Annotated in this window: 59 protein-coding genes (2 of these 59 only partly in view); 32 read left to right on the top strand and 27 right to left on the bottom strand. The window is 70.7% G+C overall.

From position 1 onward, the window contains the following. A protein-coding gene (locus tag QMO76_RS17185) for an AraC family transcriptional regulator (RefSeq protein ID WP_306362307.1) crosses the window boundary here: on the bottom strand, positions 1-282 show its beginning. It extends 531 nt beyond the left edge of the window; only the first 282 of its 813 coding nucleotides appear in the window; it begins with the start codon at positions 280-282; the stop codon falls past the left edge of the window. Between the two features lie 229 nt (positions 283-511). Here QMO76_RS17185 and QMO76_RS17180 point away from each other — a divergent pair, with 229 nt between their 5' ends. Next, positions 512-1138 (top strand): DUF5753 domain-containing protein, encoded by a 627-nt coding sequence (locus QMO76_RS17180; protein WP_306362306.1) that lies wholly within the window; start codon positions 512-514, stop codon positions 1136-1138. Between the two features lie 67 nt (positions 1139-1205). On the opposite strand, the gene QMO76_RS17175 is transcribed toward QMO76_RS17180, so the two are convergent. From QMO76_RS17175 to QMO76_RS17155, 5 genes are all read right to left on the bottom strand, one after another. Further along, positions 1206-1451 carry a hypothetical protein gene (locus tag QMO76_RS17175; RefSeq protein WP_306362305.1) on the bottom strand — a complete coding sequence of 82 codons (246 nt, stop codon included), beginning with the start codon at positions 1449-1451 and terminating at the stop codon, positions 1206-1208. A gap of 145 nt (positions 1452-1596) precedes the next feature. Further along, on the bottom strand, positions 1597-2466 hold the full coding sequence (locus QMO76_RS17170) for a short-chain dehydrogenase/reductase (protein ID WP_306362304.1): 870 nt from the start codon (positions 2464-2466) through the stop codon (positions 1597-1599). Then, a complete protein-coding gene (locus QMO76_RS17165; RefSeq protein WP_306362303.1) occupies positions 2466-3926 on the bottom strand; it encodes an NAD(P)/FAD-dependent oxidoreductase in 1461 nt (486 codons plus the stop codon). Before QMO76_RS17165 ends, QMO76_RS17170 begins: the two co-directional genes overlap by 1 nt. Before the next feature lie 21 nt (positions 3927-3947). Beyond that, a complete protein-coding gene (locus QMO76_RS17160; protein ID WP_306362302.1) occupies positions 3948-4979 on the bottom strand; it encodes a PDR/VanB family oxidoreductase in 1032 nt (343 codons plus the stop codon). Beyond that, positions 4976-5857, bottom strand: coding sequence for a metal-dependent hydrolase (locus QMO76_RS17155; protein ID WP_306362301.1), 882 nt, complete (start codon positions 5855-5857; stop codon positions 4976-4978). The genes QMO76_RS17160 and QMO76_RS17155 overlap by 4 nt, the downstream gene beginning before the upstream one ends. A gap of 97 nt (positions 5858-5954) precedes the next feature. Here QMO76_RS17155 and QMO76_RS17150 point away from each other — a divergent pair, with 97 nt between their 5' ends. Then, positions 5955-6560 carry a TetR/AcrR family transcriptional regulator gene (locus tag QMO76_RS17150; protein ID WP_306362300.1) on the top strand — a complete coding sequence of 202 codons (606 nt, stop codon included), beginning with the start codon at positions 5955-5957 and terminating at the stop codon, positions 6558-6560. Between the two features lie 7 nt (positions 6561-6567). On the opposite strand, the gene QMO76_RS17145 is transcribed toward QMO76_RS17150, so the two are convergent. Both QMO76_RS17145 and QMO76_RS17140 read right to left on the bottom strand, forming a co-directional pair. Further along, the gene (locus QMO76_RS17145) at positions 6568-7035 is read right to left on the bottom strand and encodes a GNAT family N-acetyltransferase (protein ID WP_306362299.1); all 468 of its coding nucleotides are present in this window, start codon (positions 7033-7035) and stop codon (positions 6568-6570) included. Between the two features lie 40 nt (positions 7036-7075). Next, on the bottom strand, positions 7076-7663 hold the full coding sequence (locus QMO76_RS17140) for a hypothetical protein (RefSeq protein WP_306362298.1): 588 nt from the start codon (positions 7661-7663) through the stop codon (positions 7076-7078). 36 nt (positions 7664-7699) lie between these two features. Here QMO76_RS17140 and QMO76_RS17135 point away from each other — a divergent pair, with 36 nt between their 5' ends. Beyond that, the gene (locus tag QMO76_RS17135) at positions 7700-8221 is read left to right on the top strand and encodes a PadR family transcriptional regulator (RefSeq protein WP_306362297.1); all 522 of its coding nucleotides are present in this window, start codon (positions 7700-7702) and stop codon (positions 8219-8221) included. Between the two features lie 172 nt (positions 8222-8393). Here QMO76_RS17135 and QMO76_RS17130 read toward each other — a convergent pair whose 3' ends face one another. Both QMO76_RS17130 and QMO76_RS17125 read right to left on the bottom strand, forming a co-directional pair. Further along, positions 8394-9053 (bottom strand): hypothetical protein, encoded by a 660-nt coding sequence (locus QMO76_RS17130; protein WP_306362296.1) that lies wholly within the window; start codon positions 9051-9053, stop codon positions 8394-8396. 235 nt (positions 9054-9288) lie between these two features. Then, entirely contained in the window at positions 9289-10749 is a 1461-nt protein-coding gene (locus QMO76_RS17125) for a dihydroorotase family protein (RefSeq protein WP_306362295.1), read from the bottom strand. 136 nt (positions 10750-10885) lie between these two features. On the opposite strand from QMO76_RS17125, the gene QMO76_RS17120 reads away from it, so the two are divergent. From QMO76_RS17120 to QMO76_RS17110, 3 genes are all read left to right on the top strand, one after another. After that, the gene (locus tag QMO76_RS17120) at positions 10886-12073 is read left to right on the top strand and encodes a CaiB/BaiF CoA-transferase family protein (RefSeq protein ID WP_306362294.1); all 1188 of its coding nucleotides are present in this window, start codon (positions 10886-10888) and stop codon (positions 12071-12073) included. Next, on the top strand, positions 12070-12915 hold the full coding sequence (locus QMO76_RS17115; protein ID WP_306362293.1) for a cyclase family protein: 846 nt from the start codon (positions 12070-12072) through the stop codon (positions 12913-12915). The genes QMO76_RS17120 and QMO76_RS17115 overlap by 4 nt, the downstream gene beginning before the upstream one ends. Positions 12916-13034: 119 nt before the next feature. Further along, a complete protein-coding gene (locus tag QMO76_RS17110; RefSeq protein WP_306362372.1) occupies positions 13035-14432 on the top strand; it encodes an MmgE/PrpD family protein in 1398 nt (465 codons plus the stop codon). A gap of 222 nt (positions 14433-14654) precedes the next feature. Here QMO76_RS17110 and QMO76_RS17105 read toward each other — a convergent pair whose 3' ends face one another. Further along, a complete protein-coding gene (locus QMO76_RS17105; RefSeq protein ID WP_306362292.1) occupies positions 14655-15587 on the bottom strand; it encodes a hydroxymethylglutaryl-CoA lyase in 933 nt (310 codons plus the stop codon). Positions 15588-15657: 70 nt separating this feature from the next. Between QMO76_RS17105 and QMO76_RS17100 the strand changes: the two genes are divergently transcribed. The 3 genes from QMO76_RS17100 (at position 15658) to QMO76_RS17090 (ending at position 18446) form a co-directional block, all read left to right on the top strand. Further along, a complete protein-coding gene (locus QMO76_RS17100; RefSeq protein ID WP_306362291.1) occupies positions 15658-16872 on the top strand; it encodes a CaiB/BaiF CoA-transferase family protein in 1215 nt (404 codons plus the stop codon). A gap of 11 nt (positions 16873-16883) precedes the next feature. Beyond that, the gene (locus tag QMO76_RS17095; protein ID WP_306362290.1) at positions 16884-17501 is read left to right on the top strand and encodes an isochorismatase family protein; all 618 of its coding nucleotides are present in this window, start codon (positions 16884-16886) and stop codon (positions 17499-17501) included. Between the two features lie 102 nt (positions 17502-17603). Then, positions 17604-18446 carry a MerR family transcriptional regulator gene (locus tag QMO76_RS17090; RefSeq protein WP_306362289.1) on the top strand — a complete coding sequence of 281 codons (843 nt, stop codon included), beginning with the start codon at positions 17604-17606 and terminating at the stop codon, positions 18444-18446. Here the strand turns inward: QMO76_RS17090 and QMO76_RS17085 are convergent. The 6 genes from QMO76_RS17085 to QMO76_RS17060 form a co-directional block, all read right to left on the bottom strand. Beyond that, positions 18418-19275, bottom strand: coding sequence for a MerR family transcriptional regulator (locus tag QMO76_RS17085; protein ID WP_306362288.1), 858 nt, complete (start codon positions 19273-19275; stop codon positions 18418-18420). The two genes, QMO76_RS17090 and QMO76_RS17085, sit on opposite strands and share 29 nt — an antisense overlap. A gap of 206 nt (positions 19276-19481) precedes the next feature. Beyond that, positions 19482-19886: a hypothetical protein gene (locus QMO76_RS17080; protein WP_306362287.1), complete on the bottom strand. Its 405-nt coding sequence runs from the start codon at positions 19884-19886 to the stop codon at positions 19482-19484. Further along, positions 19883-21169, bottom strand: coding sequence for a class I SAM-dependent methyltransferase (locus tag QMO76_RS17075; protein WP_372341992.1), 1287 nt, complete (start codon positions 21167-21169; stop codon positions 19883-19885). Before QMO76_RS17075 ends, QMO76_RS17080 begins: the two co-directional genes overlap by 4 nt. A 294-nt stretch (positions 21170-21463) precedes the next feature. Further along, positions 21464-22168, bottom strand: coding sequence for a DUF1365 domain-containing protein (locus tag QMO76_RS17070; RefSeq protein WP_306362286.1), 705 nt, complete (start codon positions 22166-22168; stop codon positions 21464-21466). After that, positions 22165-23496, bottom strand: a complete 1332-nt coding sequence (locus QMO76_RS17065) for an NAD(P)/FAD-dependent oxidoreductase (protein ID WP_306362370.1) — start codon at positions 23494-23496, stop codon at positions 22165-22167. Before QMO76_RS17065 ends, QMO76_RS17070 begins: the two co-directional genes overlap by 4 nt. Beyond that, positions 23493-24101 (bottom strand): lipocalin family protein, encoded by a 609-nt coding sequence (locus QMO76_RS17060; protein ID WP_306362285.1) that lies wholly within the window; start codon positions 24099-24101, stop codon positions 23493-23495. The genes QMO76_RS17065 and QMO76_RS17060 overlap by 4 nt, the downstream gene beginning before the upstream one ends. Positions 24102-24229: 128 nt before the next feature. Between QMO76_RS17060 and QMO76_RS17055 the strand changes: the two genes are divergently transcribed. Continuing rightward, positions 24230-25201, top strand: a complete 972-nt coding sequence (locus QMO76_RS17055) for an SDR family NAD(P)-dependent oxidoreductase (protein WP_306362284.1) — start codon at positions 24230-24232, stop codon at positions 25199-25201. A gap of 29 nt (positions 25202-25230) precedes the next feature. On the opposite strand, the gene QMO76_RS17050 is transcribed toward QMO76_RS17055, so the two are convergent. Continuing rightward, complete coding sequence (locus tag QMO76_RS17050; RefSeq protein WP_306362283.1) at positions 25231-26553, bottom strand: deoxyribodipyrimidine photo-lyase; 1323 nt, start codon at positions 26551-26553, stop codon at positions 25231-25233. 147 nt (positions 26554-26700) lie between these two features. On the opposite strand from QMO76_RS17050, the gene QMO76_RS17045 reads away from it, so the two are divergent. After that, positions 26701-27408 (top strand): hypothetical protein, encoded by a 708-nt coding sequence (locus QMO76_RS17045; RefSeq protein ID WP_306362282.1) that lies wholly within the window; start codon positions 26701-26703, stop codon positions 27406-27408. Between the two features lie 11 nt (positions 27409-27419). On the opposite strand, the gene QMO76_RS17040 is transcribed toward QMO76_RS17045, so the two are convergent. After that, a complete protein-coding gene (locus QMO76_RS17040) occupies positions 27420-28205 on the bottom strand; it encodes an IclR family transcriptional regulator (RefSeq protein ID WP_306362281.1) in 786 nt (261 codons plus the stop codon). Between the two features lie 150 nt (positions 28206-28355). Between QMO76_RS17040 and QMO76_RS17035 the strand changes: the two genes are divergently transcribed. The 7 genes from QMO76_RS17035 (at position 28356) to QMO76_RS17005 (ending at position 35213) form a co-directional block, all read left to right on the top strand. Further along, positions 28356-28841: a flavin reductase family protein gene (locus QMO76_RS17035; RefSeq protein ID WP_306362280.1), complete on the top strand. Its 486-nt coding sequence runs from the start codon at positions 28356-28358 to the stop codon at positions 28839-28841. Between the two features lie 38 nt (positions 28842-28879). Further along, positions 28880-30124: an acyl-CoA dehydrogenase family protein gene (locus QMO76_RS17030; protein ID WP_306362279.1), complete on the top strand. Its 1245-nt coding sequence runs from the start codon at positions 28880-28882 to the stop codon at positions 30122-30124. Then, positions 30121-31509, top strand: a complete 1389-nt coding sequence (locus QMO76_RS17025; RefSeq protein ID WP_306362278.1) for an aldehyde dehydrogenase — start codon at positions 30121-30123, stop codon at positions 31507-31509. The genes QMO76_RS17030 and QMO76_RS17025 overlap by 4 nt, the downstream gene beginning before the upstream one ends. Continuing rightward, the gene (locus QMO76_RS17020; RefSeq protein WP_306362277.1) at positions 31506-32648 is read left to right on the top strand and encodes an NAD(P)/FAD-dependent oxidoreductase; all 1143 of its coding nucleotides are present in this window, start codon (positions 31506-31508) and stop codon (positions 32646-32648) included. Before QMO76_RS17025 ends, QMO76_RS17020 begins: the two co-directional genes overlap by 4 nt. 389 nt (positions 32649-33037) lie before the next feature. Beyond that, positions 33038-33169, top strand: coding sequence for a hypothetical protein (locus QMO76_RS17015; RefSeq protein WP_306362276.1), 132 nt, complete (start codon positions 33038-33040; stop codon positions 33167-33169). Next, positions 33166-34593, top strand: coding sequence for an aldehyde dehydrogenase family protein (locus QMO76_RS17010; RefSeq protein WP_306362275.1), 1428 nt, complete (start codon positions 33166-33168; stop codon positions 34591-34593). Before QMO76_RS17015 ends, QMO76_RS17010 begins: the two co-directional genes overlap by 4 nt. 221 nt (positions 34594-34814) lie before the next feature. Then, positions 34815-35213, top strand: coding sequence for a hypothetical protein (locus QMO76_RS17005; protein WP_306362274.1), 399 nt, complete (start codon positions 34815-34817; stop codon positions 35211-35213). 55 nt (positions 35214-35268) lie between these two features. Here the strand turns inward: QMO76_RS17005 and QMO76_RS17000 are convergent, their stop codons facing one another. The 4 genes from QMO76_RS17000 to QMO76_RS16985 are packed head-to-tail and all read right to left on the bottom strand — an operon-like array spanning position 35269 to position 38005. Then, positions 35269-35580 carry a Dabb family protein gene (locus tag QMO76_RS17000; RefSeq protein ID WP_306362273.1) on the bottom strand — a complete coding sequence of 104 codons (312 nt, stop codon included), beginning with the start codon at positions 35578-35580 and terminating at the stop codon, positions 35269-35271. After that, a complete protein-coding gene (locus QMO76_RS16995; RefSeq protein WP_306362272.1) occupies positions 35577-36161 on the bottom strand; it encodes a hypothetical protein in 585 nt (194 codons plus the stop codon). The genes QMO76_RS17000 and QMO76_RS16995 overlap by 4 nt, the downstream gene beginning before the upstream one ends. 18 nt (positions 36162-36179) lie before the next feature. Next, positions 36180-36755: a neocarzinostatin apoprotein domain-containing protein gene (locus tag QMO76_RS16990; RefSeq protein WP_306362271.1), complete on the bottom strand. Its 576-nt coding sequence runs from the start codon at positions 36753-36755 to the stop codon at positions 36180-36182. Next, entirely contained in the window at positions 36752-38005 is a 1254-nt protein-coding gene (locus QMO76_RS16985) for a hypothetical protein (RefSeq protein ID WP_306362270.1), read from the bottom strand. Before QMO76_RS16985 ends, QMO76_RS16990 begins: the two co-directional genes overlap by 4 nt. 307 nt (positions 38006-38312) lie before the next feature. Between QMO76_RS16985 and QMO76_RS16980 the strand changes: the two genes are divergently transcribed. From QMO76_RS16980 to QMO76_RS16945, 8 genes are all read left to right on the top strand, one after another. Continuing rightward, entirely contained in the window at positions 38313-39920 is a 1608-nt protein-coding gene (locus QMO76_RS16980) for a carbon-nitrogen hydrolase family protein (protein ID WP_306362269.1), read from the top strand. A gap of 94 nt (positions 39921-40014) precedes the next feature. After that, complete coding sequence (locus QMO76_RS16975) at positions 40015-40824, top strand: oxidoreductase (protein ID WP_306362268.1); 810 nt, start codon at positions 40015-40017, stop codon at positions 40822-40824. Next, on the top strand, positions 40821-41768 hold the full coding sequence (locus QMO76_RS16970) for a dienelactone hydrolase family protein (protein WP_306362267.1): 948 nt from the start codon (positions 40821-40823) through the stop codon (positions 41766-41768). The genes QMO76_RS16975 and QMO76_RS16970 overlap by 4 nt, the downstream gene beginning before the upstream one ends. 8 nt (positions 41769-41776) lie before the next feature. Continuing rightward, positions 41777-42898, top strand: a complete 1122-nt coding sequence (locus QMO76_RS16965; RefSeq protein WP_306362266.1) for an aromatic ring-hydroxylating dioxygenase subunit alpha — start codon at positions 41777-41779, stop codon at positions 42896-42898. Beyond that, positions 42895-43590 carry a hypothetical protein gene (locus QMO76_RS16960; RefSeq protein WP_306362265.1) on the top strand — a complete coding sequence of 232 codons (696 nt, stop codon included), beginning with the start codon at positions 42895-42897 and terminating at the stop codon, positions 43588-43590. The genes QMO76_RS16965 and QMO76_RS16960 overlap by 4 nt, the downstream gene beginning before the upstream one ends. Positions 43591-43648: 58 nt before the next feature. Next, on the top strand, positions 43649-44512 hold the full coding sequence (locus QMO76_RS16955; protein ID WP_306362264.1) for a hypothetical protein: 864 nt from the start codon (positions 43649-43651) through the stop codon (positions 44510-44512). Beyond that, a complete protein-coding gene (locus QMO76_RS16950; RefSeq protein ID WP_306362263.1) occupies positions 44509-45291 on the top strand; it encodes an SDR family oxidoreductase in 783 nt (260 codons plus the stop codon). The genes QMO76_RS16955 and QMO76_RS16950 overlap by 4 nt, the downstream gene beginning before the upstream one ends. Continuing rightward, positions 45288-46031: an arylmalonate decarboxylase gene (locus QMO76_RS16945; protein WP_306362262.1), complete on the top strand. Its 744-nt coding sequence runs from the start codon at positions 45288-45290 to the stop codon at positions 46029-46031. Before QMO76_RS16950 ends, QMO76_RS16945 begins: the two co-directional genes overlap by 4 nt. A gap of 257 nt (positions 46032-46288) precedes the next feature. Here QMO76_RS16945 and QMO76_RS16940 read toward each other — a convergent pair whose 3' ends face one another. Continuing rightward, positions 46289-47032, bottom strand: a complete 744-nt coding sequence (locus QMO76_RS16940) for an arylmalonate decarboxylase (RefSeq protein WP_306362261.1) — start codon at positions 47030-47032, stop codon at positions 46289-46291. 52 nt (positions 47033-47084) lie between these two features. Continuing rightward, a complete protein-coding gene (locus tag QMO76_RS16935; protein ID WP_306362260.1) occupies positions 47085-47645 on the bottom strand; it encodes a TetR/AcrR family transcriptional regulator C-terminal ligand-binding domain-containing protein in 561 nt (186 codons plus the stop codon). Between the two features lie 81 nt (positions 47646-47726). Between QMO76_RS16935 and QMO76_RS16930 the strand changes: the two genes are divergently transcribed. Beyond that, positions 47727-48620, top strand: a complete 894-nt coding sequence (locus QMO76_RS16930; RefSeq protein ID WP_306362259.1) for a DUF4437 domain-containing protein — start codon at positions 47727-47729, stop codon at positions 48618-48620. A 494-nt stretch (positions 48621-49114) separates the two neighbouring features. Here the strand turns inward: QMO76_RS16930 and QMO76_RS16925 are convergent, their stop codons facing one another. Next, the gene (locus QMO76_RS16925) at positions 49115-49942 is read right to left on the bottom strand and encodes a CoA ester lyase (protein WP_306362258.1); all 828 of its coding nucleotides are present in this window, start codon (positions 49940-49942) and stop codon (positions 49115-49117) included. A 217-nt stretch (positions 49943-50159) separates the two neighbouring features. On the opposite strand from QMO76_RS16925, the gene QMO76_RS16920 reads away from it, so the two are divergent. Continuing rightward, on the top strand, positions 50160-51113 hold the full coding sequence (locus QMO76_RS16920) for a hypothetical protein (protein ID WP_306362257.1): 954 nt from the start codon (positions 50160-50162) through the stop codon (positions 51111-51113). 71 nt (positions 51114-51184) lie between these two features. Next, complete coding sequence (locus QMO76_RS16915; RefSeq protein ID WP_306362256.1) at positions 51185-51886, top strand: hypothetical protein; 702 nt, start codon at positions 51185-51187, stop codon at positions 51884-51886. A gap of 288 nt (positions 51887-52174) precedes the next feature. Here the strand turns inward: QMO76_RS16915 and QMO76_RS16910 are convergent, their stop codons facing one another. Next, the gene (locus tag QMO76_RS16910; RefSeq protein ID WP_306362255.1) at positions 52175-53287 is read right to left on the bottom strand and encodes a class I SAM-dependent methyltransferase; all 1113 of its coding nucleotides are present in this window, start codon (positions 53285-53287) and stop codon (positions 52175-52177) included. Between the two features lie 264 nt (positions 53288-53551). Here QMO76_RS16910 and QMO76_RS16905 point away from each other — a divergent pair, with 264 nt between their 5' ends. The 3 genes from QMO76_RS16905 to QMO76_RS16895 form a co-directional block, all read left to right on the top strand. Then, positions 53552-53935, top strand: coding sequence for a PLD nuclease N-terminal domain-containing protein (locus QMO76_RS16905; protein ID WP_306362254.1), 384 nt, complete (start codon positions 53552-53554; stop codon positions 53933-53935). Between the two features lie 207 nt (positions 53936-54142). Further along, entirely contained in the window at positions 54143-55144 is a 1002-nt protein-coding gene (locus tag QMO76_RS16900; RefSeq protein ID WP_306362253.1) for a BtrH N-terminal domain-containing protein, read from the top strand. 260 nt (positions 55145-55404) lie between these two features. Next, positions 55405-55431, top strand: partial view of a SulP family inorganic anion transporter gene (locus QMO76_RS16895; RefSeq protein WP_306362252.1) — the 5' portion only. 1494 nt of this gene lie beyond the right edge of the window; 27 of the gene's 1521 nt are visible here — the first part of the coding sequence; it begins with the start codon at positions 55405-55407; the stop codon falls past the right edge of the window.

Here is a 55431-nt window from a genome sequence, read left to right as displayed (position 1 = left end):
ATCGGTGTCGAAATAGAACATCCGATAGCGCCAGCCGGATTCCACGGCGGCGAATCCGGTGTGCACCTGTCCGGGATTGATGATCACCAATTGTCCGGCGGGTATCACCACTTTCCCGCCCGCCATGTGCAAACCTTCCGCGCCCTGTTCGATGACGCCCACGGAAAGCTGTTCGTGACTGTGCCGGTCGAAGGCGAATGTCTCGAATCGCGCGGTGAGCAATTCCACCTGGGGGCTGGCCGCGGCGGTCCACAGCCGAGCGTGCTCACCTGCCGTTTTCACCCGGACAGCCTATCGCCGTCATCGCGGGGCGGAATGTCCTTACCCCCGGCCTTGCACGTGCAATTGCAGAATCGTCGACTCAGCAATCTTGAAATTCGTTGTGGCACAATCACCTACGCGATCCACCACATATCAGGAGGGAGTCGTCATCAACGCCGAGGCCGTGGGGGTTCACACCGTCGGGGGGAAAGGGCCGCAGGAGCGGCCAGCACTCGTACGCCGATTGGGGGTGAAGATCGGCCGCCCCGGGCTCGGACGCGCGGATTCGCACCTCGCCCTGGAGGAGGCGGCATCGGTGGTGCGCTCCTACGCGCCGGGCGTGGTGCCGGAGCTATTGCAGACCGCCGGATACGCCCATGCCGTCGCGGCCATCGCCCGCCCGGCGTCGACGGCGCAGGTCCAGCAGCAGGTGGAATTGCTCATGCGGCGCCAGCATCTGCTGGATAGTCCCGCCCCGCCCAAACTGTGGGCGGTGATCGAGGAGGCGGTGCTGCGGCGGCCCTTCGGCGGGACGGAGGTGTGGCGCGACCAACTGGACCATCTGGCCCGGATGGCGCGCCGGGACAATGTGACCGTGCAGATCGTGCCCGACCACGTGGGCGGCCCGGCCATCAGCACGGTCCCGTTCACCATCTACCGGTTCGAGCGCCCGGATGTGGGCGATATCGTGCACCTGCATCATGCGACCGGCGCCCAGTTCCTCGACGACCGCATCGATCTGGATGCCTACCACGTCATCTGGGACCGGTTCAGCGTGCACGCCATGCCGCCGGAGTACACCGGCGAACTCCTCACCGCGCTGACCGCGCGACGGCCCGCCACCGCACTGCCGTCCGCCCCGGTCCAACGGGTGTGAGCGGCGCCGACGGCCGCCCCCGTGGGGCGGCCGTCGGTCCGGGTCGCCCACGCGCGGCGGGCGCGGCCTATCCGATGGACGAGTCCGCCAGTCGCGACGCGAGCAGTTCCTTGCCCATCCGCGCGCCCTTGCGGCTCTCGTTCTGTGCCTTCCGGAAGAATTCGACGAGTTCGGTGTCGCCGTCGCGTTCGGCATCGCTGATGTAGGTCTCCAACCGCAGCGCGTTGTCCAGAGACGCCTCCACGAACCAGATCAGGTTGTAGTCCTTGTCCTTGGTGCCGGTGATGGTGCCCGTCTCTTCGGTCTTGCTCATGGCGATACTCCTCTGTCGCTGATACGTCCTACGCTCGCCCTACCCACGGTGCGCGGTGGGAAACAATGTCGGCGGGTCGGCTCGTATACCTGTTCTTCCGGGAGAACCATTCGGGGGTGTTCGCGACGGCGGTGCGCACGGGGCGTCAGCGGCGCTCGATGGCGCGAACGAGTTCGTGCACGGCCGAACTCGCGGCGAGTCGGCTGTCGAGCACGACATTCACCGCACCGCGCAGCAGCGCGTACGGCTCCCACCCGGCGGGCGCGATGGTGCGGGCGGCGCGGCGGGCGATGCCGTCGGCGATGGCGCGCGCGGCCCGTGCGGCGGTGATCCGCGCGCCCAGCGGCCACGGCAGCAGCTCGTCCAGTTCCCGGCCGAGTTCGTCGGCGTCGAGCATGTCGTGGGTCATGGCGGTCTCCACGATGCCGAAGTAGGCGACTCCGGCGCTGGCCCCGGATGCCGCGAGTTCGACGCGCAGCGCCCGCCCGAACTGTTCGACTCCGGCCTTGCTCACCATGTACGGCGAACCGCCCATGCCGGGCGCGAAGGCGGCACACGAGGACACCACCACGACATGGCCCCGCGCCCGCACGATGTGGTCCAGCGCGGGGTGCACGGTATTGAACACCCCGGTGAGATTGATGCTCAGCACCCGGTCGAAGTCGCGCGGATCCATGGTGCGGACGGTGGCGGGCACCGGTGTGACGCCCGCGTTGGCGACGACCACGTCGAGGCGGCCCAGCCGCTCGACCACCGTGGCCACCACCTGGTTCATCCGCGCGCGGTCGGCGACGTCGGCTCCGAGGGCGAGGGCGCGCGCGGACAGCGCGCAGGCCGCCTCGTGGGCGGCGGCCGCGTCGATATCCACCAGGACCACGATCGCGCCGCGCGCGTGCAGGATGCCGGCCAGTTCGCGTCCGATACCCCGTCCCGCACCGGTGACGAGCACGACCTTCCCGGCCACGTCGTACCGCGCCGCGTCCAACCGTCCGAACAGCCCGAGCATCCCGAACATCAGGCCACCTCGTAGGCGTCGGCATCGAAGCGCCGCGTGCGCCTGCGGTATTCGAAACTCCAACTGGGGTACAGGCCCGCGTTCCCGCCCTCGGGCGTGGTGTAGTAGCTCTGGCATCCGCCGGTCAGCCAGACCGTATCGCCGCTGCGCCTGCGCATTTCGTCGACGAAGGCGTCCTGCGCGTCGGCCCGCACCTCCACCCGGCGCGCGCCCCGGGCGCGCAGGGTGACCAGCGCGTCGACGATGTAGGCGAGCTGCGATTCGATCATGTAGATGGCGGATTGGTTGCCCGCGGCCCCGAACGGCCCCAGGGTGCAGAAGAAGTTCGGGAATCCCGCCACGGCCGCGCCGAGGTAGGTCCGCGGCTGCTGGTGATACAGCTGTGCGATGGACCGCCCGTCGCGCCCGGTGATCCGGTCGAACGCGGTGGGGATGGGTTCGAATCCGGTGCCGAAGACGATGGTGTCCACCTCGATCTCGGCCCCGGCCCGGGTCAGGATCGATCGCGGCCGGATCTCGGCGACCCCGTCGGTCACCACCTCCACGTTGTCGCGATCGAGCGCGGGGAGGTAGGCGTCGGAGAAGATGGCCCGCTTGCACCCGATCACATAGTCGGGCGTCACCCGCTCGCGCAGTTCGGGATCGCTGATCTGGCGGCGCAGTTGCAGCCGCCCCAGCAGTTCGTACGGGTGCCGGAAGCGATTGTCCACGAAGCCGACCAGACCGAAGCTCTCGATCAGTGTGTACCAGCTGCCGCGGACGGCCTTGCGCGCCAGCGGGAACTGCCGCAGCAGCAGTCGTTCCAGTCCGAGCGTCGGCCGATCCAGGCGCGGCACGATCCACGGCGCGGAGCGCTGGAAGACGGTCAGCGACCGCACCTTCGGCTGGATTTCGGGGATGAACTGCACCGCGGACGCCCCGGTGCCGATCACAGCGACCCGTTCACCGGTCAGATCGTGGTCGTGGTTCCAGTGCAGCGAGTGGAAGGCGGTGCCCTCGAAGCGCTCCAGCCCGGGAATCGAGGGATACTTGGCCTCGGCGAAAATGCCCGCCGCCGAGATGAAGTAGTCGGCCGTGAGCGGTCCCCGCGAGGTCTCGATACGCCACAGCGACTCCGTATCGTCCCAGCGGGCGTCGAGCAGTTCGGTGTTCAGCCGGATATAGCGCACCACATCGTGTCGTTCGGCGACGGAGCGCAGGTAGTCCAGGATCTCGCGCTGTCGTCCGTAGGTGCGCGACCAGTTCGGATTCGGCGCGAACGAATAGCTGTACAGGTGGGACGGCACATCGCAGGCGCAGCCGGGGTAGGTGTTCGCCTGCCAGGTCCCGCCCAGCTCGTCGGCGCGCTCGAGCAGTACGAGGTCGTCGAATCCGGCTTCGCGCAGCTTGATCGCGAGCCCGATGCCGCCGAAACCCGCGCCCAGCACGGCGATCTCCCGGTGTTCGGTGTGTGTGGTCATGAGACCGTATGCCTTTCGCGGTCAGAGGTCGAGAACGAGCCGCCCGCCGGTGGACCGGGAGACGCAGATCAGCATGTGCTCGGCCCGCTCCCCCGGGGTCAGTAGCCGGTCGCGGTGCTCGACCTCCCCGGCCAGCACCCGAGTGCGGCAGGTGCCGCAGAAGCCTTGGCGGCACGAGTACACGGCATCGGGCCGCACCCGCCGGATCGCCGCCAGCGCGGTCTCCCGGCTGCCGACCGTGACCCGGGTTCCGGTGCGCGCCAGGCGCAGCGGGAATTCGCGGCCGTCGGTGACCGGCAACGCCGAGAAGCGTTCGGTGTGCAGTGATCCCGTCGGATCGAGCGAGAAGAAGGTTCGCTGCGCCGCGGCGAGCACCGGCGGCGGCCCGCAGACGTACACGGCCGCACCGGGTTCGGCCGTGGCGAGGATGGCGGGCACGTCGGGTGGGCCGTACTCGTCGTCGGGCCGGATGTCGGCGTCGAGCGGCAGTTCGTCCAGGAACGGCATGGTGGCCCGCGAGCGCCCGGTGTACACCAGGTGTCCGCGCCCGCCGGCCGCCCGCACCATGGGCAGAATCGGCGTGATCCCGATTCCGGCGGCGAGGAACAGATACGACGGTGCGGTCTCGACGAAGGTGAACGCATTGCGCGGACCTCTGATCCGCAGGGAGTCTCCCGGCCGCAGGGTATGCATCTCCCACGACCCGCCGTCGCCGTCCGCGATGCGGCGCACGGCGATGCGGTAGCGGTCGCGGTCGCGCGGGTCGCCGCACAGCGAGTACTGCCGCTGTCGCCCCGAGGGGAGGAAGACGTCCAGATGCGATCCGGGACGCCAGGCGGGCAGCGGATCACCCCCGGCACGCACCAGTGTGAAGCTCTCCACGTCCACTGCTTCGATACACACCGACTCGACCACGACGTCGAGCTCGAACCCGCTGTGCCGCACCGGGTTCGGCGGCGAGATGGCGGGGGTGGTGAAGACCCGCTTGTAGACGTCCACGGCGAGCCCGAGCAGGCGCAGGCTCGGCGTGGCGATGGCACCGCCCCGGGTCATGTCCGGGCCGCCGGGGAATGCGCCAGGTAGCGCAGGGCGTTGTCCATCGACCCCAGCTGCGAGGGATGGAATCCCGGCCGCAGGTAGCGCGGCATCTCGGTGAAGAAGGTGGTGAAGCTGGGGATCACGCCCCGCACGGTCGCGCTCACGAACTGCCGCCCCCAGAATCCGCCCTTGTCCGGACTGGGATCCTTGCCGTACAGGTAGGCGGTGGAAATCACGAACAGCGGCAACAGGATTCCCGTCGCCAGCAGACCGGTGCGCGCCCGCCGCCCGTAACCGCCGTCGACGTGCATGTAGGCGTCGAACACCACGCTGCGGTGCTCGACCTCCTCCGCGCCGTGCCAGCGCACCAGATCCAGCATGGTCGGATGCATGCCCGCATCCTCGAGGGCCTTCGACTCGAGCAGCCATTCGCCGATCACGGCGGTGAAATGTTCCATCCCGGCGAAGATTCCGAGCCGTTCCTTGAGCCATTCCTCCTTGGCTCTGCCGCTCAGCCCCTGGTCGCCCAGGACTCGATCGACCAGCCAAGCCACCTTCGCCACGAAGGACTCCACATCGAGGCCGATGGACTGGAGATGGGTGCGCGCGCCCTCGTGGCTGCTGGCGTGCATGGATTCCTGGCCGATGAACCCGGCCACCTCCTCGCGCAACCGCTCGTCGTCGATTTGAGGCAGTGCTTCGGCCAGACAGGCGGCCATGGCCCGCTCCCCCTCGGGCAGCACCAGGTGCATGACATTGGTGACGTGGGTCGCCAGCACCTCGCCGGGGATGTAGTGCATGGGCACCGAGGAGAAATCGAAGTGGACGTCACGTGCGTGGATGGCGTGGGCTTCTTCCTGATAGGAGCGCCTCGTCGCACTGTCATCAGCCATGCGCCGACCGTACAGTGCAACATTCTCCATGGCAATGTTGCAGCCACAAATCGGCCGCGATTGTTGCAAACGAGCCGAACGCTGCTAGCGTCGTGCCATGCCCTCCGCCGCCGCCACCTCGGGAAACAAGGCTGATGCCATCGAAGAGCGCATCCTCGACGCCGCTCTCGTGCAGTTCGGTCGAGTCGGGGTGAAGAAGACGACGATCGAGGACATCGCCCGGCAGGCCGAGGTGGACCGCGTCACGGTGTACCGCCGCGTCGGCTCCCGCGACGACGTGGTCCGCGCGGTGACGGGCCGGGAGATCCAGCGCCTGCTCGACGAGCTGCACGACATCCCGGCGCGGCACGAGAAGATGGCCGATATCGTCGTCGACCTCTTCGTCACCGTGGTGACCCGCTGGCGGACCCATCCCCTGGTGGAGCGGCTGCTCACCGTCGAACCGGATCGGCTGCTGCCGCAGCTCACCACCGAGGGCGGTGCGTTCTTCACCATCTCCGTGGCCGCCACCACCGAGATACTCCGAAACGCGCTGCGGGACAGGGATCTACCCGAACCGCCGGATCTCACCACCCGGGTCGAGCTCGGCTGCCGCGTGGTGCACTCGCTCATCCTGCAACCGGTGGGCCCCACCGACCTCGACTCCGAACAAGACCTGTCGGCTTTCGCCCGCACCTACCTCACCCTGATCCTGCCGAGCTGACGCCCGCTCACCAGCGCAGCACGGCCTCGATCTCATCGTCGACCAACCGCCCCGTGGGCTCGAAGCCGAATGTCCGGTAGAACCCTTCCGGACTGCCCGGTCCGACCCCGTAACTGGTGTAGAACCTGGTGGTTCCGCGCGCCTTCAGCCCCTCGACCACGATCTCGAGCGCCCGGCGGCCGTACCCCTTGCCCTGGTGCGGTCCGGCGATCATGAAGCGCCACAGCGACACTCCCGGTTCGTCGATGCCCATCCCGAGGTCCAGCATCAGGAAGCCGACCGGCTCGTCCCCGACATAGACGCCACGGAACCACGCCGTGTCCGAGAAATGCGCCTCGGCGATCGAGATCCCGTTGTCCGCGACCATATTCCGCTGCTCCGCCGACAGCGTCTCACTCAGCTTGCAGACCTCGTACACCGTCTCCGCACACAATTTCCGCAGCTCGACCGCCGATCCGGCGTCAGTTTCCGTCACGCGATCTTCGTAGCCGATGGCGGTCCCCGGTTCAACGGATTCAGCCCCGGGAGACCGGTCGGGCGGCGAGTGCGCGCGCACGATCCCGGACACGCGCGACGTAGCGCACGGTGAACAGCATCGGGATGGCGAAGGTGAGCGCCTGCACCACCGTGCGCGGTGTCGGCGCGTGGGCGAGCGCCGCGAGCGCGACCGCGCCGAGGGCGAAACTCGCCGCCCATACCGAGGTGAGCACGTACGCGGTCCGAATGAACAGCGGCTGCTCCCAGAATTCGCGCGGCGCGGACTGTTTGGCGATGGACAGGGTGAACGGAACGCGCAACGCAAGCGATGCGCCCGCGACGACCGCGAGCACCGCATTGGCCAGTGCGGGGGTGTAGTCGTGCAGTCCGGTGCCCGGATCGGCGAAGGCGACCACGGTGATCACGGCGAAGAACACCGCCGACCCGATCTCGAGCACCAGCGCGTCCCAGTCGCGTCCGGCACGGCGCTGATGAGCGATGCCCGCGAGTGCGATCCCGGCGGCGAGCAGTGCGGACCACCGCCAGTACTGCGTCGGGAAGGCGGCGTAGACGATCCAGGGAGCGAAGGTGCGTAGGTAGGCCACCCGCTCAGCATGATATCCCACTTTTGACATGTCAATACTGGAATGTAGGGTAGGGACATGAGCCTCCGCTACGCCTTGCTCGGGCTGCTGGCCGAACGTCCGGCCAGTGGCTACGACCTGCTGGGCAGCTTCCGGGAATCCCTGGCCAATGTCTGGCCCGCGACGCAGAGCCAGATCTACACCGAACTCGCCAACCTGGCCGAGGCGGGCCTGATCGCCGTCTCCGACGAGGGACCGCGCGGACGCAAGGAGTACACCCTCACCGAGACCGGACGCGACGCGTTGCGCACCTGGCTCACCACCACCGCGCCCAAGCGCCGCGACCGCAACGAGATGCTGCTGCGCGTCTTCTTCCTCGGCATCGTGCCCGAGCATGCCCGCGACTATCTGACCGATATCGCGACCTCGGCCGCCGCGGCGCACGCCGACCTGGTGTCGGTGCGGGAGGCCACCGAGTGGGGCGACAGCGACCTCTCCCGCTACGGCCGCATCGCCATGGAGTGGGGCGAGCGCTTCCACACCATGAACCGGGAGTGGGCGCAGTGGGCGCTCACCCAACTCCCCGACCGGGACCGGTAGCGATTCCGGCACAGCACAGACCCGAGCGCGGGTTGCGGCTGTCCTATGGCAGCGAGGTGGCGGCGGATGCGATCGTCTGGTGCACCGGGTTCACGGCCAGCGAGTACCTCGCCCTCATCATCGAAATGACCGGGCGTGACGGCCGGAAACTTCACGCGGAGTGGACGTTCGGTCACACACCGGCGCGGGGATGACGTTCCAGACCCCGTCCCGCCCGACGGCCACGCCCCACCCCGGCCCGCTCGACGGACACCACGGCGGCGAACAGCACGGCCTCACCGGCATTGCCGAGCGGCGGCAGGTCGAAGGCCGCCGCAGACGCCGCCACCAGGATCACCGCCGCGATCAACAGGGCTGGCCGTTTCTCCCTACGCCACAGCACGATTGCCGCGGCCAGCAGCACGGCGATCACGACCAGCACCGGCCAGGGCGGGCCGTGCGGTGCCGCCGGGACGTAACGGAGCGTGTCGGCGAACGCACGGGGCACCAGCCGCAGCGCCACCACATCGCGCAGCACGCCCCAGCCCATCAGCGCCACGGCAAGCGTCCAGGCCCAGCGGCGACGCAGACCGAGGACGCGTTCGACCGCCCACACCAGCAGCAGCGGGGTCAGCACCGCGTGCCCGACATACCTGCCGACGCTCAGCGCGTGCAGTGCCGCGCCCTCGCCGAGTGCGGAGCCGAGTCCGAAGACCGCCGAGTCGTAGGCGAGTCCGAGACCCAGCAGGGTGAGCGGCCACCGCGACGCGGACGCTGCGCCGGACCCGGCCCACAGGGCCACGACGCAGCCCAGCTGTGCCACCGCCAGCAGCACCAGCGCGACGGAGACCACCGGCCAGCCACCCACTTCCCTCGAACGATCACAGTATCCGCGGCGGGGCATTCACGGTGTCCGCGGCTGGATATTCAGCGGTGTCCGCAGCGGGACCGTCACCACATCCGCGGCTGGACCGTCGCGATATCCGCTTGCTGCGCCCGGCGCGGTATCCGCCGTTGCGCCCGACGCGGTATCCGCCGTTGCGCCCCGCACGGTATCCGCCGCTGTGCCCGGCACGTGACCGCCCGGCTCAGGCCGGACTCCGGCGCAGGTAGGTCCCGTTCGGGTCGCCGTGCACCCGGCCGTCGCCGACGACCTGCCGACCGCGCAGGAAGACATCGGTGACGCGGGCGTTCATCTCGAACCCTTCGAAAGGCGTGTATTCCTGGGCGGATTCGGAGTCGGCGGCGCGCACGGTCCAGCGGGCGTCCGGATCGATCAGCACGATATCGGCGTCCTGGCCGCGCGCGATATCGCCCTTGCCGGACAGCCCGTAGCGCCGCGCCGGATTGCCCGAGGTCAGAGCGGCGATACGGGAGAGCGGCAGTCCCCGTTTCAGTCCCTCCCCCACCAGGCCGGGCAGCAGGTATTCCGCACCGCCGAACCCGGATTTGGCGGCGAAGACGTCGTCGCGGTCGTCGCCGAACTTCTGCTCGTCGCGGCAGCAGGCGTGATCGCTGACCACCCAGTCGATCTCACCGGCCAGCAGATGCCGCCACAGCGCCTCGACATCGTCGCGGTCGCGCAGCGGCGGATTCACCTTGCCGCCGATTCCGTGCGCGGTGTCCACGTCGGCCAGCAGGTGGCCGATGGTCACCTCACGGCGGAAGTCCACGCGCGGAAAGGCTCTCGCCATGGTGAGCGCGGCCTCGACGGCCTTGGCCGAGGACAGGTGCAGCAGGTTGATATTCGCCAGTCCGGTCTCGTGGGCGAGATAGGAGGCCATGGTGATGGCCAGCCCCTCGGAGTGCGGCGGGCGGGATGCGCTGTAGGCGCGCAGCCCGGTGAGGATGCCCTCGCGTGCCACCAGTTCGGTGTAGGCGGCCATGATCTCGGCCGTCTCGCAGTGCAGCGACAGCGAGATGTGCGGCCCCAGCTTCGCGCGCGCCCGCTGGACGGCGCGCATGACGAATTCGAAATGGGCCAGGTCGTAGCGCTCGTGCGGTCCCAGCATGAGGAAGTCGGCCTGATCGGACGAGCGGCCGTGCAGTCCGTGTCCGCCGTAGAACATGAAGATCTTGAACGAGGTGATGCCGAATTCGGCGACCAGCGCGGGGATCTCGGCAATGTGCTCGGCGCTCATGGGAGCCAGGTGCAGGGCGTGGTCCACGAAAGAGCGTCCCGACATCCGCTCCAGCACCTCTGGGACGAAATCGCGGTACGCGCCGCCCCGGTTCAGGTAGTAGCGGCCGGTGCGCATGTACGTCATCGAGGTGGTGACGCCGCCCTGCGCGCACGCGCGGCTCTCGGATTCGGTGTCCTGCGACAGTTCCCGGTAGATCCCCCAGTGCTGGTGGGCGTCCACCACGCCCGGGAAGGCCAGCAGGCCGTGGGCGTCCACCACCCGAGCCGCGTCGGTCACCGGCAGATTCGGCGCTACGGCGCTGACGATGCCGTCGCGCACGGCGATATCGACCGGTTCGGGATGGTCGGTGGACGGATCACCCGGTCGCACCACGCGGGCGTTCCGGATCAACAGGTCGGTCGCCACGACTGCTCCAGTTTCTCTGTGCGAAACATCTTTACCAACTCGGCGATCATCGCAGTAGTATGCGCTGACAGTCAACGTCACAACATCTCAAAGCGTTTCGTTCTGGGAAACACGAGTGGCGGGTGAGGAGTTTGTGATGGATGGACCACTGTCGGGAATCCGGGTGCTGGAGGTGGCGACACTGTTCGCCGGACCGCTGGCGGGCACCCTGCTGGCGGACTTCGGGGCCGAGGTGGTGAAGCTCGAGCATCCGAACGGCGATCCGGTGCGCGGCCACGGCGCGCAACGCGACGGCATCGGCCTCTGGTGGAAGATGCTGGGGCGCAACAAGAAATCGGTGACGCTGTATCTGGGCGCACCGCAAGGCCAGGAGATCTTCCGGCGCATGGTGGCCGACGCCGACGTGGTGATCGAGAACTTCCGACCCGGCACCCTGGAGAGCTGGGGTTTGGGCTATCCCGAACTGCGCGAGATCAACCCCGGGCTGGTGCTGGCCCGGGTGACCGGGTTCGGGCAGGTGGGGCCGTATGCCCGCCGACCCGGCTTCGGCACCCTCGCCGAGGCGATGAGCGGATTCGCCGCCGTCACCGGGGAACCGGACGGCCCGCCCACCCTGCCGCCCTTCGGGCTCGCCGACGGGATCGCCGCGCAGGCAACCGCTTTCGCCATCATGGCGGCGCTGCGCGCCCGGGACCGCGACGGGCACGGCCAGCAGATCGACCTCGCCATCATCGAACCCATTCTCACCCTGCTCGGACCACAGATCATCGCCTACGACCAACTGGGCGAACTCCAGCCACGCATGGGCAACCGCTCCTCGAACAACGCGCCGCGCAATGTCTATCGCACCGCCGACGGCGGGTGGGTGGCGGTGTCCACGAGTGCGCAGTCGGTGGCCGAACGGGTGATGCGACTGGTGGGGCGGCCCGACTTCATCGACGAACCCTGGTTCGCCTCCGGGGCCGAACGCGCCCGGCACGCCGACGAACTCGACGCCGCGGTCGGGGCCTGGATCGCCGACCGCGGCACCGACGAGGTGGTGCGCGCCTTCGAGAAGGCCGAGGCCGCCATCGCGCCGGTCTACACCGCCGCCGACGTCCTGACCGACCCGCAGTACCGGGCGCTGGGCACCATCGCCGAGGTGCCCGACGCCGAACTGGGCACGCTGCGCATGCAGAACGTGCTGTTCCGGCTCTCCGAGACGCCTGGCCGAATCCACTGGGCGGGACCGCCGTTGGGCGCGCACACCGCCGAGGTGCTGGGCGGGTACGGAGTCGACGGCGAGGCACTGGCGGCACTGCGCGACGCGGGGGTGGTCGCATGAGGTCCACGCCCGCCCCGCAGGCCCCGACCGGCCGCGACCCCCTGCTCGACGCGGTGCGCGGCGGGGTCCGGCTGATCGAACTCGGCCAGCCCTTCTTCACCGGGATGCCGTGCTCGCCCAACCATCCCGGCTTCCGGATGACCCTGGCGCGGCGGCACGGCGATCTGGTGCGGCCCGACGGCGGTTCGGCCGCCAATGAGGTCATCGTGACCGGCGGGCACGTCGGCACCCATATCGACGCGCTCAGCCACGTCAGCCACGACGGCCTGCTGCACGGCGGCATCGACGCCGCGACCGCCCAGCGGGGCGGGGCGTTCAGCGCCCACGGCGCGGAACTGCTGCCGGGCTTCCTGCGTCGCGGCCTCCTGTTCGATATCGCCCGCCGCCACGGCACGGAGACGCTGCCGGGCGGATACGAGGTGACGGTCGATGATCTCGAGGGCGCGGCGCGCGACGCCGGGCTCACACCGGAACCCGGTGACGTGCTGCTCATCCGCACCGGCTGGGCGCGGCACTTCGACGACCCGCAGACATATCTCGGTGGTAAGACCGGGGTCCCGGGCGTAGGGGTGGCCGCCGCTCACTGGCTGACCGCGCACGGGGTGGCCGCCACCGGGGCCGACACCACGGCCTACGAGTGCATCGCCCCGGGCGCGGGCCACAGCGTCCTGCCCGTGCACCGGGTGCTCCTGGTCGACTCCGGGATCTACATCCTCGAACACCTCGCCCTCGACCAACTCGCGGCGGCTGAACTCACCGAATTCGTCTTCGTGCTCGCCCCCCTGCGCATTGTCGGCGGCACCGGCTCCCCCGTGCGTCCGCTCGCGGCGGTGAGCCGATGACCGAGACAACCGGGACACCTGCGCCAACCGCGCCAGCTGAGACAACCACGCCACCCGGGGCAACCGGACAAACCACGCCAACCGGGCCCGCCGGGGCAGCAGGGACAACCGGGGCAACAATCATCCATCGACTGGCGGAGTTCGCCGTGGCTGCACGGGATACCGGGGTCGGCCGGGAGTTGCGGGGTGACGCCGCGCGGCGCGTGCTCGACGTGCTCGGCAACAGTTTTGCGGCGCAGCGAGTTCCGGCCGCGGCGACGGTGCGCGCTGTGCTGGCCGAGTGGGGCGGGGCCGCACGGGCCACCGCGCTGGGGTTGCCGGGCCGCTATCCGGAGGCCGCGGCGGCCCTGCTCGGCGGGACGCTGGCACATGCCCTGGATTTCGACGACACCCACCTGCCGTCGGTGCTGCACCCGTCGGCGGCGGTGGTGCCCACCGCGCTGGCCGTCGCCGAGGCCACCGGGGCCAGCGGGGCCGCGCTGCTGGACGCCGTCGCGGTCGGCATCGAGGTCACGGTGCGCACCGGCATGGCCGGATACGACGCGGCACTCGGCAATTCGGTGTTCTTCGAACGCGGCCTGCACGCCACCGCCATTTGCGGGACGCTCGGGGGCGCGGTGGCGGCGGCCATGCTGTACGGCCTGGACGCCTCCGGGATCGCCCATGCGCTCGGCATTGCCGCCAGCATGGGTTCGGGCCTGCTCGAGGCCAATCGCACGGGCGGCACGGTCAAGCGCGTGCACTGCGGCTGGGCCGCGCACGCCGCGGTGACCGCCGCCGGGCTGGCCCGGCACGGCCTCACCGGTCCGCCGACCGTGCTGGAGGGCAGATTCGGTCTGCTGCAAGCCTTCTGCGGCGATCGGGCGCATCCCGACCAGCTGCTGGACCGACTGGGCGAGCACTGGGAGCTGCCCGGGGTGTTCTTCAAACCCTATCCGTGCAATCACTTCACCCACTCCGGTATCGACGCCGCCCGCCGCCTGCGCGACCGGGGTGTCACCGCCGCCGAGATCGTCCGCCTCACCCTGGGCGCACCCGCTCCGGTGCTGCGCACCATCGGCGAACCGGCCGCCGTAAAACAGCGGCCCGAATCCGGCTACCATGCCGCCTTCTCCGGTCCGTACACCGTGGCCGCGGCCCTGCTCGGCGGTGGCGGACTCGGCGTCTTCCACGAGGACTTCACCGATGCGGCCGCCCGCGACCCGGCCCGCCTCGCCCTCGCCGCCAAGGTGGTCTGCGTCGCCGACCCGCGTTGCGACGAGATCTTCCCCCATCAGTTCCCGGCCACCCTGACCGCCGAACTCCGCGACGGCCGCACCCTCACCGAACACGTGGCGGTCAACCGCGGCGGTCCGGGCAACCCCCTGTCCCCTGACGAGCTGGCCACCAAGTTCCGCCTCAACACGGCCGCGGCACTGTCCCCCGCCCACGCCGACGCCATGACCGAAATCGTCTACGGCCTGGCCGATCTCGACGATCCAGGAAAGCTGGTAACCCTGCTACGCTCCCCCGCCTAGCCCTCACCCGCCTGCGCGAGCAGCCCGGCCGCCGGGCTGTTCTCGCACGTCCGCGGCCCGGCGGCAGCACCACCCTGCACAACGTTGCCGACCCCTTCGGCAAGGCCACCACGCCCTCCGACAAGGTGCGCAGCAGTCCGTGCCGCCCGTGCTGACATTCGGCGGGCGGCGAGGCGGTGCTCGAACAGCTGCCGCGAACCTCCCGGGCCTCCTGATCCGGAATCACCGCGATCCCGGCCGCGCCGGAGGGAAGCCTCCGGCGCGGCCGAGCAGCGCGGGGACGGGCTCGCCCAGTACCTCCCCCAGCCAGGTACCGGTCGCGCTCACCGCCTCCGCACGCACCCCGGTGCCGATATTCATGCGGTGCAGCAGATACAGCAGGTCCTCGGTGGCGATATTGCCGGTGGCGGCGGGCGCGAACGGGCAGCCGCCGACGCCGCCGGTGCTGGCGTCCAGGATGCGCGCACCCGCCTCGAGCGCGGCGACCGCATTGGCGTAGCCGGTGTTCCGGGTGTTGTGGAAATGGCAGCGCACGGGGATGCCCGGAGCCAGGGCGGCGACGCCCGCCACCAGGGTGCGCACCCGGTCGGGGGTGCCGACGCCGATGGTGTCGGCCAGCGCGATCTCATCGGGTTCGGCCGTCGCCACCCGGCGGACCAGTTCCAGTACCGCCGCCGACGACACCTCCCCCTCGAAGGGGCAGCCGAAGGCGGCGGCGATGGTCACGGTGCGGCGCAGTCCGTGCGCGGCGGCGCGGCGTGCCAGCGCCGACCAGCGCTCCACGCCCTCGGCGGTGGTGCAGTTCTGATTGCGTCGGCTGAACGTATCCGTCGCCACCACAACGACATTGATCTCGTCGACGTCGGTCGCCAGGGCGCGGTCCAAACCCCGGTCGTTGAACACCAGTCCGGCGTACGAGACGCCGGGGACCCTGGGTACGCCCGCCATCACCGCCTCGGCGTCCGCCATCTGCGGAACTCGTTGCGGATTCACGAAACTCACGGCTTCGATGCGGCGCAGCCCGGCCTCGACCGACCGTTCGATCAGGCGGATCTTGTCGGCTGTCGCGACCAGCGCGCGTTCGTTCTGCAATCCGTCGCGCGGGGCGACCTCCAGCACCGTGACTTCCACGCCCGTCCTCCCGCATTCGTTCATCTTGCCGCACTGTTTCTCTCAGGGATACAGTGTTACCACTTTCGCACACTCACCGGAATGGAGGCGACGCATGGCCGCCGCACCGAACCCGTCCCCCGGGCCGCTGTCCGATCTGCGCGTGATCGAGATGGGCCAACTGCTGGCCGGGCCGTTCTGCGGACAGCTGCTCGGCGACTTCGGAGCGGAGGTGATCAAACTGGAGGCGCCCGGCAGCGGAGATCCCATGCGCCAGTGGGGCCGGGAACAGTCCCAGGGCAAATCGCTGTGGTGGCCGGTGGTGGCGCGCAACAAGAAATCGGTCACCTGCGATCTGCGCCGGGAGGAGGGCCAGCGGCTGGCGCGCGAACTCATCGCCCGCGCCGATATCGTCATCGAGAACTTCCGGCCCGGCACCATGGAACGCTGGGGACTCGACTACGACCGCCTACGGGCCGACAATCCCGGCCTGATCATGGTGCGGGTCACCGGCTACGGCCAGACCGGGCCGTACGCGCCGCGCGCCGGCTACGGCTCCATCGGCGAGGCCATGGGCGGCATCCGCTACACCACCGGCGATCCCGACCACCCGCCCGCGCGCACCGGCATCTCCCTCGGCGACTCGCTCGCCGCCGTCTTCGCCACCATCGGCACCCTGACCGCGCTGCACCACCGGGAACGCACCGGGCAGGGACAGCTGGTGGACTCCGCCATCTACGAGGCGGTGCTGGCCATGATGGAATCGCTGCTGCCCGAATACGCCGTCACCGGCTATCAGCGCGAGCGCACCGGATCGGTGCTGCCGAATGTCGCGCCCAGCAATGTGTATCCCACCGCGGCGGGCGAGATGATCCTCATCGCGGCCAACCAGGACACCGTGTTCGCGCGGCTGGCCGAACTCATGGGCCGCCCCGAATTGGCCACTGACGAACGGTATTCCACGCATACCGGCCGGGGCGCGCGGATGGCCGAACTCGACGAGGTCATCGGCGCGTGGACCGCCACCGCCACCGCCGACGACCTGCTGGAGCGACTGCACCGGGCGGGTGTTCCGGCGGGCCGCATCTTCACCGCCCGGGATATGTTCGCCGATCCGCACTTCGCGGCCCGCGAGGCCATCGTGCGCATCGCGCATCCGGAATTCGGCGAACTGCCCATGCACAATGTGGTGCCCAAACTCAGCGCCACCCCGGGCACCATCCGGCACTGCGGACCGGAACTGGGCGAGCACAATGCCGAGGTGTACGGCGACGTCCTGGGCCTGCCCGCCGACCGCATGGCCGCCCTCGCCGACCACGGCGTGATCTGAGGGGCGTGCGTGTGAAGGATCTCGCCGAGGACGCGCGCAGCGCCGGGTACGGGCAGCGCCTCGGGCCCGGAGCGCGGCCCGCGGTGCTGGTGGTCGACATCTGCGCCGCCTATCTGACCGACGGCTCGCCGCTGCGCGCGCCGGTGGAGTCGGCGGTCGAAGCCGCCGCCGCCGTGGTGCACCGGGCCCGCGCGAGCGGGTACCCGGTGCTGTTCACCCGGGTCAGCTATCGACCGGGCACCGCGGAGGGCGGACTGTTCCGGCGCAAGGTGCCCACCCTGGCGGTCTTCGAGGAGGGCAATCCGCTTGCCGACTTCCTCGACGACCCCGCACCGCTGCGCGGCGAATGCGTGGTGGTCAAGCAGTACCCCAGCGCCTTCCACGGCACCGCCCTGGCCGCCAACCTGACGGCGGCCGGAATCGACACGCTGCTCATCACCGGCCTGACGACCAGCGGCTGTGTCCGCGCCACCGCCACCGACGCGCTGCAACACGGCTTCCGCCCCATGGTGGTCGCCGACGCGTGCGGCGACCGCGATCCGCGCCTGCACGACGCCAATCTCTACGATCTGGACGCGAAATACGCCGACGTCCTGAGCCTGGACGCGGCACTGCGCCTACTGCCCTGACCTCGCCCGCGCCCGTGCCGCCGAGTGCGGGGCGGGCACCCGGCGCGGACACTCGCGCCGGGCGTGATCGGATCGGTCGGACACGCCAGGCACAATCAGGACATGCCAGACGGTCCCAAGCCCACCTCCGAGCACGCCGGGTACTCCGTGCGCACGGTGGCCGAGCGGATCGGGGTGCCCACCGCCACCCTGCGCAGTTGGAACCGGCGCTACGGCATCGGACCGCAGCAGGACCGGCCGGGTCGGCACCGCCTGTACACCGAGGCCGACATCGCCGTGCTCACCCGGATGGTGGATCTCATCCGAGCGGGTGCGACCCCGGCCGGAGCCGCCGCGACCGCCCGCGGTCCCGCGCTGTCCCTCGGCGACAAGGCCGCGCTGCTCACCGCCGCGTTCGCCCTGGAGAGCCGGGCGGTATGCGCGCTGCTGGACACCCACCTGCGCGATTACGGGGTGATCGACACCTGGGATCGGCTGTGCCGCCCCGCCTTCGCCGATATCGTGGCGCGCCAGCTCGGCGGGGAGGGCTGCGTCGATGTGGAGCACCTGCTGTCCTGGTGCATCATCGCCACCCTGCACCGTGCCGCTCCCCCGCCCGACACACCGCCCGGATCGCCGGTGCTGGCCTGTACCAGCGGCGAAACCCACTCGCTACCACTGGAAGTGCTCCGCGCGGCGCTGGCCGAACGCGGCACGGGCGCGCATATGCTCGGCCCGGACGTGCCGACCGCCGCCCTGGCCGACACCCTGGCGCGGGTGCCGTCCCCGGCCACCGTGCTGTTGTGGTCGCAGCAGGAGTCCACCGCGCTCACCTCGGCGATCCGGGTGTGCGACGACGCCGACGCGACGGTCTACCTCGGCGGCCCCGGCTGGGACACCCTCATCCTGCCCGAGTCCGCCACCCGGCTGGACAGTCTCAGCGCGGCGGTCGATCGTCTCGGCTGAGTTCGTCCACCGCGGCCACGGCCGCCTCGAGCGAGTCGACGTGGCGGATACCGTGCGCGAATTCCTTTCCCGCCCAGCCCGGTCCGGCCAGCACCAGGTCGATGGCGGGATTGTCGGCGATCCGAATCGGTTCCGGGCGCGCCGTATCCGATGTCTTCGACCACAGCACCACGACGGCCGGACCGGCCCGGCGGGCGAGCGCGTCCAGCAGGGCGTCGGCGGGGACGGCCGCCCCGAGCATCAGGGTGGGCCGCCCCTGTTCGGCCAGCGCGGCCCGCAACACCTCGAGCGGCAGCACGTGATGCTCCTCGGCCGCGCAGGCCAGCACGACCGGCCGCTGCCGATCCTTGTCGGTCAGGGCGGGCACGGTGCGGTGCAGGCCGGTGGTCAGGGCCCACGACAGCACATGCTCCACATCGATATAGCCGTCACCGCGCCGCTGCCGCTCCACGATCGCGCCGAAGGCGGGGCGGCACAGCCGATTCCACGTCTCCACCACCCCGTGGTGCGCCAGGTGCGCGGTGACCAGTGCGAGCAGTCCGGAGACGTCCATACGTTCGGCGGCGGCCACCACCGGACCGACGTCGCCGAGCGGGGGCGCGGGTCCGAGCACGGTTTTCGCCGCCCGCGCCGCGCTGACCGGGCTGGCCCCGGCCCGCACCAGTTCCACCATGCGCGTCACCACGGCGAGATCCTCGGTGGTGTAGTGGCGGTGGCGGCCGGGCCGATGCCGTTGCGGGCCGAGACCGTAGCGCTGATTCCAGCTGCGCAGCGTCGCGACGGGAAGGCCGAGCAGCTTCGCCACCGAGCCGACCGTGTACTCGGTCACGACGGGCACCTCGGTCGACTCGGTCGCAACGGTCGACTCGGTCGACTCGGTCGCAACAGGCACCTCGGTCGGCCCGGTCGCAACAGGCACCTCGGTCGGCTCGGTAGGCTCGGTCGCAACGGGAGCCTCCGTCGGCTCGGTGGACCCGGTCGCAACGGGAGCCTCGGTCGGCTCGATGAGCTCGGTCCGCGCCGGATCGGTGCGCATCAGCGCACCACGTCGTTCCCGCCGGACGCGCGCCTACCCGCACCCCACCGCCCGTATCCGGCGCTCAGGGCACACAGCAGTGCCCAGCCGGACGTCACCAGCAGGGTCTTCGGCCGTTCGGGACGGCCGCGCAGCGCTCGGGCGAGCACGGCGGTGTCGGCGGTGTCGGACGCCACCCGGATCGCGGTGGCGGCCCGCCGCGCGCGCGGGTCGCTCGCTCCCGCCATGACCAGCCCGCAGGCCAGGTCCCGCAGCGCGATCAGGCGGGCCAGCGGCCGCAACTCCGGTTCCTCGTCGGTGCCCAATCCGGCCGGGTGCAGCATGATCTCGGGCCGGATGGCCACCGCGAGACCGTAGCCCGCCGTCGCGAGGCCCAGTAGCCGGGTCGGGGTAGCGGGGTTCATCGGGTCACCTCCGGATGTTCGAGGACGAGTTGCACCACATTCAGGTAGCCGGATCGGAAGCCCGCTTCCGAGTAGGCCAGGTAGAACCGCCACATCCTGCGGAAGGTGCGGTCGAAACCCTGTGCGGCCATCTGGTCGGTGGCGGCGGTGAACCGCTCCCGCCACAACCGCAGGGTGTGCGCGTAGTGTTGTCCGATCGCCTGCCGCTGGCGCACCCGCAGTCCGGTATGGTCCGAAAGCCGTTGGGTGAGCAGCGTTTCCGAGGGCAGGAAACCGCCGGGGAAGATGTATTTGTGCACCCAGGTGTAGGTGCGTCTACTGGCGAGCATCCGGTCGTGCGGCATGGTGATGGCCTGGACGGCGATCCGGCCACCGGGGGCCAGCACCCGTTCCAGGGTGGTCAGGTAGTCGGGCAGGTACTCGTAGCCGACCGCCTCGATCATCTCCACCGACACCACGGCGTCGTAGTGGCCGTCCACGGCGCGGTAGTCGAGCAGGTCGATGGTGACCCGGTCCGTCAGCCCGGCCGCGGCGACGCGTTCGCGGGCCAGTCGGCGCTGCTCCCGGGAGAGCGTGATGGATCGCACCGTGGCCCCGCGGGCCGCCGCCCGGATGGCCAATTCGCCCCAGCCGGTGCCGATTTCGAGTACCGAGGTGCCCGGTCCGACACCGGCGGCGTCCAGCAGTCGGTCGATCTTGCGGCGCTGGGCGGCGGCGAGGTCGTCCCATACCGGCGGCGGGTCCGGCCGGTCGAAGTCCGCCGCGGAGTAGGTCATGGTCTCGTCCAGCCACAGCGCGAAGAAGTCGTTGGACAGGTCGTAGTGGTGTGCCGCATTGCGCGCCGCGCCCGATTCGGTGGCGCGCATGCCGCGCGGCAGCGTCGGCAGGCACAGCGTCCGCAGGGTTTGCAGCAACGGCGGGACCAACCGGTCGATATGCGCGGCGAGGACGGTGAGCACACCGGGCAGATCCGGCGCGGACCACTCGCCGGCCATGTACGACTCGCCGAAGCCGATGAGGCCGCCGACCGCGATCCGGCCGGCGAGGCCGTCGGGGTCGTGGATGAGCATGCGGGGTGCCGCCGGGTCGTCGGCGCGGCCCAGGACGCGACCGTCCGGCAACTCGACCAACAGCGGCAACCGTCGCACGGCGTTGCGGAACAGTGCGGCCGCCACCGGCCGTCCCAGGGCGGCCCGCCAGCGGCGCGGCACCCGGTGCAGTTCGGCCCAGCGGTCGTCACGCGGTACTCGGTGCAGTTCGGCCCAGCGCTCGTCACGCGGCACTCGGTGCAGTTCAGCCCAGCGCTCGTCACGCGATTCGGCTTCACACGGCTCGGTTTCGCGCGGCCCGGCATCACGCGGGCCAGCTCCACGCGGGCCAGCTCCACGCGGCCCGGCATCACACGACCCGGCATCACGCGGGCCAGCTCCACGCGCCCCGGCTTCGCGCGACCCGGCATCACGCGACCCAGCATCACGCGGGCCAGCGTCACACGACCCGGCATCACGCGGCCCAGCGTCGCGGGGGTCGACCGGTGCGCTCGCGCGCGGGCAGTGGGATGTGGTCACGACAGCCTCCTACGAGATGTGTTGTGGTCGAGGCAGTACCGGCAGGCCGCGCGCCCACAGCCGCAGCCCCTGCCAGCGGATGCGCGCCGTCACCCGCCAGGTCTCCAGCGGGTGGGCGAGCAGCACGCGCAGCAGGGTGTGCGGGTCGGCGGGCAGTACGCGTCCGGACATGCTGGCGGCGAAGCAGGTTCGCCCGTCCGGCCGGTCCAGGACGATCGCCAGGCGCAGCCGGTCGGTCGGCACCGGGGTGCGCAGCCGGTAGCGTCCGGTCACCGAATTGAACGGCGAGACGTAGAACCGTTTGTCCACGGTCGATTCCGCGTGCGCGTCCGGTTCCACCACGTAGCGGTGCACGCCGCCGTAGGTGTTGTGCACCTCGGCGACCACGGCGCGCAGCGCTCCGGCGCGGTCGTGGCACCAGTACACGGTCAGCGGATTGAAGACGTAGCCGAGCACGCGAGCATTGGTGAGCATGAGGACGCGCCCACCGCCCGCGTCGATCCCGGCGTCGGCCAGGCAGCGGTCCACCACGGCCCGCGCGCCCACCGCGTCCCGGCTCTCGTCGAAGCGCGCGAACGGCCGCAGGTACCACGGCAGCGACGGCAGTTCGTCGAGGTCGACCAGCCAGCTGTAGCTGCGGTAGCTGAACCGGTGCCGGACCGGTTCGGTGCGGGTGTGCCGGATGACGGTCCGCACCAGCCGCGGCGCGGTCACGACTGCCCGCCTACGGCAACGGGAACCGCGGCAGGGCGCCGCGGCCACCGGCCGCCGATGCGTTCGGCGGCGCGCAGCCCTGACAGCGCACCGTCCTCGTGGAACCCCCACCCGTGGTACGCGCCCGCGAAAGCCACCGTGTGATCGCCGATTTCGGGCAGGCGGCGGCGCGCGGCCATGGAATTCGGGGTGTACTGCGGATGTTCGTAGGTCATGGTGGCGAGCACGGTCTCGGGCGCGACCCGGTCGCCGTCGCCCAGGGTGACCAGGAAGCGCCGGTCGGCGAGCCCGGTCAGCCGCTGCAATCGGGTGACGTCGTAGCTGACCAGCACGCGGTCGGGGGCGGCGGCGCAATCGGGCAGCCGGTAATTCCAGGAGGCCCGCGCGCCGCAGCGGCGCGGCAGCACCGATTCGTCGGTGTGCAGGATGGTGTGGTTCACCGAATACGGCAGCGCCCCCAGGATTTCGGACTCGGCCGTCGTCGGGGCTGCCAGCAGCCGCAGCGCCTGATCGGGATGGGTGGCGATGACGGCGGCGTCGAAGAAGTCCACCCGGTCGGCGTCGTCGCGCACCGCGACCGTTCGCGCGCCCCGGTGCACGGCCCGCACCGGGGTCCCGATCCGCACCGCGTGCATCCGGTCGGCGATGGCCCGCACATAGCCTGCCGATCCGCCGGTGACGGTGCGCCAGGGCGGCGACCCGAACACGGTGAGCATGCCGTGGTGGTCGAGGAAGGTCAGCAGGTACCGCGCCGGGTACTCCAGCGCCCGCCGCGGCGGGCACGACCACACCGCGGCGACCAGCGGCACCATGAAATGCGAGGTGAAATACGGCGAGAACCGGCCTGCCGCGAGGAATTCCCCGAGCGTGCGCCCGGCGTCGCCCCCGTGGTCGGCGAGTTCGTCGCGGGCGAGCCGGTGGAAGCGCAGGATCTCGCCGAGCATGCCCAGATACCGGCCGCGCCGCAGGGTGCCCGCTTCCGGGAACAGTCCGCGCGGACCCTTCGCGCCCGCGTACTCGAGGCCGCAGCCGTCGCAACGCACCGACATCGACATATCGGATTCCTGTGTGCGGACGCCCAATTCGCCGAACAGCCGCAGCAAGGTCGGGTAGGTGCGGTCGTTGTGCACCAGGAATCCCGAGTCGACGCCGAGGGCGTCGCCCGAACCGTCGCGGCGCGCCGCCACCCGGTGCGTGTGCGCGTGCCCGCCCAACCGGCCGTCGGCCTCGTACAGCACCACATCGGCGTCGCGGGCCAGCACCCAGGCGGCGGTCAGCCCCGACACGCCGCTGCCGATCACCGCCACCCGGCGGTTGGCTCCGGTCAACGCTCGCACAGCGGCACGATCCGCTCATCGCCGCCGGTGGTGGGCGAGGTCAGGAACAGGCAGGAGTTCATGCCCGCCGCGTCGATGGCGGCCCGGATGGCGGACCAGTCGTCCGCGCTGCGGGTCGGGGTGCGCGAGAGCACGAATCCGGAGGTGCGCTCCGGGTTCACGACCAGCGCCCAGGAGTAGTCCGGGTCGATCGCGGTGACCACGTAGTTGGTGGGCGGGTCGGGTTGGTTCCAGAAGGTGACGCCCAATTGCGCCTTGGTCACCGGGTCGTTCACCTCGGCCCTGCCGACGATCTCGTCGGTGGTGCCGAACCAGGTGGTGCAGCGGTTGCGGACCGTGATGTCGCCACCGGGCGCGAGGCCGTAGTCGGCGCGGGTGTCGCGGGCGCAGGCGAGGTTGAACGGCTGCGGAATGGCGGCCAGCTGCTGCCACGTGCCCAGGTACCGCTCGACGTCGAGCCGCGGCACCGGAGTCACGGGCGCGGAAGTCACGGGCGCCGCCGCCGCGGACGCCGGGAACAACAGGCCGCCGGTGAGCGCGGCCGCCGCCGCGAGCAGGACCGCCGACATTCTCCGGTGCCGTCGATGTGCCTTCATCGTTCTCCACTCCTTCGCGCGAGTCGCGGGATTCGGTCGACGTGCTGGTGTCCACAGCGTAGCGTAGAAACGATGCAAAAACGATGCAGCGCGAACGGAACGCATCGCCAGCAGGAAGGTGACCGACCATGCCCTCCCGGCCCGCCGATCGACTCGACGCCCTACTCGACCGAACCGTGGTGCTCGGTTACACCCGCCCCGGCTTCCACTGGCGACGGCGGTCCTGGGAGCCGATCCCCGCGCATGCGCTGCGCGGCCGCCGCGCGTTGGTCACCGGCGCGAACTCGGGCATCGGCAAGGCGACGGCGACCGGCCTGGCCCGGCTCGGCGCGCAGGTGACGCTGCTGGTGCGCGATACCGAGCGCGGCCGTCGCGCGGCCGACGACATCGCCGCCGCCGTTGCCGGCAGCGCACCGCGCGTGGACCGGTGCGACGTGGCGAACTCGGCGCACGTGCGGGCCTACGCCAGCGCCCGCGCCGACAGTGGCGAACCGCTCGACATCGTGGTCCACAATGCCGGGGTGCTGCCGCCCACCCGGACCGAGAGCCCGGACGGCCACGAACTCTCCCTGGCGACCCATGTGCTCGGCCCGCTGCTGATGACCGAACTGCTCGCACCCGCCCTCGCCCGGTCGGACTCGGCGCGGGTGATTCTCATGTCCTCGGGCGGCATGTACACCCAACCGCTGCCGGTGGCCGACCTCGAATACCGCACCGGCCGGTACCGGGGTGCGGTGGCGTACGCGCGCAGCAAACGCGTACAGGTGGCACTCACCCCGGTACTCGCCGAACGCTATGCCGCGCAGGGTATCTCGGTGCACGCCATGCATCCGGGCTGGGTGGACACCCCGGGCATCAGCTCGGCCCTCCCCGGCTTCCGGCGCTTGGTCCGGCCGCTGTTGCGCACCGCCGCGGAGGGCGCGGACACGGCGGTGTGGCTGGCCGCCGCCGACGTGCCGTCCGGGCAGTTCTGGCACGATCGGCGGCCGCGGCCAACGCATTGTTCGAACCGCACCCGCGACCTGCCCGGCGACCGCGAGCGCGTGTGGCGGTACTGCGCGGCGGCGGCCGGTATCGACCCGCACGGCCCACGCGACTGAAGCTCGGCTGGTCGATCGCCGAGATCCGGTCACATGCCCCGGAATTCGACGATGGGGGCCGGATACACCGTGGCGGGCACGTCCGCCCGCCACGGCCGGTGCACCGCACCGCCCGGCAGATCCGCGAGCTCCGGCAGCCAGCGGCGCACGTACTCCCCGTCGGGGTCGTAGCGTTCGGACTGCAACAGCGGGTTGAGCACCCGGCTGGACCGGGTGTCGGTACCGGTTCCGGCGGCCCACTGCCAGTTCAGGCGGTTGTTGGCGAGATCGGCGTCGACCAGCCAGCGCTCGAAGTGCGCGGCCCCCAGCCGCCAGTCCACGCGCAGCGTCTTGCTCAGGAAGCTGGCCGCGATCAGGCGGGCCCGCCCCGGCATCCAGCCCTGGGCGAGCAGCTGCCGCATGGCCGCGTCCACGACCGGGTAGCCGGTGCGCCCGGCCCGCCACGCTTCCAGGCCCGTGCGGTCGTCGACCCAGGTCCGGCTCTCGGACCGGTAGTCCGCGCGTGCGACCTCGGTGCGGTCGGCCAGCACCTGGTGGTGGAAGTCGCGCCAGGCCACCTGCCGCACGAAGGCGTGGCCGCCCGCGGTGGAGGCATCGGTGCGGCACACCACCTCCGCCGCCGACAGGCAGCCGAAGTGCAGATAGGGCGACAGGCCCGAGGTGCCCTCGACCGCCAGCAGATCCTTGCGGTCCGCGTACTGCTCCACCGGCCCGGACAACCAGTGCGCCAGCAGCTCACGCCCGGTGATCTCACCGCCGACCCGCAGGCCCGGCGAACCCGGCGCGCCACACAGCTCGGCCGGGTCGGGTATCGGATCGCCGGCGATCTCGGGCACGGTCATCGCATCGGGGGCGGGCAGCGGCCGCCGCACGGGCGTTTCCAGCCAGCGGCGGAAATAGGGCGTGAACACCGCGTAGTGGCCGCGGCCGGTATCGGGTTTCACCTCGGCGGGATCCACGGCGGTGATCGACGCCGGATGCGTGCGCAACCGGCGGCCACCGGCCGAGAGTCGCTCCCACAGGGCGTTCTCGCGGTGGCGGCTGTAGTGGCTCACGTCCTCGGCGATGTGCACGGTGCGCGCCCCGACCTCGGCCGCCACCCGTTCGACCTCGTCGACCACGCGCCCGTGCCGCACGATCAGCCGTCCGCCCCGGGACCGCAGCTCCGCGTCCAGTTCGGTGAGCGCGGCGCACAGGAAGCGCACCCGGTTCGGCGCGGCCGCTCTCGACAGGATGGCCTCGTCGACGACGAAGAGCGGCACCACCTCCGTCCCCTCGCGGTGGGCGGCGGCGAGCGCCGGATTGTCACGCATGCGTAGGTCGCGGGTGAACAGCGCGATGGAGGCAGCCATCTCGCCATCATAATCCGAATCGATGCATAACCGATTCACACCGGACGGTAGCGAACGCCCGCGTTTGTGGAAATGCCCTGTCGATGTGACACTATCGGCTGTATCCGCTTACGAAACGGTGTTTCGCACAAGAGAACAGAGGTACGTATGGGAGCGCATCCGAACGGCTGGTGGATCCTGCTGCACCTGGTGCTGTTCGTATTCTGGCTGGGCGGCGATCTGGGCGTGTACTACTCCAGCCGCTTCGTGATCGATCCGAAGCTCACCCCGGCCGCCCGGTCCTCCGCACTGGCCATCATGAGCGGACTCGATCTCGGCCCGAAGATCTGCCTGGTGCTGTTCCTGCCCAGCGGCGTCACCCTGATGGCCCTGGAGCCGCACGGCGCGTCGCTGTTCGGAATCGATTTCTTCCCTTGGTGGTTCGTCGTGGCGGTCTGGCTGTTCGCGGCGGTGTGGCTGACACTGGCCGTCATCGCGCACCGCACGCACGGACGCATCGCGGGCATCTATCGCGCCGACCTCGCCATCCGGGTGGCCGTCGTCGCGGGGGCGGTGCTCTCGGGCGGGTACGCGCTGGTGGCCGCCGAGCCGTTCGGCGTCAGCACCGATCCGCGCTGGCTCGGCGGCAAGATCGTGCTCTACGGCATCGCCATCGCGGCGGGGCTGGGCATCCGAATGACCTTGCGCCCCTTCGGCCCCGCCTTCGCGACCCTGATGTCCTCGGGCTCCAGCGAGTCGGTGGAGCGCACCCTGCGACGCAGCGTGGACGGCTGCCTGCCCTATGTGTGGGCGATCTGGGGCAGTGTGCTCGCGGCGGCGGCACTGGGCGTGCTCAAGCCCGGCGCGGACCTGTGAGGGCGGCGCGCTCAGCCCGAATAGCCCAGCTGTGCCGACACCGCGCCCGCCGCCTTCTGCAGCATCGGCACGTACTCCTGCAACCGCGGCTCGAAGCGCGACAGCGGTCCGCACACGCTGATCGCGGCCACCACGCCGCCGTCGTGGTCGAGCACCGGGGCCGCGACCGAGGCCGCGCCGATCTGCCGCTCCCCCAACGAGATCGCGTATCCGCGCTTGCGCACCTCGGCCAGTTCGGAGCGCAGCTTGCGCGGGGTGGTGATGGTGGCGTCGGTGAAGGGAGTCAGCTCGTGGCGGTCCAGATACTCGTCGATCTCCTCCTTGCGCAGGAAGGCCAGGATGGCCTTGGAGGAGCTGCCGGCGTGCAGCGGATACGGCACGCCGAGGGCGACTTCCATCCGAAGTTCCTGATCGGGCACCACCTGGTCCACGTACATGCGGGTATCACCGCGCCGAATGGACAGGGTGGCGGTCTCCCCGGTGAGCGTTGCCAGTCGGCGCAGCTCCGGGGCCGCCATGACGCGCAGATCGGTGCGCGCGAGATAGGCACGGCCCAGCGCGATGGCGGCGTGGCCGAGTGCGTAGCGGCGGGTGGTCGGCTCCAGGCTGATGAGTTCGCGATTGCGCAGCGCCGTCAGGATGCGATGCACCGCCGCTTTGGTCAGGCCCAGTTCGTTGGCGATCTCGGTGACGCCTAGATCGGGTCGCCCGGTTCGGCCGAACAGCAGCAATACATCCATGGCGCGCTCGACGGCGGCGATGGAACGACTTTGATTCTCGGCCTCGGTGTCCGACACGCCTACAGCTTAGGGCACGCCATTTCCCATTGGGAAACGCCCCGCCGAATCCCGCGAGTACTGGCCATTTTCGCCGCTCCGCTTGCACCACACTCCCGCGCAGCGTTACCTTGTGCGTAACAGCGTTTCCTCTATCGAAACGGAAAGCCCGTGAGTTCGACGAATCTCCGTGCGGTGCTGGCGCAGTGGGCCACCGGTGTCGTCGTGGTGACGACCATCCGCGACGACGGCGGGCGACACGGCATGACGGCCAGTTCCTTCACCAGTGTGGCCCTGGATCCGCCGCTGGTCTCCATCAGCCTGACGACGGCCAGCACCACCTGCCGACTCATCCGCCGCAGCGGAGTGTTCGCGATCAATGTGCTCGGCCACGACCACGAGGAGATCGGACGGCGCTTCGCCACCCCGAGCGGCGATCCCGCCGCCCGCTTCGCAGTCGGCGACTGGGACACCGCGCCCAGCGGAGCGGCGATCCTCACCGACGCGGTGGCCTGGCTGGACTGCGCGGTCGCCGCCTGCCACCCGGCCGGAGACCACACCATCGTGCTCGGCCTGGTCGAGGACGCCGCCCGGCCGCGGCCCGCACCCCCGCTGATCTACCACGACCGCACCTACCACGAGGGGATTGCCCGATGACCGCCGAACGACCGACCGGCCAACGGCTAGTCGAAGATATGACCGATGCGGAACGGCAGCGCGCCGAACGCGTCGACGCGGTGCTGCCCGCCCTGCGCGCCGCCGCCGAGGAGGCGGATCGCACCGCCACCTTCCCGGCCTCGCATCTCGGACTGCTGCGCGATGCCGGACTGCTGGGCCTGGTGGTGCCGGAGAAGTTCGGCGGCCTCGGCGGCACCCTGCGCGATCTGGCCGCCGCCACCTTCGCCATGGGCACGGCCTGCCCGTCCACGGCGCTGGCGTACTTCTTCCACAACACCAGCGCCTCGCGCGGGCTGCTGCCGCTGGAGGCGATCGACGCCGGACTCTTCGCCGCCGAGGAGATCCCGGTGGTGCGTGCCTTCGCCGAGAAGGTGCTGACCCGCATGGCCGACGGCGTGTGGCTGGCCAACTTCGCCTCCGAGTCGGTGAAGACCGCCAAGGCCAACATCACCATCGCCACCACCGCGCGAAAGGTGGAGGGCGGTTGGATGCTCCAGGGCGAGAAGTCCTTCGGCTGCGCGACCGGGGTGGCCGACTACTACCTGACCTCGGCCAAGCTGGAGGGCTACGAGACCGCCGAGGGGTTGGCGACCTTCTTCGTACCGCGCGACGCACCCGGGGTGAGCGTGCGCGCCCCCTGGGACGGACTCGGTATGCGGGCCACCGCCAACAACGGCATCCGGCTCGACGAGGTGTTCATCCCCGAGGACGAGGCCCTTGCGGTTCCGGGCGCGTTCACCAAGATGCTCACCATGAGCAGAGGCAGTTTCGTCGGCAATCAGCTCGCCATCGCGGCGGTGTACACCGGCTGCGCCCAGCGCGCCTACGACGAGACCCTGACCGCGACCACGCGCAAGACCTTCGCCGACACCGGGGAGCCCATCGCCTCCTCCCCCGTGCACCAGGTGCTGATCGGCGAGATGACCCGCCAGCTGCGCACCGCGTACCTGTGGCTGCGCTATCAGCTGAGCATCGAGACCGCGGAGCCGCCGATCAAGCCGAAGTCGGAGGTGTTCACCCAGTGGCGGCTCGGCAAGGGCGCGGTCACCGAGGCCTGCTTCCAGGTGGCGCTGGGCGCGCTCAAGGCGGGCGGCACCTCGGCGGCGTCCATGGGCGGTCCGGCCGGGCGCGCGCTGCGCGATCTCGCCATGGGGCTGGTCATGACGTTCCCGGCCGAGCGGGGCATGCTCGAGGTGGCGCGCATCGTCACCGACGCCGAGGCCAACGAGCTGTTCACCACCGCTCCGGGGGCGGCGCGATGAGCGCGGCGCTGCCCGAGATCGTCGACCTGATCGACGGCGAACGGGGCACGCCGACCGTGGATCTCGGTCCGGCATTGGAGGATCCGGCGACCGGCATGCCGGTGGCGCGGGCCGTCGCCACCGCCCCGGAGCGTGTCGAGCGCGCACTCGCGGTGGCGGACAACGCATCCGGAGCCGTCACCCCGGAGATCCTCGACGCCATCGCCGACGCCTTGGAGCCGCTGCTGCCCCGCATCACCGAACTCGACGCCCGCGCCACCGGCGTGCCGATCCGGCAGACCGAGCCGCTGGGCGCGATCGTCTCGGGTGCGTTCCGCCTTGCCGCCGAACAGCTTCGGGCGGGGGCGCTGCGGGCCGACCGGGAGGGGGTGCGGGTGCGGCGGCTGCCGCTGGGTCCGGCGCTGTGCCTGGTGCCGTGGAACGCACCCGCCCCGATGGCCGCGCACAAGGTCGCCAATGCGCTCGCGGCGGGCTGCCCGGTCATCCTGAAGGTCAGCGAATTCGCGCCCTACAGCGCGATTCCGCTGGCCGAGGTGATCGCCGAGCGGGTGCCCGCCGGGATGTTCCAGTTGGTGCAGGGCGGAGCTGCGACCGGTGCGCAGCTGGTCGCCGATCCGCGCGTCAAGGCCGTCTCCTTCACCGGCGGTCTGCCCGGGGGCCGCTCGATCGCCACCGTGTCGGCTCCGCTGCTGCGGCCGTGCCAGCTGGAACTGGGCGGCAACAATCCCCTCGTCGTGCTGCCCGACGCCGATCTCGATACCGCCGCGCGCATGGCGGCCGAACTGCTCACCACCCTCAACGGCCAGTGGTGCCGGGCGCTGGGCCGGTTGATCCTGCCCGCCGAGCGCGCCGCCGAGATTCTCGACGCCACCGGAAAACGGCTGGCCGCCTTGCGTATCGGGCCGCCGCTGGATCGGGAGACGGAATTCGGTCCGCTCATCCACTCCCGTCATGTCCACCGCGTGCGGGCGGCGCTGGCCGGACGCCGCTTCCATGCCTTCGGCACGCTGCCCGGCGGCGGGAACTATCTGGAACCCGCGCTGCTCGCCGGCGATCTCGCCGACGAGGTGTTCGGGCCGGTCGCCGGAACCGTCACCTACGACTCCGTCGAGGAGGCGGTGCGACTGGCCAATGCCGTGCCCTACGGGCTGGAGGGCTATGTGTGCGGCGGCGACGAGGAGCTGGCGCTCACGGTGGCGCACCGGATTCGCGCCGGTGAGGTCAAGGTCAACGGGTCGTCGATCATGAGCCTGCACCTCATGACGCCGCGCCCGGCCTGGGGGCTGTCCGGACTCGGCGAGGAGGGCACCACCGAAACCCTGCGCTTCTTCACCGGAGCCCGGGTGGTCGGCGTCGAGGGCCGCTTCGCCCTCCACACGCCGTGACCGCCGTCGTGGTGGTGGGCGCGGGCCCGGTCGGATTGACCGCCGCGCTCACCCTCGCCCGCCGCGGGGTCCCGGTCACCGTGCTCGAACAGGGCGGCGGCCTGGCCGCCGAATCGCGCGCCTCCACCTTCCATCCGCCGACGCTGGAGATGCTCGCGCAGCTCGGGGTGCTGAAACCGCTGCTGGCCCAGGGCATCATCGCGCCCACATTCCAATACCGGGAACGCGGCGGCGGCGCGATCGCCACGCTCGATCTGGGCGTGCTCGCCGACGACACCGACTATCCGTTCCGGGTGCAGTGCGAGCAGAGCAAACTCACGCCCATCCTGCTCGCCGCGCTGCCCGCGCACGCCCGGGTGTGCTTCGGCCACGAGGTGCGCGGTCTGTACGCCACCGACGACGGGGCCGTGCTGCACACGTCGCGGGGGCCGGTGCGCGCCGATTGGGTGATCGGCGCGGACGGCGCGCATTCGGCGGTCCGCTACGGCATCGGGGCCGGATTCGACGGCAGCACCTATCCGGAACGGTTCCTGGTCGCGTCGGTCGACGAGGATCTCGTGGCGGCGCTGCCCGGCCTCGCACCGATCAACTACGTATTCGACCCGGACGAATGGCTGGTGCTGCTGCGCACCCCAGAACACTGGCGGGTGCTGCTGCCCACCCCCGCCGACTCCGACGACGACCTCGAATGGTCGCGCCTGCCACAGCGTTTGGCGGCCGTCGCGGATCTGGGCCGCCCGTGGCGCATCCGGCACGCCTCGCTGTACCGGGTGCACCAGCGCGTCACGCCTTCCTTCCGCAACGGCCGCGTACTGCTGATGGGTGATGCCGCGCACGTGAACAATCCGCTCGGCGGAATGGGAATGAACAGCGGAATCCACGACGCCGTCCAGTTGGCCACCGCACTGGCCGATGTGCTCGGCGGCGGCCCGGAAGCGGCACTGGACGCGGTGGCCGCCCGGCGGCGCACGGTCGCCGTCGACTACGTGCAGCGCACCAGTCACGACAACTGGCGGCGGCTGCGCGACGAGGATCGGACCTTCCACGACCACCTGCGCGCACTGGCGGCCGACCCGATCGCCGCCCGCGCCCACCTGCGACGCGCCTGCCTGCTCGACTCACTGGAGATGCCACGGTGACCCGCCCCGCGACGGCGTCCCACGCCGCGATACCCACCACCCCGGCGTACCCGGCCGCCACCGGACGACGCGCCCGCCCGAACACTGCCGATCCTCGCGCGGGGACGGCTGTCTCGGCTCCGTTCGCTGCCCATCATCCAGCCGCACCGGAACCGATCGGTACGACGCCCGCCTCGGAGTCACGCACGAAGGCCACACCGGACAGCTGCTCGGGACAGCCGCCGCGCTCACTCCGTCACCCCCGCCCCCTGAAGACCGCCGGGAATGGCCGAGACCCGGCCACCGCCGAGTACCCCCACCCGCACGGTGGGCCTGCTGAGCCGCGGGAATCGCCCGCCACCGACGCCTTCTCGACGCCGACCACCAGCACGTGCCGCGCGGTACCCCCCTTGACCAGATCCGACGCCAGCGCGTCGCGCATCCGCGACGCCATACTCGCGTCCCCGGTCGAGGAGACCGCGACGGGCATCGGCCACGGGGGCCTGGACGGCCGGGGCGAACAGAACGGAGCGCACCGATGAGAATCTCGCGGGAGAACCCCGCGCGTCCCAGCGAGACCGTCGGGACGGTGCCGGTCACATCGGCCGACGCGGTGGATCCGGTTGTCCGCGAGGCGCATCGGGACTTCCTGGGGTGGTCGGCGCTGCCGCTGGAACGCCGCCTCACGGTGCTGGGCACCGCCGCCGACGCGCTCGCGGACGCGACCGCGCGGCTGAGTGTGCTGCTCGCCCGGGAGACGGGTAAGCCGGTGGCCGACTGCCGGGGCGAGATCGGTTTCGCCGCGGCGTATCTGCGGTGGGTGTGCGCGAACGCGCCGCGCGTGCTGGACGGCTCGGTCGTCGACGACGAGTTCGGCCGGATCGAGCGCACCCCCGCGCCGTTCGGGGTGGTCGCCGCGATCACGCCGTGGAACGCGCCCATCATTCTCGCCGCGCTCAAACTCGGTCCCGCCCTCGCCGCCGGGAACGCGGTGGTGCTCAAGCCGTCTCCGCTCGCGCCCCTCACGGTGTCGAAGCTGGCGGCGCTGCTGCCCGCCACGCACGTGATCCACGGCGGCCCGGAGACCGTGCGGGCGCTCATCGCCCATCCGCGGGTCGGCAAGGTGGCCTTCACCGGCGGGGCCGAGGCGGGCCGCCGGATCGCCGCGGCGGCCGGTTCGGCGCTCACCCCGGTGGTGCTGGAACTCGGCGGCAACGATCCGGCGGTGTTCCTCGACGACTTCGCGCTCACCCCGGGCGATTACGAGCGCCTGGTGCTCGCCTCCTTCGCCACCTCCGGTCAGGTGTGCATGGCGGCCAAGCGGCTGTACGTACCTCGCCCCCGCCTGGACGAGTTCGTCGAGTCCTATCTCGCGGCGGCCCGGCGCGTCCTGACCGTCGGCGACCCCTTGGACGAACGGGTGACCATGGGTCCGGTGGTCGATCGCGCCGCCGTCGAGCGCATGAACCACTTCATCTCCGACGCCTGGAATCGGGGCGGGTGGCTCATCCCGCTCGCGGATCTGCCGGCCGACACCTCCGGCGGGTACTACGTCGCGCCCGCGCTGGCCCTCGATCTCCCGGACGACGCCGCGCTAGTGCGGGAGGAGCAGTTCGGCCCCCTGGTCCCGGTGCTCACCTACGAGAGCGAGGAGGAGGCGCTCGCGCGGGCCAACGACTCCGATTTCGGGCTCGCCGCCTCGGTCTGGTCGGCCGACGAGGACCGCGCCCTCGCCGTCGCCGCCCGGCTCGAGGCCGGATTCACCTTCGTCAACACCCACAACCGCACCGGCATGTCGCTGCGAGCACCGTTCGGCGGCATCAAACGCAGCGGCTTCGGCCGCGAATACGCCGACGAGGGCCTGCGAGAGTACGTGCAGAGCACCGTGATCCACGCCCCGGCCGCGTTCCGCCCCGGCGGCGCGGGCATGCCCGCGCGCGCCTACCCGGACGCGACGTCGCGGTAGCCGTCCACCTCGGCACGCATCCGGCCGGTCACCGCCCAGTGCACGCAGCGACGCCAGGATTGTCCGGAACGCCGGGGACTCCCAGCCGCCCGGTCGGCGCGCCCCAGATCGGCGATACCCGACGTCGCGCAGGTCGTAGCGACCGCGACAGTGGCCGAGCATGAAATAGCAGACCGTACCCGGCTCCGTCAGCCCAGGAGTTCGATGGCGGCATTGGTGCCGTGCAGCACCGGCCGACGCCCACCCCGGGAGACGAACTCCGCCAACGTCTTCCGCTGCTCCTCGGTGAGCACCGTGGCGCAGGGATCGTCGACGCCGTCTGGGACTGGAGCATCCGCGACCCCGACGCCTTCCGCCTGCTCTCCGGTCAGTCGCACGGCGGTGCGACGCCCGGATCACGAACGCTGGCAACGGAGTACGCGGCCCGCCACGAACGGCGCGCCCACGACTACTTCGGGGCGGACCCCGAGCCCGCCACCCCTCGGGCCGCCGCGGCGGTGCACGCGCTGCGGGCGCTGCGTATCCGCACCATGATCATGACCACCATCGCGGTCCATCCCCTTCGCCTCGACGAGGGCCCCTGGCGGGGATACCCGACGAGGAACTGCGGGCCGCGCTGATCGCGGTGTGCCACCGCACGGTGAAGGGGCGCGAGCCGGGACCGGCCGCCCCCGCTCAGGAGTGATAGTCCACCACCGCCCGCGCCGCCAGACGCGGCACCAGCCAGGCCGCCACCTCGCGGTGTGCCGGATGCCCCTGGTAGGCAAGCAGTTCCGCGCCGGAGTCGTGGGTGGTCACCAGGCACAGGTCGTAGGAGACATCGGTGCCGAGTTCGTCCAGCGCGACCGACAGCGATCTCAGGTGCGGGACCTCGCCCGCCAGGCCGCGCAGCAGTTCCGCCGCGCGCTCACTGTCCGCGCGATCGGCGAACTTCATGAGCACCACGTGGGTGAGCGCCCCGTCGGTGCCCATCCCTCCGGCGCTCATCGGCTGCCGCGGCGACGCATCACCAGCAGTCCGGCGGCCACGGCCGCGAGTGCCACCCCGCCTGCCACAATGGCGACGATCATGCCGGTATCGCTGTCCTCCCCGGCCGCTTCGGTCGTGTCGGCATCGGCCAGCGGTGTGGACGGCGGCGTGGTCTCCGGCGCGCCGAAGGTGAGCGGGACGGCCGCCAGGATCTTCGACGGGTCGGTCAGACTGGTGACCGCGACGGTGCAGGCGCCCGGGGCGGCGGTGCAGTCGGTGCCGCCCACCGCCTCGACCAGAGCCAGCTCTCGCCCGCCGGTCGGCTGCCAGACGCCCTGCTCATCGGACCGGCCCATGAGCGAGCCGCTGAGCTGGCAGTCGGTCGGCAGCGTGATCTGCGGCGTGCACTGGCCCACGGCCACCGTGGGCAGATTCGGCGGCAGCCCCGCCAGATTCACCGTGATCACCTGTCCGGGCGCGACACCGGAACTCTCGCTCACCTCCAGGGTAGGCGCGGCGAACGCCGCCGGACTGCCGATGAGCAGCGCCAGGGTGGCGGCGGCCGCCGGTACGGCGGTGCGCAGGACGGTGGACTTCATATTTCCTCCTCGGGGATGTCACAAGCGCCGACGCTCGGCGAGCGCGGCGAGAGCGACGGCGGACAGCAGGGCGGCCGTGACCGACCAGAGCGCCGTCGACGGGCCGGTGGTCTCGGAGTCGACGCGGGTGGCCGACGTGGTGGTCGTGGTGGTCGTGGGCGGTCGGGAACCGGCGAAGTCCACGGGGATCTGCGCCGAATTGGCGTCGATCACCGATTGCGGTTCGGTGCCGGGCAGGGGTGCGGCGGCGATCACGCATTGCCGCTGTGTGCAGTCGATATCGCCGAAACGCGCCCGCGCGGTGAGGGTTACCGTCGGAATGGTGCCGTCGGCGGCGATATTGACGAAGGTCGCCCCGCCCTCCAGATCGCAGTCCCGCAGCCCGTTGGCGAAGCCCTGCGTGCACAGCCCCACCGCGACGGCGGCGAGTCCGGGGCGGAAGCCGCTGCCGTCCACGGTGATTCGCTGTCCCTCTGCCAGACCGGAACTGGCGGTCACCGACAGCACGGGCGGGTCCTCCGGGGCCGCGTACCCGGGTGCGGTGACGGCCAGCGCCGCCAGCGTGATGGAACAGACCGCGGCCGCGCGGATCATGGCAGCCCTCCTTCGAGCACCGGGTGGGCGGCGCTGGTTCGCGCCGGTCGGGGACGCGCCGAGCGCGCGTACAGCGCGGCGGCGACCAGGACGGGCAGTGCGAGCGCGGTGAGCGCCGTACCCGTACCGAAGCGGGAAGCGAGCAGCGACACCGCGCCCAGGCCGAGCACTCCGGCGACCAGCACGACGAGCAGGGTGAACACCGCCCACCACGGGTGTCCGGGCGTGATCGCGGCCGTGCGGTCCAGACCGCGGGCCGCCCGCGCCCCCGCGGCCAGGGTGACCGCGATGCCGATCGCCACACCGGCGGCGCCCGGAGCCGTGGACACCAGGACCGGACCGCCCGCGGCGAGGATCAGCAGCACCGGAACGGCGCTCGCGTGCGGACCCGGCAGTGCCACCGCGATACCCGCGGGCACGGCGGCCAGCATCAGCAACCCCACCTGGTCGGCACCGAAAACTTCCCAGCGGAAGAGCAGCAGGTGTAGTGCGGGCAGTATGGTTCCGCCGAGCACGAATCCAGCGGCGGCGTAACCGAGCAGGAGATCGTGGCGCGACAGACCGGTACCGGCGTCAGCGCCGACACCGAGACCGGCACCGTCGGCACCGACACCGACACCGGCACCGTCGGCACCGGCAGCGGCACCGGCACCGTCGGCACCAGCAGCTCCGGCACCAGCAGCTCCGGCAGCACCGGCAGCACCTGCACTGATCGGCATGACCTCTTCCGTAGGACGTTTCACTCCCAGCGCCAGCGCACTGTGCAGCCCTACCGCGATCCCCGCGACGATCAGCGCGGTACCGGGCGTCTCGATCCAGCGGCCGCCCGTACCCGCCGCGACCGCCACGCCCACCGTCATCGCCACCTGCCATCCGGCCAGCGCGCGCGGCCGTCGCCAGACCAGGACTCGGCCGATGGCGATGAGCGGGCCGCAGGCCGCGCTCGCGACCAGCAGCGCGGCGACGAAAGGCACCGGGCCGGAGAGCATCCCGGCGGCTGTGAACGCCGCCCCGGCCACGATCCCGGCCCCCGCCGCCCAGGACGGCGACCACCGTCGCCACACCGCCACGACTCCGGCCGCCGAGCCGGTGACCAGCGCCGTGAGCGCGATATAGCCGATCGCCGTCCCGGGCACGCCGACCATGCCGCCGAACGGCTTGCTCAGCAATACCAGCTGCCCGCCCGCCACCGGACCCGCCCAGGCACCGGCGAGCACCAGGGCGGCGAGCCCGATTCGATCGGTTCGCATATCAACCCTCCGACCGGGGGAACGAGGATCGCTGCGAATCGCAGGTCGTCATCCTTACCTCCTGCGAGCGTTTCTCTGATGGAAACGCAGTTTCGGAATTGCCATATTGAACCCGCACCTCCAGCGGGTGTCAAGGCGAAACAGACCTCACCGCAAGGGAAACAGCAGGATCGGACCGCCCGCGATTACCGCGACGCGAAATCCGCGGACGCCGCTGGACAGATCCCGGCACCGGGTACAGAATCAAGACTATGGAAACGGTGTTTCGATGTACGAAACACTATCCGGAGTGGAAGGGCGCACACGTATGACCCGAGTCGCGGCCGCGCAGTTCGCGGTCGGAACCGATGTCGCGAACAATCTCGCCACCTGCGTCCGCATGATCGACGCCGCCGCCGAGACGGGGGCCGAACTGGTGGTCCTCCCCGAGTTCTGCAACCACCTATCCTGGTACGACGACCGCGCTCATGCGCACCGAATGGCGTGCGAGCTCGGAGATTCCTTTCTCTCCACCATCGCCGCCCGTGCCGCGCACCACGGCGTATTCGTCAAGATCGGCGTCACGCTCGCGCACGCCCACGGCCGGACCACGGGCGCCTCACTGCTCTTCGGCCCCGGCGGCGAGCTGCTCGGCCGGGCCGACAAGCAGATCCTCATGGGCGCCGAGAACGACTACCTCGATGCGGGCCGCCAGGATTCGCCGATCATCGAGACCGCGCTCGGCCGCATCGGCATGTACGCCTGCATGGAGGGCGTCGTCAACGAGGTCACCCGCTCGCTCGCCGTCCGCGGCGCGCAGGTGCTGCTCAACAGCCTCAACTCCTTCGCCGTCGACGAGGCGGCGCTGCATATACCGGTGCGCGCCGCCGAGAACAAGGTGTGGGTGATCGCCGCGAACAAGGTCGGCCCGCTGCTGCCGGCGGACCGGCTGCCCGAGATCGCCGCCCGGCTCGGGGTGCCGCCGGACCGCCTGGACGGGGCCGGGGAGAGCCAGATCGTCGCCCCCGACGGCAGCCGGGTCGCCGTGGCGCCGCCGCGCGGGGAGGCCGTGGTGGTCGCCGATATCGAGATCGCTCGCGCCGACGACAAACGGCGGCCCGACGGCACCGATGTGCTCGCCGCCCGGCGTCCCGAACTCTATCGGCCGCTGCTCGCCACACCCGCGGCGCCACGGGCCGAGCCCGGCGCCGAGGCGGTGACCGCCGCGGTCGCGCTACCCGATCCCGATATCGTCCGCACCCTGGCCACCGCCGGTGCCGACCTGATCGTGCTGCCCGAACTGGCCGCCATCCCGGTTCCCGAACTCGCCGACGCGCTGCGCGGCACGACCGCGTACGCCGTCACCACGGTCCGCGAAGGCGTCGCTCACCACGGTCTGCTGGTGCACGCCGACGGGGTGGTGGCGCGCCAGCCGCAGCTGCATCCGACCGCGCGCCACCCATGGCCGGCCGCCCCCGGCTCCACCCTCACCGTGGTCGAACTCCCGTGGGGCCGAATCGCTCTCGTGGTCGGCGACGACGCGCTGTTTCCCGAGACCTTCCGGCTGGCGGCCATTCAGGACGCCGAGGTGGTCGCGGTGTCCCACACTCCCGCCGAAGCCTGGGAAACGAGTCTCGGGCTTCCCGAACGGGCGGCGGAGAACCGGCTCAACGTGGTGGCGGCCGGGACCGGCCGCGACGGTGCGCTCAGCGGCGGAATCTACGCGCTCAGCCCCGATTTCACGCTCTGGACCGCGTGGCAGGGCCCGTTCGCCGGGGTGATCAGCCACCCCGACATCACCGCGGTACCGGCCGGTGGCACCGGTGTCCGCGCCCGGATCCGACCGGCCCAGGCCGCCAACCGACTGGTCTCCCGGGGGACCGATCTGGTGGCCGATCGCCCCCGCCGGCCCTTCGACTCCGTACCCGTGTCCTGACGAATCCGTGTCCCGATGAACCCGTGTCCTGACGAAATCCGCGATCCGACGAAAGCAGCCGTGTGACAACCGAATCGACGACTCCGGAGCAGCCATGAGCGAAACCCTGCAACACGTCGAGCAGCTGGTCGACCAAACCCCGCGCGCCGATGTGACCGAGACCTTCGAGGAGTGGCGGGCGCTGCTGAGCGGGTTGAAGTCCCGTATCGCCGAACGCTTCGCGCTCACCCGCGATCCCTCGACGTCCGATCTGGAAACCTACGGCGACCCCGCCGCGGGTCCCTCCGGCAGCCTCGCCGCCTATTCCGGACCGGAGATCGACTGGCTGGTGCACTCCTGGATCGGCGATCCACGCACCGGTTTCGTGAACCTGCACCTCACCGCATGGCTGGGTCCGCACATCCGGGTGCCGCACCTCGGGTCGGCGCTGCTGCTGTGGCCGGAGGGCTGGTTCTACGTGGACGCGGTTCCGCGTGGCGACCTGGTCGGCGACGGCGCGTACTTCGACGACTTCTACGCCCCCAATGACGAACCCTGGCTGGACTTCAAACGCGACCATCCGGATTTCACCTGGTTCACCAGCCGTACCGGATTCATCCGCGGCAGCCTCTCCCCCACCGCGTACTGCTATTCCTTTCCGCCGACGCGACCGAATCTCGACACCGTGGCGCAGGTGCTGACCACCCGGGTGGAGCAGTGGCTGGGCTGGGTGGACGAGGCCGAGCCGGTGCCCGCCGCGGAACGCCGCGCGCTCGCGCAGCGAGATCTGGCCGTCCGCCGCAATATCGCCGAACGCGACCCGGCCAATGTCATGGGCGAGCGGTTCTTCGGACCCGAGCTCACCCAGCGCCTGGTGCGCGCGCTCTGGGGCGGCGACCGCGAACTGCCGAGGCCGACGGCATGACATTGATTCGCTCCCTGTGGTGGTCGGCGCGCACCGACGGTACCGCGCCGTTCGACACCGCCCATCTGAAGGTCTACTACCCGGCCGTCGCCAGCGGTTCCGACGCCGAACGGCTCACCGGCGTGTTCCCACCCGATCCGGCGGGCGCACCCTACCCGGTGGTGGTGTTCCTGTCCGGGGTCAATGTCGGGCAGGAGTCCTACCGACGCTTCGCCACCGCCGTCGCGGCGGCCGGATTCGTGGTGGTCACCCTGGACCGGGTCGCCGAACTGTTCGGCGGCCAGCGCGGTCTCACCCCGGGCGTGGATCTCGACGCCGCCCGCCCGGACGCCTACGGCACCCGCCCGACCTGCCCGACCATCGGCGCGGTCCTGACCGCGCTGGCCGAGCTGAACGAGCAGCCGCCGCTGCGGGGAGCGCTCGACCTGGAGCGTGTCGCCCTGGGCGGGCATTCGGCGGGTGGCACCGTGGCACTCCAGTCCGCGCGCTTCTTCCCCGAGATCGCGGCCGTCTTCGCCTGGGGCGCACACACTCTGGTGGCCACCATGCTGGGCTGGGAGCCGGGGACCGTACTGCCCGCCCAGACCGCCTGCCCGGTGCTGCTCGGCGTGGGTTCACGCGACGGCGTCATCCAGGGCAGCGCGGACCGCTACGGGGAGGAGGGCGACGACCGGCCCGATCCGGTGCGGCGCACCTTCACCGAGGCGCTGCCCGACGGTGATCACCTGCTCGCGGAGGCGCCGGGAGCCAATCACTTCGGCATCGCCGACGCCGATCCCACCGCCGCCCGCGCCTTCCTCGACGGCCCCGGCGACACCGACGCGATGCCGTCGTTCGCGCGCCTGGTCACGATATTCCTGCGGACGCATCTGCGCGGCGATGCCGCGGCCAAGACCGAACTGGCCGAATTCGACGATGCCGCACTGCGTTTGACCCGGCGATAGGAACCACCATGCTGAAGAACTTCTGGTACGCCCTGGAATTCGCCGACCGCATCGGCCGGCAGCCCCGGAAGGTGACCTGCCTCGGACAGGATTTCGTGCTGTTCCGCACCCGCTCCGGCACGGTGACCTGCCTGTCGGATCTGTGCGTGCACCGGGGCGGGGCGCTGTCCATGGGCACGGTCACCGGCGACCGCATCGCCTGCCCGTACCACGGCTGGCAGTACAACAGCGAGGGTGTCTGCGTGAAGATCCCGGCCAATGCCGAGGAGCGCAAGATTCCCCGCAAGGCGCGCATCGACGCCTACCCGACCATGGAGCGCTACGGCATGGTGTGGGCGTTCCTGGGCGACCTCCCGGAAGCGGAGCGGCCGCCGATCCCGGTCATTCCCGAACACGACGACCCGGAGTTCCGGGAGGTGCGGTTCGACATGGAGATCGACGCCAATTACGAACGGGCGCTGGAGAATGTGGTCGATGCCGCGCATACGCCGTTCGTGCACGGCACCAGTTTCGGCAATCCCGACAAGCCCGAGATCCCGGATTTCCGCATCCGCCAGACGGACTGGTCGGCCGAGGCCGACATCCAGCTCAGTCCGCCGCTGCCCACCGGACTGTGGGGACTGCTGGCCCGGCGGCGGCCCCGCCCGGAATCGGTCACGGTGACCAATGCGTGGTACCTGCCGAACATCGTGAAGCTGCACATCCGACTGCCCATCGGCGACATGCTGCTCTACGACTTCAATATCCCGCTCTCCCAGGACCGCACGCTGGTGAAGATTCTCGGCTATCGAAATTTCTTCACCGGCGCGTGGGCCGACGGCAATGCGCGCAAGCGCATCGAGAAGATTCTGCTCCAGGACCGACCGGTGGTGGAATCGCAGCGGCCCGAACTGCTGCCGTTCGACCTCGCCGACGAACTGCACGTCCGCAGCGACGCCCTTCAGGTGGCCTACCGGCGGCGACGGCTGGAGTTGCGCAAACAGGGCTGGTGGGTCGGCGACGACGACATCATCACCGGCGACTCGCCGCGCCGCGCCGCGACCGTCATCGCCTCCCCCGCCCGCCACGACAATCCCGAACTGGCCAGTGCCTGGGTGCACAAGGCCCGCACCGGAGGTAATGCCGAATGAGCCTGCCCACCGCGCTGAGCGAGCGCACCCTGTCGGCGCTGAGCGCCGCGCTCGGCCTCACCGTCGCCGAGGATCTGCCGCTGACCGGTCCCGTATCGCCCGATCCGGTGGGCCGGCTGCGGGTGCTGCGCGGCGAACCCATCGACAAGGCGGTGGTGGTGGACCTGGTGGTGCCGCCCATCGGCCTCGACAGCCATATGGTCTTCGCCTTCACCGGAAGCGATTCCGCCGTACCGCATTTCACCCTGGACGCGGTGTACGCGGGCGACTACCACGCCATGCACCTGGATCTCATCCCGCGCGTGGACCCGGCGGTGCACCTGGACTACCTGGACGCCGCCTTCGGGCCGCTGACCGCGCCGCTGGAGGAGGCGTGGCGCGTCGACGGTCTCTCCGCCGCCGCCATCGGGCCACGGCAGCGGGCCATGATGTCGCCGTGGATGGTGGTGTGCCGGGCCACCGAGGCCGCGTTCAAGGCTCTCGACGCCACCGTGGACCGGTATCTCGAGCACTGGCTCACGCTGGTGGACAACGGCGTTCCGGCCGTGGACGCCGAACTCGCCGTACGCGACCGGATACAGCGCGCCAACCTGTTCAGCCCGGAGGTCGACCCCGTATGGGGGCGGGTCGCCCGACTGCTCGGCGTGGAACAGGCCGAGCGGGTACGCGGCGAACTGCTCGCCGGACAGTGAAAGGGGTATCGCCATCAACGCTCCGAGCCATTTTCAGCAGCGCATAGCGGGCGAATGGGTGGGCCGCCCCTCCCTGTTCGACGCGAACGGCACCTGGTGCGGCTTCGAGGACATCCGGCGCGCGTCGGTGCACGAGAACGGCACCACCACCTACTACATGGATGGCGGCCTCACCGGAGGCGGCACGCTGGCGGGCCGTTTCGCCCTCGGTGCGCCGTTCGCGTTCGGCGTCCGCGACTCCGACGCCGACCGGATCTACACCGGCCCGGACTTCTTCGGATCGGGCCAGCCCTACGGCGGATTCGTGGACGCCAACTACTACGGTCCGGGCTGGCAGGTCGGCCTCCAGACCTGGAACCAGACCCTCGGCGACACCCAGGTGTACTCATCGGTGCTGTACCAGGGTCCGGCGCTGGTCGGGGTGTTCGACGGTCTCTACACCCGCGACCCGGACCTGGTCGAGCAGCGGGTCGAGGCCGAAACCCGCTGCGGTCCGGTGGTGTTCACCGTGCCGACCAAGGAGAAGAGCCGCTACGCCGGTGAGCTGGAGCTGTGGTCTGCCGACCAGCAGCCGCTGGGCGCGCTGCGCATGGAGCTCGAGATCGATCCGGTGACCCTGCTGGTGGCCGAGCACCGCCTGGTCATGTCGGGCCCGGTCGAATCCGATTCCCGGATCACGGTGCGCCGCGACGGGGTGCGCTCCTTCCACGAGGGGCCCGATGTGTGGGGCAATGGGAACTCCTACGGCAGAGCGAACTTCGTGCGCCTGCACACCGTCGACGGCCGTCGGCTGCTCGGCCGGGAATTCATGATGGACGCCGAACCCGGTATGGGCGCGGGCAGCAGGATGGCCGTGGTGTACCAGATGTTCGACCACAACAGCCTGGCCGCGGTCATGCACGGCGTGCTGGAGCGCTCATGAGCACGGTGGTGGTCACCGGCGGCACCCGCGGCATCGGATTGGGCATGGTGCGCGCCCTGCTCGAGCGCGGTCACCGGGTCGCGCTGTGCGGCAGCGATGCCGAGCGGGTGCAGCGGATTCGCGCCGAACTCCCCGATCACGCGGTGGTGGTCACCGCCGATGTCACCGACCGGGAGCAGGTGCGGCAGCTGTGGGACACCGCGGTGCGGCAGTGCGGCGGCGTGGACGTCTGGATCAACAACGCGGGCGTCTCCCACGATCGGAAACCGCTGTGGGAGTTGCCCGTCGAGACCGCCCGCACGGTGCTGGACACCAATCTGCTGGGCGTGCTCAACGGCTGCGCCGTGGCCGTGGCGGGCATGGCCGAGAACGGCGGCGGCCATATCTGGAATATGGAGGGACTCGGCAGTGACGGGCGCACCGTCGCCGGGTTGGGGGTGTACGGGGCGAGCAAGCGCGCGGTCACCTACCTGACCACCGCGCTGGCCGCCGAGGTCCCGGCCGGGGTGTCGGTCGGGCTGCTCAGTCCGGGGATGGTCGTCACCGACCTGCTCACCCACGGCTACGACGATCCCGACGAGTTGGCCAAGGCGCGCAGGATCTTCAATATCCTGGCCGATCCGGTGGAGACGGTCGCGCCCTGGCTGGCCGCGCGGGCGCTCGACAAGCGGCGCAATGGCGCGCACGTGCGCTGGCTGACCACCCGCAAGATCATCGGGCGGTTCGCCCTCGCGCCGGTGCGCCGCCGCGACCTGTTCGACACGGAGAGGAACCCATGACCGACGCACTGGGCTGGCGGCGCAAATTCGGGGTGATCGCGCCCTCGACCAACACCATCGTGGAACCCGATTTCTACCGCATGGCCGTCCCGGGGGTCACGGCCCATTTCGGCCGCATCCACATTCGCGACCAGAACATGAACGACGACGCCGGTATGGGGCGGCTGCTCGAGCAGATCCGCGCCGAGATCGGAGCCGCCTGCGAACGCGTGCTGACCTGCGAACCCGACTACATGGTCATGGGCATGTCCGCCGAGACGTTCTGGGGCGGTGTCGAGGGCAATCGGCAGTTCGTGCGCCAGATCCACGACATCACCGGACTGCGGGTGGCCACCGGCGCGGAGGCGTGCCGACGGGCGCTGCGGCTGTACGGTGCGGAGCGGATCGGCGTGGTCACGCCCTACCAGCCGGTGGGCGACGAGAATGTGGTGCGCTTCTTCGGTGAACTCGGCTTCGAGGTCAAGGCCATTCGCGGGCTGCGCTGCCCGACGGCGGTGTCCATCGCGCACGTGACCGAGGACGAACTGCGCACGGCGCTGCGCGAGGTGGACGGTGCCGGGGTGGACGCGCTGGTGCAGTGCGGCACCAACCTGTCCATGGTGCGGCTGGCCGACGAGGCCGAGCGCTGGCTCGGCAAACCGGTGATCGCCATCAATGCGGCGACCTGGTGGATGGCGCTGCGCGACAATCACATCCACGACCGTGTGGAGGGGGCGGGAGCGCTGCTGCGCGACCACTGACCACGGACCGCTGACCACCGACCCTCGACGTGGCTTCGGCGCATCGGCGATGCGCCGAAGCCGTGCCGCCGATGTCACGGGCTCCACTACGCCCCCGCGCCTGTCGGCCCGCACGAGGTCGCTCGTCATTCGCCGCGTCGTCGGATCACCCCGCGCTGTCGGGTCACCCCCGCGTCGCCGGATCACCACCGCGTCGCCGGATCACCACCGCGTCGCCGGATCACCACCGCGTCGCCGGATCACCGAGCGGGTAGGGGTCAGTATTCACGCAGGAGTGTCCCCGCGCCCTCGATGCGATCGTCGAAACCGTGGTCGCGCAGGGCGTGCCACAGCGTGGCGGCATTGATGGCGATCACGGGCTTGCCCAGTTCCGCTTCCAGCCGGTCGGCCAGGGCGACGAACGACAGATTCGTGCCGACCTGGACGATCGCCTCCACATCCGGGCCGTCCAGTGCCGCGACGACCGCACGCAGCCGGTCGTCGCCGACGCGCGCGATATCCATGGCGCTCGGGCAGCGCAGCCCGGTGACGGCGGCGACATCGAACCCCGCCTCGGTGAAGAACCGCCCCACCTCGCGGTCGGCGATGGGCTGATACGGCGAGAACACCGCGATGCGGCGACAGCCCAACTCCCGCAGGGCCGCCCGGCACGAACTCGCCCCCGTGGTGACCGGCAGGCCGGTGCGCTCGCGCAGCCGCTGTTCGAAGGCCGCGTTCCCGGCCACGCCGCCCCAGAACGTCTCCGCGGACATGCCCATGACCATGCGTTCGGGTTCGGCGGTGAGCACGTCGCGCACGGCGGTGTCGATGGCGGCGCGGATCTGCACCAGCAGCGCCTGGAAGTCGGCGTCGTCGCCCATCACCGGATTCGGGATGTACATGGATCCGGCGCGGAAGGCGATGCCCGGTAGCCCGGCCCGCCAGTAGTCGTGCTCGACAACGGTATTCGTACTCGGTACGACGACACCGAAGACGGCGCGGGTGCCGACGGCATTGGTCATGATGCTCCCCTGTAAGGCTGAAACGGGCTGTAAGGCTGGAAACGGGTTCGACTCAGGTGGTCACGCGGGCCAGTACGTCGGCGGCGGCGCGGTGGGCGCGCTCCCGGTCCACCGGACGGTCCAGCAGCAGCGCGTCCACCAGCAGCGGCGCGACGATCGCCGAGGCCGCCTCCTCGACCGCGGCCTCGTCGCCGAATCCGAGCGCGCGCAGCGCCGCCCGGAACGGCTCGAGCAGATCGGCCACATAGCGGTGGCGCAGCTCGGTGCACGACGGATCGGCCGACGACGCGGTCACCAGCGCGCGCAGGAATGCGGCGACCGGCTTGTCGCGCAGGCGATCACACAGCAGGTCCACCTCGGTGTGCAGATCGGCGACGAGATCGCCGCTGGGCGTGAGCGGTTCGTGCGGGGCGACGGCGATGAGCGCGGCGAGGACCTCGCGCGGCGTCGGCCAGTGCCGGTAGATGGTGGTGCGGGCGACGCCGGTCACCGCGTGCAGGCGCTGCGGGGTGAGCGCGACGGCCCCCTCGGTGAGCAGCAGGTCCAGCGCCGCGGTCAGTACGACGGCTTCGGTATCGGCGGCGGGGCCCGCGGGACGTCCGGGTCGAGTCACGAGAATTTACGATACACCTTGTTTTGGTTATTCATAAGCAGTACATTTCGTATCGGAAATACCGCTCCCCGAGGAGGACCGATGCGTCCACATGTAGAACTCGTCGACAAACGCGACCTGATCACCCACATGGCCGAGTTCGAGCACGCCACCGGCAGCGCCGTACAGCGCAACCTCAGCTACGACGAGGAGGACGGATCCGCCTCCCTGGAGGTCACTTTCACCAGCGACTGGTCCCGGCCCGCCGGGGTGCACCACGCCGAGACGGAGTGGTACGTGCTGTCGGGCGAGGTGACCATCGGGGATACCGTGCTCGGCCCGGAGGGGTACTGGATGGCCCCCATCGGCGTCCGGACGCCACCGATCTCCGTCACCGCGGGCACCGAGATCCTGCTGTTCCGCGAGCAGGGCGACTGGCGCTTCGACCTCGCCGACGCCGACCGCGACTTCGTGCGGCCCGACCAGAAACTCGTGGTGCTCGATTCGGCCGAGATGCCGTGGATCGACGTCAAGGACGGCAGTCCGATGCGCTTCGACCTCGGCGGCACCCCGGTGCCGGGCCTGTACATCAAACTGCTGCACCGGGATGAGAAGACCGGCTCCTACACCCGCCTGATCAAGGCCAAGCCCGGCTGGCGCGAGGAGCCCCTGGCCCACCACCCGTGCTCGGAGGAGGCGTACTGCCTCGACGGCGGCTTCGACTACAACTTCGGAAAGATGTGGCCCGGCACGTACTTCTGGCGACCCGCGCTCATCCGCCACGGCGACTTCACCGCCGACGCCGAGCAGGGCTGCACCTGGATCGTGCGCTCGGACGCCGATCTCGTCGACTGGTACACCGACAACGCCCGGGTGACCATGTCCGGCGACGCCACCAACTGGGGCGAGGAGTACCCGCACAGCCTCGCCCCGCGCTACATCGAACCGGTCCGCTCCCGCTCCATCGGAGCCTGGGCCGATCCGAGCTACCAGTAGCGGCGGCCACGACGACCCGAGTCCGTCGCGGCCCCATCGACTCCCGATGCGGCCCGGCGCGCGAGGGTTACCGGGTACGGGGTGCATGACAGGGTCACCCCGTACCCGGCACAAGCCGGTTCGGCGGCCATCCCGGCGACGCCGCTCCAGCACAGCGGCCGCCACGGCGCGACAGCCACCTCGGCACGGCACCACCCTGCGCGACAGCCACCCCACCGCGACGGCGGTCCCGGCACGGCAACCGCTACGGCACGACGACAATCCCGGCACAGAAACCGCTACATCACGAAGACAATCCCGGCACAGAAACCGGCACCACGGCAATCCCGGCACGGCAACCGCTACGGCACGAAGGCAGTGTCGGCACGGCAACCGGCACGACGCGACGGCGGTCCCGGCACGGCGCATCTTCCTGGCACAGGCGAATCAACCGCGCACGACAGTCACCCCACCACGGCGCGCACCCGAACACTGCGACACCGTGCGCGCGTCTGCTATTCGGGCGCGTTGTCGAGCTGCGCGCGGGCGCGGCGGACGACGGCGCGGTCCACCATGCGGCCCGCGTCATCGAGGACGATTCCACCGGCGGCGGCCTCGAAGCGGCGCACCAGCCCGCGGGCCGCGTCCAGCTCGGCGGGGCCGGGGGTGAACACCTCGTTGACGACGGGGACCTGGGCGGGGTGGATACAGGTGCGGCCGCGAAAACCCAAGCGGCGTAGCGCTTCGGTCGATGCGCGCAGACCGTCGAGGTCGCGGAAGTCGGTGCTGGTCGGCGCGGGCGGGGGCGCGATGCCCGCGGCGGCGCTGGCCAGCACGATCCCGGTGCGCAGGGCGACCATCTCGTAGCCGTCGCGCCCGGGGGTGATGCCCAGTTCCGCACACAGGTCCGCCTCCCCGACCATCAGGTGCAGCACCCGCGGCGCGGCGGCGATCTCGCGCGCCGCGCAGACGGCGGCGGCGCTCTCCAGCAGCGGGCAGAGGCGAATGGGTCGCGTCGCCGGTTCCACCGCCGCCAGCAGCTCACCCACCGCCCGAATCTGCTGCGCGGACTCGGCTTTCGCCAGGCAGATGGACTCGACTCCGGCGGGGGCGACCGCTCGGATGTCCTCGATTCCCTGTTCACCGGGATTGACGCGCACCCACACCCGCCGCGCCGACGGGGCGGCAGCGCGCAACCAGGCGGCCACCTCCGCCCGCGCACCGTCCTTGTCGCGCACGGGCACCGCATCCTCCAGATCCAGCAGGACCACGTCCGCCGGGCCGGACACCGCCTTGTCGAACAGTTCCGGCCGATTGCCCGGCACGTACAGCACTGATCGCATCCACTCCCCCACACTCGTCACGGCAACCCACCGGCACACCGTGAAATAGTGAAACACAGTTTCCCATATCGAAACATAGTGGTCACCGCCCCCGCTGTCCAGCCTCAATAGGCTCACACCGACCGCTTGACACCAGCGCCGCCATCGCCCTTAATGGTCAGCCAAAGAAGAAACGCCATTCCACTAGAGGAAACAGGCGCCCGTTGTGGGAGTAGCCATGCATCTCAGAGGCCCAGGTCTGGCCACCATCGCCGTTCTCGCCGCACTGCTGGCCGCACCCGATGCCCAGGCCGTCGACCGCCTACCCGGAAGCGTCGACATCCCCTGCGCGGCCACGGTTCTCGAGCAGGGCGCGGACTGGTACCTGCCCGCCGGGCAGCCCCGGGCACTGGTGTGGGTGCAGCACGGCTTCGCCCGCTCCAGCGGACATGTGGGCACGCTCGCCGCGACCTTCGCCGAGGCCGGGTACCTGGTCTTCGCGCCGAGCATGCCGTTCATGAACCTGTGGGGCTGCACCCTGCAGAACATCGGCGACAACACCGCTTTCCTGCACGATGTGGCGGCCCTGTTCGGCACCGCCTCGGCCCCGGGCGGCGCACTGTCGACCAGCCTCACCGACGCCGCGCACCGCGCGGGCCGGGCCGTTCCCGCCATACCCGAACGGCTGGTGTTCGTCGGGCATTCGGCGGGGGCCGAGGCCGTCGCCTACGTCGCCGAGCGGCTGCGCACCCATCACCTGGAGACGTGGAACACGCTGCGCGGAGTGATCCTGCTCGACCCCGTGCGCTCGTTCATCGGCAACAACATCGACCGCGCCCTCGACGGCATCACCGGCACCGACCTGCCGACACTGACGATTTCGGCCCCGCCGTCACCCTGCAACAGCTTCGGTATCGGCACCCTGGCGGTGCGGACCCGGTTGCATCGCCCCTTCCTCGGCGTGCTGCTGCCGTCGGGGGTGCACACCGACGCCGAGGGCACCAGCTCCGATGCGATGGGCGAAATGCTGTGCGGCATCTCGGAATCGGTCAACTCCGCCACGCTGCGCACCCTCGCCCTCGGCTGGATGGGCGATTTCGTCACCGGTGCGCGCACACCCGACTACTACCCCGCCGCACCGCACGGCACGGTGCCCGCCGCGCCCACGGCGCAGATCCTCACCGGCCACTGACCTCCGCACCGGCCGTCGACCGCATCGCGCGGTCGGCCCTCCCCCGTCCCACGTCGAAAGCACTCCCTCCCATGCGTATTCGATTCCCGCTCGCCTCCGGCCTCGTCACCGCGGCCCTCACCACCACACTGCTCGGCGGGTTCGCCGCACCGGCCGCCGCCGAACCCGTGGAGGAACAGGGTCTGTCCTCGCTGACGCTGTGCCAGCGCGCCCAGGTCGGCACGGCTTCGCTGCGCCTGGTCCGATTCCACCGGGCAGGTGGGAGTTTCGCCGAGGTGCCGTATACCGACCCGGCCGCCTTCGCCGCCTCCAAACCCCAGGTGCGCCCGCTCACCGTCACCAGCTACACCACCTACGACGACACCGGCTCACCGCGCCAGGTGCGCTGCAAGGGGAAGTCGGCCGATCACATCAATCAGGAGTACGGCGACCGGACCGCCGGCGGGGACGGCACCTGCGGCGAGACCAACCGGAGAACGCTGTGGCGGGTGGCCCGCGACCTGACCCGCGAGGAACGTGCCGCACTGGTCTTCCGCCCGTACCAGGTGGACATCGACCCCGACACCCCGGCGGCCACCGGTCAGGAGTGGCTGGCCGACTTCCCCACGGCCACGGTCGATTCCGACGGGAAACTGCACCTGCCCTCGAAAGCACTGCACGTGCCCCTGGATACGCCCGGCATCCCCGACGCCTTCAAGGGGCAGCACTACTGCACCCTGATCGCCCCCGAACATCTGAAGAACATCCTGCTCGGCACGGTGCCGCCGTCCTGATCCGGCCGCCGGTCCGGTGCACCGGACCGGGGGCCGCGGTTCGCGGGCGGGCAGCGCATCGCCGCGCCCGTCACGGTCGCCCTCGGCACCCGCGACCGCATGCTGCCTCGGGACGTCGGCCAGCACCGGGATCAGCTGCCCGCCCACACCCGCTGGTTACGGATGCCCGGCTGCGGGCATGTTCCCATGTCCGATGATCCGGACCTGGTCGCGCACACGATTCTCGCCGGTATCGCGCGACCCCGCGTCCGGGAAAGCGAGCGCCCGAGCGGTCGCCCCCGCGTGCGTCTAGGGCCGCAGCAGGAAGAACCGCCAGAAGGCGTTCTCGATGGGCAGCACGCGGGCCTCGGTGAATCCGGCCTCCCGTGCCCAGCGCAGCAGGGTCGACGTGCGGAGCATGGTGCCATTGGCCTCCACCGGATTCTCGGCCATGGTGGCGGGCAGGCAGTGCAGCACGCTGCAACCGAACTGGAAGCGTTCCAGCAGGGGGCCGGGGGTGGTCAGCTCGTCCTCGACCCGGTCGTCACCGATGAGGACCGCGCCGTCGGCCGTGAGGGCACGGCGCGCGGCGCGCAGGGTGCCCACCGGATCACCCATGTCGTGCAGGGCTTCGAAGATCGTGATCAGTTGGTACGCACCGGTTTCGGTGAGTCCGGCGGCGTCGGCGGCGCTGTAGCGCACCCGATCGGCCAGTCCCGCTCGATCGGCCGCGGCACGCGCCTCCTCGATCGAGGCGGCGTCCAGGTCCACCCCGTGCACGCTCGCGTGCGGGTAGGTGGTCGCCAGGGCGGTGGTGGAGCGTCCGCAGCCGCAGCCGAGGTCCAGAATCCGCGTGCCGGGCTCGGTACGCAGGCGCGCGTCCACGTCCGGGACCGCGGTGAGCCAGTCGGCGAGTTCGTGATGGAACAGGGGGCCGTTGAGATCCCTGATGCCATGGCGGATTTCGGTCCCGTAGGCGGAGAACGGCACCCCGCCGCCGGTACGGTAGGCGGCGGCCAGCTCGTCCAGCACCCGGGCCACACCGGCGATCATCGGCGCGGTCGGCGCCACGAAGTACGGGCTCTCGTGCGCCAGCAGCACTTCCGCGTGCGCGGCGGGCAATGCGAAGCGGCGCGCCTGTGCCGCATCGCGCGGATTCGCGCAGTGCAGGTATCCGGCGGTGGCCTGCTGTTCCAGCCATTCGCGCGCGTATCTCTCGGCAATGCCGGCTCGCTCGGCCAATTCCGCCGCGGTGGCCGAATGCTCGGCCAGCGCACGGTACAACCCCAGCGCCAGCCCGAGCTGCACGCTCATCAGCTCCAGCGCCCGGGTCGCATCCTCGATCAGCCTCTCCCCGAACACCTCCCGCGGGTCGGCCGCCCCGCGCGGCACTTCCTCCACAGTGGTCGAACCCTGCGTCATCAATACTCCTCGAGATCCGGACTGGCGGCACGATCACCACGCACCCTGTTGGACATTGCGCGGCCGAGTCTGCTCCCACTCCGGTCGTGTGTCTGTCGGGCCGCCGACCGACCGAAGGTCAAGCAGCCGACATATCAATAATTTGCCAAGTAGTTGCCTATGGCCGACTCGAGGTACTATCCACCGTCGAAAGATCCTTGGGGGATTCGCGACGTACCACCACCGAACCGGTCGAGCACCCCGAACGTGTTCGAGGAGAACGCCATGCCCTACCTGATCGTCGGACTCATCACCCTGGCCCTGTGGGTCTACTGCCTGATCGACGTGATCACCGCCCCCGAGTCCGGCATCCGCCACCTGCCCAAGGGCGGCTGGCTCCTCGTCATCCTCCTCGTCCCCACCGTCGGAGCCCTGCTCTGGCTGATCCTCGGCCGACCCTACGAGCCCCCGCGCCCCCGCTCGACCACCGCCTACCCCGAATACGACCGCCCCGGCCGCTACGTCCACACCAACCCCGACGACGACGAGGCATTCCTCCGCGCCCTCCGGGCCCGCGCCGAACAGCAGCGAGCCGAGGCCAAACGCCAGGAGGAGGCCCGCCAACGTGACCTCGAGCTCCGCCACCGACGGGGCGAACAGGTGGACTGACCTCACGATGAGATAGCCAACCGATTGCCATACCGGGCGGGCAGACGGGCTGATCGTCGTGCGGAACTGGTACTGGTAGCAGTGCACAGCCGGGTGGCCCGCCGATTCCGGCAGCGGGCCACCGCCGTGCGGGGGGACTGGACTCTCCCGTCGCGGGAGGGTCCAGCATGACGTCACGGCATGCGGTTCCCGTCAGGAAGGCTACGGATGAGCACGGTTCTCGACGTCGATGCGCGCGGCATGAAGCATTGTGAGACGACGGCGCTGGGGGTGCTGCTGCGGCATCAGGGCCTGGAGCTGTCCGAGGCCATGCTCTTCGGGCTCGGTTCCGGGCTGTCCTTCGTCTACTGGGACAGCAGGGCCGTGGGCTTTCCGTTCCTGGGCGGACGGGTCAAACCGTTCGAACTCACCCGGAATCTGGCCGCCGCGCTGGAGCTGGAGTTGCGGGTGCAGGAGACCGCCTCGCCGCGAAAGGCTTGGCAGAACGTGGTTTTCGCCATCGACGAGGGGCAGCCGGTGGGGCTCCAGCTGGACAGCTACCACCTGGACTATTTCGGGTCGAAGGTGCATTTCGGCGGCCATATGGTCGCGATGTACGGCTACGACGACCACGCCGCCCTCCTGGTGGACACCGACCAGCAGGGCGGCGCGGTGTCCACCAGCCTGGCCAGCCTCGCCGCTGCCCGCGCCGCCCGCGGGCCGATGACGGCCAGAAACCGGTCCTTCACCCTCACGGTGCCCTTTCCCCCGCCCGACCCGCGAGACCGGATCGTCCCCGCCATCACCGCCTGCGCCGACGCCTTTCTCACCCCGCCCATCGCCAACCTCGGGTACCGGGGTATCGAGAAGGCCGCGAAGCTGGTGCCCACCTGGCTCCGACGTACCGACGACCCCCGGCACGACCTGCCGCAGGCCGCGCTGCTGATGGAGCGGGCCGGTACCGGCGGCGCGCTGTTCCGCAATCTCTACCGCGATTTCCTCGCCGAAGCCCTGTGGTTGCGGGATGACACCGCGCTGCGCACCGGCCACCGCTTGTACGCGCAGGCGGCTGCCCGGTGGACCGAGGTCGCCGCGCTCATCGCGCGGGCCGGAACAACGGGCGAGGAACGGCATCTCACCCAGGCGGGCACCACCCTCGGCGATATCGCACGCATCGAGCACGAGGCCATGCGGACCCTGAGCCGCCTCGGCGACGCGGCCTCGCGCTGACCCACCACGGCAGTCGATTACTTCGCGGAAGAAATGAGATCTCGGCCACCTCCACCCCGCCGAGTTTGCGACTCTACCCGCCCCGGAGGGTAGAGTTCCCATCGCTGAGCGTTAGCTGAATACCTCACCCGGCACCGTGGCCGGTGAACTCCAGCAGTATCCCCCCGCATCGTCGGTCGCTCGCATCCCGTGAATTTCTGTTCATGCCCACACGTCTCCGCGGCCCGGTGACGTGTGCGCAGTGATGATTGGAGCCGCCGATGGCGACAGCCGCGCCCACCACACGT

Source organism: Nocardia sp. CC227C, from assembly GCF_030767025.1.
Lineage (GTDB): Bacteria > Actinomycetota > Actinomycetes > Mycobacteriales > Mycobacteriaceae > Nocardia.
The sequence above is the reverse complement of the archived record's forward strand: the minus strand, read 5'-3'. Positions and strand labels throughout refer to the sequence as shown.

Excerpts from the sequence above, each read along its gene's own strand:
- QMO76_RS16925 (WP_306362258.1), bottom strand. The coding sequence starts at position 49,942 with ATGCGATCAGTGCTGTACGTGCCGGGCAATCGGCCGGAACTGTTCGAC.
- QMO76_RS17010 (WP_306362275.1), top strand. The coding sequence starts at position 33,166 with ATGAGAATCTCGCGGGAGAACCCCGCGCGTCCCAGCGAGACCGTCGGG.
- QMO76_RS17150 (WP_306362300.1), top strand. The coding sequence starts at position 5,955 with ATGCCCTCCGCCGCCGCCACCTCGGGAAACAAGGCTGATGCCATCGAA.
- QMO76_RS17135 (WP_306362297.1), top strand. The coding sequence starts at position 7,700 with ATGAGCCTCCGCTACGCCTTGCTCGGGCTGCTGGCCGAACGTCCGGCC.
- QMO76_RS17170 (WP_306362304.1), bottom strand. The coding sequence starts at position 2,466 with ATGTTCGGGATGCTCGGGCTGTTCGGACGGTTGGACGCGGCGCGGTAC.
- QMO76_RS17055 (WP_306362284.1), top strand. The coding sequence starts at position 24,230 with ATGCCCTCCCGGCCCGCCGATCGACTCGACGCCCTACTCGACCGAACC.
- QMO76_RS16950 (WP_306362263.1), top strand. The coding sequence starts at position 44,509 with ATGAGCACGGTGGTGGTCACCGGCGGCACCCGCGGCATCGGATTGGGC.
- QMO76_RS17060 (WP_306362285.1), bottom strand. The coding sequence starts at position 24,101 with ATGAAGGCACATCGACGGCACCGGAGAATGTCGGCGGTCCTGCTCGCG.
- QMO76_RS16910 (WP_306362255.1), bottom strand. The coding sequence starts at position 53,287 with ATGACGCAGGGTTCGACCACTGTGGAGGAAGTGCCGCGCGGGGCGGCC.
- QMO76_RS16990 (WP_306362271.1), bottom strand. The coding sequence starts at position 36,755 with ATGATCCGCGCGGCCGCGGTCTGTTCCATCACGCTGGCGGCGCTGGCC.
- QMO76_RS16960 (WP_306362265.1), top strand. The coding sequence starts at position 42,895 with ATGAGCCTGCCCACCGCGCTGAGCGAGCGCACCCTGTCGGCGCTGAGC.
- QMO76_RS17160 (WP_306362302.1), bottom strand. The coding sequence starts at position 4,979 with ATGACCCGGGGCGGTGCCATCGCCACGCCGAGCCTGCGCCTGCTCGGG.
- QMO76_RS16915 (WP_306362256.1), top strand. The coding sequence starts at position 51,185 with ATGCGTATTCGATTCCCGCTCGCCTCCGGCCTCGTCACCGCGGCCCTC.
- QMO76_RS16985 (WP_306362270.1), bottom strand. The coding sequence starts at position 38,005 with ATGCGAACCGATCGAATCGGGCTCGCCGCCCTGGTGCTCGCCGGTGCC.
- QMO76_RS17165 (WP_306362303.1), bottom strand. The coding sequence starts at position 3,926 with ATGACCACACACACCGAACACCGGGAGATCGCCGTGCTGGGCGCGGGT.
- QMO76_RS16940 (WP_306362261.1), bottom strand. The coding sequence starts at position 47,032 with ATGACCAATGCCGTCGGCACCCGCGCCGTCTTCGGTGTCGTCGTACCG.
- QMO76_RS16920 (WP_306362257.1), top strand. The coding sequence starts at position 50,160 with ATGCATCTCAGAGGCCCAGGTCTGGCCACCATCGCCGTTCTCGCCGCA.
- QMO76_RS17000 (WP_306362273.1), bottom strand. The coding sequence starts at position 35,580 with ATGAGCGCCGGAGGGATGGGCACCGACGGGGCGCTCACCCACGTGGTG.
- QMO76_RS17030 (WP_306362279.1), top strand. The coding sequence starts at position 28,880 with ATGACCGATGCGGAACGGCAGCGCGCCGAACGCGTCGACGCGGTGCTG.
- QMO76_RS16900 (WP_306362253.1), top strand. The coding sequence starts at position 54,143 with ATGAGCACGGTTCTCGACGTCGATGCGCGCGGCATGAAGCATTGTGAG.
- QMO76_RS17100 (WP_306362291.1), top strand. The coding sequence starts at position 15,658 with ATGGCCGCCGCACCGAACCCGTCCCCCGGGCCGCTGTCCGATCTGCGC.
- QMO76_RS16980 (WP_306362269.1), top strand. The coding sequence starts at position 38,313 with ATGACCCGAGTCGCGGCCGCGCAGTTCGCGGTCGGAACCGATGTCGCG.
- QMO76_RS16970 (WP_306362267.1), top strand. The coding sequence starts at position 40,821 with ATGACATTGATTCGCTCCCTGTGGTGGTCGGCGCGCACCGACGGTACC.
- QMO76_RS16930 (WP_306362259.1), top strand. The coding sequence starts at position 47,727 with ATGCGTCCACATGTAGAACTCGTCGACAAACGCGACCTGATCACCCAC.
- QMO76_RS17090 (WP_306362289.1), top strand. The coding sequence starts at position 17,604 with ATGCCAGACGGTCCCAAGCCCACCTCCGAGCACGCCGGGTACTCCGTG.
- QMO76_RS17050 (WP_306362283.1), bottom strand. The coding sequence starts at position 26,553 with ATGGCTGCCTCCATCGCGCTGTTCACCCGCGACCTACGCATGCGTGAC.
- QMO76_RS17115 (WP_306362293.1), top strand. The coding sequence starts at position 12,070 with ATGAGGTCCACGCCCGCCCCGCAGGCCCCGACCGGCCGCGACCCCCTG.
- QMO76_RS16995 (WP_306362272.1), bottom strand. The coding sequence starts at position 36,161 with ATGAAGTCCACCGTCCTGCGCACCGCCGTACCGGCGGCCGCCGCCACC.
- QMO76_RS17175 (WP_306362305.1), bottom strand. The coding sequence starts at position 1,451 with ATGAGCAAGACCGAAGAGACGGGCACCATCACCGGCACCAAGGACAAG.
- QMO76_RS17025 (WP_306362278.1), top strand. The coding sequence starts at position 30,121 with ATGAGCGCGGCGCTGCCCGAGATCGTCGACCTGATCGACGGCGAACGG.
- QMO76_RS16975 (WP_306362268.1), top strand. The coding sequence starts at position 40,015 with ATGAGCGAAACCCTGCAACACGTCGAGCAGCTGGTCGACCAAACCCCG.
- QMO76_RS17045 (WP_306362282.1), top strand. The coding sequence starts at position 26,701 with ATGGGAGCGCATCCGAACGGCTGGTGGATCCTGCTGCACCTGGTGCTG.
- QMO76_RS17105 (WP_306362292.1), bottom strand. The coding sequence starts at position 15,587 with ATGAACGAATGCGGGAGGACGGGCGTGGAAGTCACGGTGCTGGAGGTC.
- QMO76_RS16945 (WP_306362262.1), top strand. The coding sequence starts at position 45,288 with ATGACCGACGCACTGGGCTGGCGGCGCAAATTCGGGGTGATCGCGCCC.
- QMO76_RS17155 (WP_306362301.1), bottom strand. The coding sequence starts at position 5,857 with ATGGCTGATGACAGTGCGACGAGGCGCTCCTATCAGGAAGAAGCCCAC.
- QMO76_RS16905 (WP_306362254.1), top strand. The coding sequence starts at position 53,552 with ATGCCCTACCTGATCGTCGGACTCATCACCCTGGCCCTGTGGGTCTAC.
- QMO76_RS17080 (WP_306362287.1), bottom strand. The coding sequence starts at position 19,886 with ATGAACCCCGCTACCCCGACCCGGCTACTGGGCCTCGCGACGGCGGGC.
- QMO76_RS17120 (WP_306362294.1), top strand. The coding sequence starts at position 10,886 with ATGGATGGACCACTGTCGGGAATCCGGGTGCTGGAGGTGGCGACACTG.
- QMO76_RS16965 (WP_306362266.1), top strand. The coding sequence starts at position 41,777 with ATGCTGAAGAACTTCTGGTACGCCCTGGAATTCGCCGACCGCATCGGC.